The sequence below is a fragment of the Maricaulis sp. genome, from assembly GCF_048270095.1.
GTDB lineage: Bacteria > Pseudomonadota > Alphaproteobacteria > Caulobacterales > Maricaulaceae > Maricaulis.
Window position 1 is genome coordinate 1 of sequence record NZ_JBLWTL010000001.1, and the last position, 55961, is coordinate 55961.

General features: G+C 62.9%; 53 protein-coding genes (1 of these 53 running past the window's edge). 20 read left to right on the forward strand and 33 right to left on the reverse strand.

What is annotated here, in order from left to right:
- Positions 1-14: 14 nt before the first annotated feature.
- Positions 15-950: an IS110 family transposase gene (locus ACN0YJ_RS00005; RefSeq protein ID WP_417488789.1), complete on the reverse strand. Its 936-nt coding sequence runs from the start codon at positions 948-950 to the stop codon at positions 15-17.
- A gap of 269 nt (positions 951-1219) precedes the next feature.
- Positions 1220-1966: a flavodoxin family protein gene (locus ACN0YJ_RS00010; RefSeq protein ID WP_417494969.1), complete on the reverse strand. Its 747-nt coding sequence runs from the start codon at positions 1964-1966 to the stop codon at positions 1220-1222.
- Positions 1967-2166: 200 nt separating this feature from the next.
- Here ACN0YJ_RS00010 and hemN point away from each other — a divergent pair, with 200 nt between their 5' ends.
- From hemN to ACN0YJ_RS00025, 3 genes are all read left to right on the forward strand, one after another.
- Positions 2167-3510, forward strand: coding sequence for an oxygen-independent coproporphyrinogen III oxidase (hemN, locus tag ACN0YJ_RS00015; protein ID WP_417494970.1), 1344 nt, complete (start codon positions 2167-2169; stop codon positions 3508-3510).
- 95 nt (positions 3511-3605) lie between these two features.
- Positions 3606-4292, forward strand: a complete 687-nt coding sequence (locus tag ACN0YJ_RS00020) for a DUF484 family protein (protein ID WP_417476396.1) — start codon at positions 3606-3608, stop codon at positions 4290-4292.
- Positions 4274-5209 carry a tyrosine recombinase XerC gene (locus tag ACN0YJ_RS00025; RefSeq protein ID WP_417494971.1) on the forward strand — a complete coding sequence of 312 codons (936 nt, stop codon included), beginning with the start codon at positions 4274-4276 and terminating at the stop codon, positions 5207-5209. Before ACN0YJ_RS00020 ends, ACN0YJ_RS00025 begins: the two co-directional genes overlap by 19 nt.
- Before the next feature lie 11 nt (positions 5210-5220).
- On the opposite strand, the gene ACN0YJ_RS00030 is transcribed toward ACN0YJ_RS00025, so the two are convergent.
- From ACN0YJ_RS00030 to ACN0YJ_RS00075, 10 genes are all read right to left on the reverse strand, one after another.
- The gene (locus tag ACN0YJ_RS00030; protein ID WP_417488453.1) at positions 5221-5769 is read right to left on the reverse strand and encodes a GNAT family N-acetyltransferase; all 549 of its coding nucleotides are present in this window, start codon (positions 5767-5769) and stop codon (positions 5221-5223) included.
- A 216-nt stretch (positions 5770-5985) separates the two neighbouring features.
- Positions 5986-7389, reverse strand: coding sequence for a dihydrolipoyl dehydrogenase (gene lpdA / locus ACN0YJ_RS00035; protein ID WP_417494972.1), 1404 nt, complete (start codon positions 7387-7389; stop codon positions 5986-5988).
- 125 nt (positions 7390-7514) lie between these two features.
- The gene (locus ACN0YJ_RS00040; protein WP_417476400.1) at positions 7515-7949 is read right to left on the reverse strand and encodes a hypothetical protein; all 435 of its coding nucleotides are present in this window, start codon (positions 7947-7949) and stop codon (positions 7515-7517) included.
- 186 nt (positions 7950-8135) lie between these two features.
- The gene (gene odhB, locus ACN0YJ_RS00045; protein ID WP_417494973.1) at positions 8136-9692 is read right to left on the reverse strand and encodes a 2-oxoglutarate dehydrogenase complex dihydrolipoyllysine-residue succinyltransferase; all 1557 of its coding nucleotides are present in this window, start codon (positions 9690-9692) and stop codon (positions 8136-8138) included.
- A 49-nt stretch (positions 9693-9741) separates the two neighbouring features.
- Complete coding sequence (locus tag ACN0YJ_RS00050; RefSeq protein ID WP_417488450.1) at positions 9742-12726, reverse strand: 2-oxoglutarate dehydrogenase E1 component; 2985 nt, start codon at positions 12724-12726, stop codon at positions 9742-9744.
- Between the two features lie 196 nt (positions 12727-12922).
- Complete coding sequence (sucD, locus tag ACN0YJ_RS00055; RefSeq protein ID WP_417494974.1) at positions 12923-13831, reverse strand: succinate--CoA ligase subunit alpha; 909 nt, start codon at positions 13829-13831, stop codon at positions 12923-12925.
- Positions 13832-15031: an ADP-forming succinate--CoA ligase subunit beta gene (gene sucC / locus ACN0YJ_RS00060; protein ID WP_417476404.1), complete on the reverse strand. Its 1200-nt coding sequence runs from the start codon at positions 15029-15031 to the stop codon at positions 13832-13834.
- A gap of 106 nt (positions 15032-15137) precedes the next feature.
- Positions 15138-16442, reverse strand: coding sequence for a hypothetical protein (locus tag ACN0YJ_RS00065; protein WP_417476405.1), 1305 nt, complete (start codon positions 16440-16442; stop codon positions 15138-15140).
- 256 nt (positions 16443-16698) lie between these two features.
- On the reverse strand, positions 16699-17133 hold the full coding sequence (locus ACN0YJ_RS00070) for a hypothetical protein (protein WP_417476406.1): 435 nt from the start codon (positions 17131-17133) through the stop codon (positions 16699-16701).
- 162 nt (positions 17134-17295) lie between these two features.
- A complete protein-coding gene (locus ACN0YJ_RS00075; RefSeq protein WP_417488449.1) occupies positions 17296-17694 on the reverse strand; it encodes a DUF2306 domain-containing protein in 399 nt (132 codons plus the stop codon).
- A 139-nt stretch (positions 17695-17833) separates the two neighbouring features.
- On the opposite strand from ACN0YJ_RS00075, the gene ACN0YJ_RS00080 reads away from it, so the two are divergent.
- Positions 17834-18565, forward strand: coding sequence for a LytTR family DNA-binding domain-containing protein (locus tag ACN0YJ_RS00080; protein ID WP_417488448.1), 732 nt, complete (start codon positions 17834-17836; stop codon positions 18563-18565).
- Between the two features lie 114 nt (positions 18566-18679).
- Positions 18680-19447, forward strand: a complete 768-nt coding sequence (locus tag ACN0YJ_RS00085; protein WP_417488447.1) for a 2OG-Fe(II) oxygenase — start codon at positions 18680-18682, stop codon at positions 19445-19447.
- A gap of 37 nt (positions 19448-19484) precedes the next feature.
- Here ACN0YJ_RS00085 and ACN0YJ_RS00090 read toward each other — a convergent pair whose 3' ends face one another.
- The gene (locus tag ACN0YJ_RS00090; protein ID WP_417494975.1) at positions 19485-20051 is read right to left on the reverse strand and encodes a GNAT family N-acetyltransferase; all 567 of its coding nucleotides are present in this window, start codon (positions 20049-20051) and stop codon (positions 19485-19487) included.
- A gap of 132 nt (positions 20052-20183) precedes the next feature.
- Here ACN0YJ_RS00090 and ACN0YJ_RS00095 point away from each other — a divergent pair, with 132 nt between their 5' ends.
- A complete protein-coding gene (locus ACN0YJ_RS00095; RefSeq protein ID WP_417476411.1) occupies positions 20184-20696 on the forward strand; it encodes a tryptophan-rich sensory protein in 513 nt (170 codons plus the stop codon).
- A gap of 77 nt (positions 20697-20773) precedes the next feature.
- On the opposite strand, the gene mdh is transcribed toward ACN0YJ_RS00095, so the two are convergent.
- The 5 genes from mdh to ACN0YJ_RS00120 all read right to left on the reverse strand — a co-directional run bounded on the left by mdh (position 20774) and on the right by ACN0YJ_RS00120 (position 25403).
- Positions 20774-21736 carry a malate dehydrogenase gene (mdh, locus tag ACN0YJ_RS00100; RefSeq protein ID WP_417494976.1) on the reverse strand — a complete coding sequence of 321 codons (963 nt, stop codon included), beginning with the start codon at positions 21734-21736 and terminating at the stop codon, positions 20774-20776.
- Between the two features lie 99 nt (positions 21737-21835).
- Positions 21836-22513: an O-methyltransferase gene (locus ACN0YJ_RS00105; protein WP_417476413.1), complete on the reverse strand. Its 678-nt coding sequence runs from the start codon at positions 22511-22513 to the stop codon at positions 21836-21838.
- Positions 22514-22540: 27 nt separating this feature from the next.
- Positions 22541-23686 (reverse strand): cell division protein ZapE, encoded by a 1146-nt coding sequence (zapE, locus tag ACN0YJ_RS00110; RefSeq protein ID WP_417476414.1) that lies wholly within the window; start codon positions 23684-23686, stop codon positions 22541-22543.
- A 152-nt stretch (positions 23687-23838) separates the two neighbouring features.
- Positions 23839-24267 carry an acyl-CoA thioesterase gene (locus ACN0YJ_RS00115; protein ID WP_417494977.1) on the reverse strand — a complete coding sequence of 143 codons (429 nt, stop codon included), beginning with the start codon at positions 24265-24267 and terminating at the stop codon, positions 23839-23841.
- Positions 24264-25403 (reverse strand): iron-containing alcohol dehydrogenase, encoded by a 1140-nt coding sequence (locus ACN0YJ_RS00120; RefSeq protein WP_417494978.1) that lies wholly within the window; start codon positions 25401-25403, stop codon positions 24264-24266. Before ACN0YJ_RS00120 ends, ACN0YJ_RS00115 begins: the two co-directional genes overlap by 4 nt.
- 252 nt (positions 25404-25655) lie before the next feature.
- Between ACN0YJ_RS00120 and ACN0YJ_RS00125 the strand changes: the two genes are divergently transcribed.
- Positions 25656-26048, forward strand: a complete 393-nt coding sequence (locus ACN0YJ_RS00125; RefSeq protein ID WP_417494979.1) for a hypothetical protein — start codon at positions 25656-25658, stop codon at positions 26046-26048.
- A gap of 74 nt (positions 26049-26122) precedes the next feature.
- Here the strand turns inward: ACN0YJ_RS00125 and ACN0YJ_RS00130 are convergent, their stop codons facing one another.
- Positions 26123-27622, reverse strand: a complete 1500-nt coding sequence (locus ACN0YJ_RS00130) for a CoA-acylating methylmalonate-semialdehyde dehydrogenase (protein WP_417476418.1) — start codon at positions 27620-27622, stop codon at positions 26123-26125.
- A 194-nt stretch (positions 27623-27816) separates the two neighbouring features.
- On the opposite strand from ACN0YJ_RS00130, the gene ACN0YJ_RS00135 reads away from it, so the two are divergent.
- The 3 genes from ACN0YJ_RS00135 (at position 27817) to ACN0YJ_RS00145 (ending at position 32476) form a co-directional block, all read left to right on the forward strand.
- On the forward strand, positions 27817-28176 hold the full coding sequence (locus ACN0YJ_RS00135; protein WP_417476419.1) for a hypothetical protein: 360 nt from the start codon (positions 27817-27819) through the stop codon (positions 28174-28176).
- Positions 28177-28408: 232 nt separating this feature from the next.
- Positions 28409-31612: an autotransporter domain-containing protein gene (locus ACN0YJ_RS00140; RefSeq protein WP_417494980.1), complete on the forward strand. Its 3204-nt coding sequence runs from the start codon at positions 28409-28411 to the stop codon at positions 31610-31612.
- A gap of 138 nt (positions 31613-31750) precedes the next feature.
- A complete protein-coding gene (locus ACN0YJ_RS00145) occupies positions 31751-32476 on the forward strand; it encodes a hypothetical protein (protein WP_417494981.1) in 726 nt (241 codons plus the stop codon).
- 14 nt (positions 32477-32490) lie between these two features.
- On the opposite strand, the gene ACN0YJ_RS00150 is transcribed toward ACN0YJ_RS00145, so the two are convergent.
- Positions 32491-33168 (reverse strand): hypothetical protein, encoded by a 678-nt coding sequence (locus ACN0YJ_RS00150; RefSeq protein WP_417476422.1) that lies wholly within the window; start codon positions 33166-33168, stop codon positions 32491-32493.
- 148 nt (positions 33169-33316) lie between these two features.
- Between ACN0YJ_RS00150 and ACN0YJ_RS00155 the strand changes: the two genes are divergently transcribed.
- Positions 33317-34162 (forward strand): 1-acyl-sn-glycerol-3-phosphate acyltransferase, encoded by an 846-nt coding sequence (locus ACN0YJ_RS00155; RefSeq protein ID WP_417494982.1) that lies wholly within the window; start codon positions 33317-33319, stop codon positions 34160-34162.
- A 15-nt stretch (positions 34163-34177) separates the two neighbouring features.
- Here ACN0YJ_RS00155 and ACN0YJ_RS00160 read toward each other — a convergent pair whose 3' ends face one another.
- From ACN0YJ_RS00160 to ACN0YJ_RS00190, 7 genes are all read right to left on the reverse strand, one after another.
- A complete protein-coding gene (locus ACN0YJ_RS00160) occupies positions 34178-34546 on the reverse strand; it encodes a VOC family protein (RefSeq protein ID WP_417494983.1) in 369 nt (122 codons plus the stop codon).
- Positions 34547-34886: 340 nt separating this feature from the next.
- Entirely contained in the window at positions 34887-36254 is a 1368-nt protein-coding gene (gene creD / locus ACN0YJ_RS00165) for a cell envelope integrity protein CreD (RefSeq protein WP_417494984.1), read from the reverse strand.
- 212 nt (positions 36255-36466) lie between these two features.
- Positions 36467-37246: a succinate dehydrogenase iron-sulfur subunit gene (locus ACN0YJ_RS00170; protein WP_417488434.1), complete on the reverse strand. Its 780-nt coding sequence runs from the start codon at positions 37244-37246 to the stop codon at positions 36467-36469.
- Between the two features lie 12 nt (positions 37247-37258).
- Positions 37259-39043 (reverse strand): succinate dehydrogenase flavoprotein subunit, encoded by a 1785-nt coding sequence (gene sdhA / locus ACN0YJ_RS00175; RefSeq protein ID WP_417494985.1) that lies wholly within the window; start codon positions 39041-39043, stop codon positions 37259-37261.
- A 12-nt stretch (positions 39044-39055) separates the two neighbouring features.
- On the reverse strand, positions 39056-39433 hold the full coding sequence (sdhD, locus tag ACN0YJ_RS00180; protein WP_417494986.1) for a succinate dehydrogenase, hydrophobic membrane anchor protein: 378 nt from the start codon (positions 39431-39433) through the stop codon (positions 39056-39058).
- Positions 39434-39436: 3 nt separating this feature from the next.
- Positions 39437-39829: a succinate dehydrogenase, cytochrome b556 subunit gene (gene sdhC, locus ACN0YJ_RS00185; protein WP_417476429.1), complete on the reverse strand. Its 393-nt coding sequence runs from the start codon at positions 39827-39829 to the stop codon at positions 39437-39439.
- 199 nt (positions 39830-40028) lie between these two features.
- Entirely contained in the window at positions 40029-41426 is a 1398-nt protein-coding gene (locus tag ACN0YJ_RS00190; RefSeq protein WP_417494987.1) for an amidohydrolase family protein, read from the reverse strand.
- A gap of 115 nt (positions 41427-41541) precedes the next feature.
- On the opposite strand from ACN0YJ_RS00190, the gene ACN0YJ_RS00195 reads away from it, so the two are divergent.
- The 8 genes from ACN0YJ_RS00195 to ACN0YJ_RS00230 all read left to right on the forward strand — a co-directional run bounded on the left by ACN0YJ_RS00195 (position 41542) and on the right by ACN0YJ_RS00230 (position 49528).
- Entirely contained in the window at positions 41542-42411 is an 870-nt protein-coding gene (locus ACN0YJ_RS00195) for an SDR family NAD(P)-dependent oxidoreductase (RefSeq protein ID WP_417494988.1), read from the forward strand.
- A gap of 88 nt (positions 42412-42499) precedes the next feature.
- Positions 42500-44374, forward strand: a complete 1875-nt coding sequence (locus tag ACN0YJ_RS00200) for a DUF885 domain-containing protein (protein ID WP_417494989.1) — start codon at positions 42500-42502, stop codon at positions 44372-44374.
- A 6-nt stretch (positions 44375-44380) separates the two neighbouring features.
- Positions 44381-44995, forward strand: a complete 615-nt coding sequence (locus tag ACN0YJ_RS00205) for a hypothetical protein (protein ID WP_417494990.1) — start codon at positions 44381-44383, stop codon at positions 44993-44995.
- Between the two features lie 35 nt (positions 44996-45030).
- The gene (mtaB, locus tag ACN0YJ_RS00210; protein WP_417476434.1) at positions 45031-46365 is read left to right on the forward strand and encodes a tRNA (N(6)-L-threonylcarbamoyladenosine(37)-C(2))-methylthiotransferase MtaB; all 1335 of its coding nucleotides are present in this window, start codon (positions 45031-45033) and stop codon (positions 46363-46365) included.
- Positions 46362-47312, forward strand: a complete 951-nt coding sequence (gene ftsY, locus ACN0YJ_RS00215) for a signal recognition particle-docking protein FtsY (protein ID WP_417494991.1) — start codon at positions 46362-46364, stop codon at positions 47310-47312. The genes mtaB and ftsY overlap by 4 nt, the downstream gene beginning before the upstream one ends.
- Before the next feature lie 3 nt (positions 47313-47315).
- Positions 47316-48164 (forward strand): EamA family transporter, encoded by an 849-nt coding sequence (locus tag ACN0YJ_RS00220; RefSeq protein WP_417494992.1) that lies wholly within the window; start codon positions 47316-47318, stop codon positions 48162-48164.
- Between the two features lie 17 nt (positions 48165-48181).
- Entirely contained in the window at positions 48182-48844 is a 663-nt protein-coding gene (locus ACN0YJ_RS00225; RefSeq protein ID WP_417494993.1) for an inner membrane-spanning protein YciB, read from the forward strand.
- Positions 48845-48931: 87 nt separating this feature from the next.
- Positions 48932-49528 (forward strand): MarR family winged helix-turn-helix transcriptional regulator, encoded by a 597-nt coding sequence (locus ACN0YJ_RS00230; protein WP_417494994.1) that lies wholly within the window; start codon positions 48932-48934, stop codon positions 49526-49528.
- A gap of 7 nt (positions 49529-49535) precedes the next feature.
- On the opposite strand, the gene ACN0YJ_RS00235 is transcribed toward ACN0YJ_RS00230, so the two are convergent.
- The 6 genes from ACN0YJ_RS00235 to ccmA all read right to left on the reverse strand — a co-directional run bounded on the left by ACN0YJ_RS00235 (position 49536) and on the right by ccmA (position 53482).
- Positions 49536-50048: a redoxin family protein gene (locus ACN0YJ_RS00235; RefSeq protein ID WP_417488422.1), complete on the reverse strand. Its 513-nt coding sequence runs from the start codon at positions 50046-50048 to the stop codon at positions 49536-49538.
- Positions 50045-50200, reverse strand: coding sequence for a heme exporter protein CcmD (gene ccmD, locus ACN0YJ_RS00240; RefSeq protein WP_417494995.1), 156 nt, complete (start codon positions 50198-50200; stop codon positions 50045-50047). Before ccmD ends, ACN0YJ_RS00235 begins: the two co-directional genes overlap by 4 nt.
- A complete protein-coding gene (gene ccmC, locus ACN0YJ_RS00245; RefSeq protein WP_417494996.1) occupies positions 50197-50928 on the reverse strand; it encodes a heme ABC transporter permease CcmC in 732 nt (243 codons plus the stop codon). Before ccmC ends, ccmD begins: the two co-directional genes overlap by 4 nt.
- A gap of 61 nt (positions 50929-50989) precedes the next feature.
- Positions 50990-52099 (reverse strand): hypothetical protein, encoded by a 1110-nt coding sequence (locus tag ACN0YJ_RS00250; RefSeq protein WP_417494997.1) that lies wholly within the window; start codon positions 52097-52099, stop codon positions 50990-50992.
- Between the two features lie 58 nt (positions 52100-52157).
- Positions 52158-52826 (reverse strand): heme exporter protein CcmB, encoded by a 669-nt coding sequence (locus ACN0YJ_RS00255; protein WP_417494998.1) that lies wholly within the window; start codon positions 52824-52826, stop codon positions 52158-52160.
- Positions 52826-53482 (reverse strand): heme ABC exporter ATP-binding protein CcmA, encoded by a 657-nt coding sequence (gene ccmA / locus ACN0YJ_RS00260; protein WP_417494999.1) that lies wholly within the window; start codon positions 53480-53482, stop codon positions 52826-52828. Before ccmA ends, ACN0YJ_RS00255 begins: the two co-directional genes overlap by 1 nt.
- Positions 53483-53646: 164 nt before the next feature.
- On the opposite strand from ccmA, the gene acnA reads away from it, so the two are divergent.
- On the forward strand, positions 53647-55961 hold the 5' portion of the coding sequence (gene acnA, locus ACN0YJ_RS00265; RefSeq protein ID WP_417495000.1) for an aconitate hydratase AcnA. 361 nt of this gene lie beyond the right edge of the window; the window shows 2315 of its 2676 coding nt (coding positions 1-2315); its start codon is at positions 53647-53649; its stop codon lies beyond the right edge, outside the window.

The window sequence follows — 55961 nt, forward strand, 5'->3', positions numbered from 1 at the left end:
TTCCGGCAACTGTATCAGGCGATGAAGGGCTTGGCGTCTCTGAGCATGGCGTTGAGGATGGTTATGAGCTTTCTGGCGACGGCGATGAGGGCGAGTTTTTTGGGTTTTCCGGCGTCGAGGAGGCGTTGGTAGAAGGCGCGGATGCGCGCATTGGTTCGCACCGCGCTGAGGGCAGCCATATAGAGGGCGCGCCGAACGCGACCACGGCCGCCGCGGATGTGTCTCTGGCCTCGCATGGTGCCGCTATCGCAGTTGAACGGCGCGAGCCCGGACAAGGCGGCAATGGATCCGGGCTGGCGCAAGCCGAGTTCGGGCATCAGCGCCAGCAAGGTGACCGCCGATACGAAGCCGATGCCCGGCGCCGTGCGCAACAATGCGGCCTGGCGCTGGAGTTCGCCGTCCTGCTCGATCAGGAGCCCGATGGAAGCTTCCAACTCGCCGACGGCCCTGTCGAGCCAGGCGATGTGCGCCGCCAGACTGGCCAACACGGGCTGACACAGGCCGCGCGCCTCGCTCAGCCGGACTTTCTCGGCAGCGCGTTCAGCGGTCAACTGATCACGCCTTTTGTGCAAGTCCGACAGATGTTTGCGGCTGGCGTCTACGGCTTCTTGCGGTGGCGGTGCCAGCCGTTCGCCCAGCTCGCACAGCATCGCCGCATCGATCCGGTCGGTCTTGGCCAGACGCCCGGTGGCCTGGGCATAACGGCGCGCCTGGGTCGGGTTGAGGCGGGCATGGCGGATGCGTGCCTGTCCCAGCGCGCAGCGCAAAACCCAGTCATAGCCACCGGTCGCTTCGAACACGATGAAGGGGTCGGTGCCGCCCAGCGGCTGCAGCCACTGTTCAATGGCCGGGGCGGTATTGTCGATCCGGTGATGGCCGGTGACGGGATGAAAAAGATCGAGATGGGCTTTGGCCACATCGATTCCAATGCAGATTGGGTGTAAGGTCATCAGGTCTGTCCCTGTGGTGCGACGTCCGCTGTGAACGGCGTCGTGCAACTGTTCAGGTTGGAACGCAGATACGCGCGAAGGGGCCATGCCGGAACACGGCTTCCTTGCAGAGCCAGGGGTCTAACGGCCTCCTTCGCGCAGTCTTCCTAGCACATCCGCGATACACAGGGGTCTACCCCTCGCTGGTGGTGCGAGCTCAACACAACTCCGGTCGGCCCCGGAACAAGTCCGGGGGAAAATGTAATGTGAGGTTCGGGGAGGAAGTCGCCCTAGCTCCGGTGCTCGGGATTCTCGTAGTCAAACCGGCAGCCGGCCTTCCAGGCGTTGCGGTCATTGCCGTGATTGGGCAGGCCGCCGGCGGATTTGAGCATGTGGGCGAGGTGCATCAGATTCCAGCTCATGATGGTGGTGTTGCGCTGGGTGAAATCATTATCGAAACCGGCGCCGTCATCGCCATAGCTGGCGCCCGGTCCGGCCTCGCCGATCCAGCCGCAATCGGCCTGGGGCGGGATGACATAGCCCAGATGTCCCAGGGCGTAGTGCATGGTCATGGCGCAATGCTTGATACCGTCCTCATTGCCGGTGATGACGCTGCCGCCGACCTTGCCGTAGAAAATCGACTGGCCTTTTTCGTTCAGCTTGCCGGACTCGGCATAGAGCCGCTCGATCAGGCGGCGGCAGACGGAACTTTCCTCGCCGAGCCAGATCGGCGTGCCGATCACCAGGATATCGGCGGCCATCACCTTGGCGCTGAGCCTGGGCCAGTCATCGCGGGCAAAACCGTGCTCGGTCATGTCCGGATAGACGCCGGGCGCGAGATCGAAATCGACCGGGCGCAGCATTTCCACGGCGACGCCATTGGCGGCCATGATGGCGCTGGAGACATCGAGCAGCATCTCGGTGTGAGACGGCGTGCCGGTCGGTTTCAGCGTGCAGTTCAGGAAGAGCGCTGACAGGGAGGAGAAATCGAAGTCATGGCCTTCACACAAGGTTTTTTGTTTCGCGTTGAGAACCATGGCTCGCTCCTTCTGCAGTTAAAGATCCCGATAGGGTAAAACGTCCGGCCTGGGCAAAAGTTCCGGGAAAGGCCGGGAAAACGGGGCCTTCGCGGTAAAGCCGGAACGCCTCCCGGGGCGCTGCGGCGCCATGTCACCTGTCACCGCGCGCTGTGCTTGATAAGTGTCAATCAACCTATCCGCCCAAGCCGGAGCGATCAATGACGCCCTCCCCGACCCTGCTCAAATATGCCCGCCAGAACACACCGCGCTATACCAGCTATCCCACGGCACCACATTTCCATGCCGGCATTGATGGCGACGTGTTTGGTGACTGGCTGGGCGCGCTGGACACGGATGCGGCCGGCTCGCTCTATCTCCACATCCCCTGGTGCCGCGAGATGTGCTGGTATTGCGGCTGCTCGACGCGGGCAACGACGCGCGATGAACCGGTCGCGACCTATGCCGCAACCTTGCTGAAGGAAATCGATCTGGCCGCCAGCCGCCTGCCGGGCCGGCCGCGCATCGCCCACATCCATTTTGGCGGCGGCACACCGACCATTCTCAGCGAAGACCAGCTCACCGCGGTCATGGAAAGCCTGCGCCAGCACTTCGACGTGCTGGATACCGCCGAGATCGCGATCGAGATCGATCCGCGCATCTTCACGGTCTCGCTGGCCACTCATCTCGCCCGCCTCGGCTTCAACCGCGCCAGTCTTGGCGTGCAGACCTTTGATGCCGGCGTGCAGGCGAAGATCAATCGTATCCAGCCGCTTGAAACCGTTGCCGCCTGTGCGGCGGCCCTGCGCGCGGCGGGCATCACCAATCTCAGTTTTGACCTGCTTTATGGCCTGCCGGGCCAGACGCTGGAGGCCTGCCGCGAGACCGTCACGTCAGCGCTGGCCCTGGAGCCCGACCGTTTCTCGGTGTTTGGCTATGCCCATGTGCCGCACATGAAACGGCATCAAAAACTGATCCGCGACGAGGATCTGCCCGATGCCGAGGCCCGCATCGGACAGGCAATGGCCATCGCCGATGCGGTGCAGGCCGTCGGCTATCATCCAATCGGGATTGACCATTATGCGCGCGCCGGGGACGACATGGCCCGGCAGGCGACGGCTGGCACGATGCGGCGCAATTTCCAGGGCTATACCACCGACCAGGCGAGTTTCCTGATCGGTCTGGGAGCCTCGGCGATCAGCCAGATGCCGGCGGGATACGCCCAGAATACCGCCGATGTCGCCAGCTGGAGCCGGGCCATCGAATCGGGACATCTGGCGACGGCGCGCGGCATCGCGCAGAGCGGTGAGGACCGGATTCGCGGCGAGATCATCGAGCGGCTGATGTGCGACCTGGAAGTCGACCCCGGCGCCATTGCGGCCCGGTTTGGCGGCGCCCTGGAACAGGTTGATCTCGACGATCTCGTCAGCGACGGGGTGATAAACCGCCAGGCCAGCCGCATCGCGATCGCCGAGGATTACCGCATGCTGGCGCGGGTCGTCGCGGCGCGGTTTGACGGCTATCTGCAGGCCAATGCCGCGGCGCGCCATTCCGTCAGCGTCTGATCGCCGCGCCACCACTGCATTTCATGGCCCCGGTTTGCATTTGGGAAACCGTATCAGGCAAAGCTGCGTGCTGATCGCAATGGAGCCGAATCACCATGACGCAAAATGCCGAGAGCCAGTCTGCCCAGCCGCTGGACAGCGAGCGCGTCCGCGCCTTCCTGCTCTCCAATCCGGACTTCGTACGCGAGGATGCCGAATTGTTTGCGCAAGTCGTACAGCGCCAGACCGGCGAAGGCGTGATTGATCTCGGCGCCGCGGCGCGCGCCAAGCTGCTGGCCGAATTGCGCCAGCTCAAATCGCTCAATTCCAGCATTATCGAGACCGCGCGCGCCAATCTGGCAACCCAGTCACAGATTCACATGGCGGTGCTGGCGTTGCTGGAAACCGATAATCTGACCGCGCTCGACCGCAAGATTTCCAGCCGCCTGACCGGTGCGCTCGGTGTCGATGTCTGCCGCGTCCTGATCGAGGGCCATGCGCCGTTGCAGGCCGGCGAATCGATTCTCGGCGCGGCCGAGGGCTTTGTCGGCGAGGTGCTCGGCAATAAGGTCGAACGGCTTGGTCCGGTCAATCCCGAGCTGGCGCACGCGCTCTATGGGCAGCAGGGCAAGCGGGTGAAATCGGAAGCGATTGTGCGGCTCGATTTCAACGGCCATGACGGTTTGATGGCGGTGGCAGCGCGCGACCAGACCCTGTTCGAATCCGGCCAGGGCACCGAATTGCTCAACTTCCTCGCCCGCTGCGTCGAACGGATGATCACACGATGGCTGCACGCGAGCTGAGCCTCCCCCTCGCCAATGCGCGCATGCTGTTCGGCCAGCATCTGGCCGGCGAACGCCGGCTGAGTCCGAAGACCGTCGAGGCCTATGGCCGCGATCTCGACCAGTTTGCGGCCTTTCTCGGCGGGCATCTCGGGCGCAGCGTCACGCTGCATGATCTGGCGGCGCTGAAAGCCGCCGATTTTCGCGCCTTCATGGCCGCACGGCGCCGCACCGGCCTGTCGGCGCGATCGCTGGCACGGTCCCTTTCGGCGATCCGCACCTTCTACAGCTATGCGGAACGGCGCTGGGGTGTCGAGAATGCCGCCCTGACCCTGATCGAGGGCCCCAAGCTGGGCCGCTCCAAGCCGAAACCTGTCAGCGAGAGCGGTGCCCGCGATCTGATCGCCGAGGCCGGGCGGGCCCGGGGCACGGACTGGATCGAGGCGCGCGATGTGGCTGTGCTCTCGCTGCTCTATGGCTGCGGCCTGCGGATCTCGGAGGCCTTGAGCCTGACCGGACGCGACAAGGCCCTGCCCGACAGCATGCAGATCACCGGCAAGGGCGGCAAGACGCGGCTGGTGCCGATCCTGCCCGTGGTGCGCGAAGCCGTGGCGGCCTATGCCGCGATCTGCCCGTTTGAGCTGACACCCGACCAGGCCCTGTTCCGCGGCACGCGTGGCGGCGCGCTGGGACCGCGTACGGTGCAGAAGATGATGGAGGAATTGCGCGTCCGGCTCGGCCTGGGTCCGACGGCAACGCCGCATGCCCTGCGGCATTCCTTCGCCACCCATTTGCTCGCCCATGGCGGCGATCTGCGGGCCATCCAGGAATTACTCGGCCATGCCAGCCTGTCGACGACGCAAATCTATGCCGATGTCGAGGCGACGCGTCTGATGGCGATCTATGACGGGGCCCATCCGCGCGCACGCACGCGCTGAGGCATCGCCTGTCAGGCCGCGCGCTGGGCCCGGTTGTGGGACCACAGCGTCACCTCGAAACCCTCTTCCGGGTCCATATGGGTGGACACTTGCTTGAAACCGGCTTTCTCGAGCACGCGGTGCGAGGGATTGCGATCGCTTCGGGTACGGGCAATGACGCGTTTGACGTGCTCATGGCCATAGGCCCAGCCCATCAGGGCGTTGACCGCCTCGGTGGCAAGACCTTGCTCGCGGTAGGACACCAGCATGGAATAGCCAATCTCGACCTCGCCTTCAGCGCTGGGCGCGCCCTGGAAACCGCCAATGCCCAGGAGCCGGTTCATGATCGGTGAGACATAGACCCAGGAATACCAGCCCGCATCGCCGGGATGGGCCGCGAGCTGGTCGCGATTCCACGTCATCGCTGATTCATCCATCAGTTCGGGTGGCCAGGACGGCTCGCGCTCAACGCCCAGCGCGGCAAAGAAGGCCGGACGGTCATTGAGTTGCATTTCGGCCAACTCCCGGTCGAGGGCGACCAGCCGCAGGCGCTGTGAGACGATTTCGGTTCTGTCAGACATTGAACTGCGTTCCATCCAATCAGTTCGCGCACCATTTCAGCCAGATGGTGGCATCGATATTGCGCTGCGATTTGGGTTGTCATGCCGCATCACGCGACGCCTGTCCTCACAGGTTTGTGAAAACACGCTTGCGCCGGTGACCGAATTCTTGCCATCGCAATGGGTCGCGTGCAAGCCCAAGCCGGGCGATAACAATAACAGAAAACGGGGTGGCCGTCAGGACTGCATGCTCCAGCCTTCAACGCCCATCGCCGCCTGGCGGACCGCTTCGGTCAGCGTCGGGTGGGGGTGACAGGTTCGCGCAACATCCTCGGACGAGGCACGGAATTCCATCGCAAGGCAGATCTCCGCGATCATTTCCCCGACATTGGCGCCGATCATATGGGCGCCGAGAATTTCGTCGGTTTCCGCATCGGCGAGGATTTTCACGAATCCGTCAGTGGCGTGGTTGGCACGCGCGCGCGAATTGGCCTGGAAGGGAAATTTGCCCTTCTTGTATTTGCGGCCCGCCTGTTTCAGCTCGTCTTCGGTCTGACCGACCGATGCCAGTTCGGGATAGGTGTAGACGACGCCGGGAATGACGCCGTAATTCACATGACCCGCCTTGCCGGCAATGCGCTCGGCACAGGCGACGCCTTCATCCTCGGCCTTGTGGGCCAGCATCGGACCGGAGGTGCAATCACCGACCACCCAGACATTCTCTGCAGAAGTACGGAAATGATCATTCGCGATGACGCCGCGGGCATCAGGCTCGATCCCGACATTTTCCAGGCCAAGCCCGGCGGTAAAGGGCCGGCGACCAATACAGACCAGCACAGTGTCGGCCTCGATCGTCTCGGCCTCGCCGCCCTTGGCGGGCTCGAGCGTCACTTTCAGCGTGTCAGGGTCGGAACTATCGACGCCTGTGACCTTCGTGCCAAGGCGGAAGTCCATGCCCTGTTTGGCAAAAATCCGCTGCGCCGCCTTGGCCAGCTCGGTATCCATGCCCGGCAGGATCCGGTCGAGATATTCGACCACGACCACCTCGGCGCCCAGACGGCGCCAGACCGAGCCCAGCTCAAGCCCGATCACACCGGCCCCGATCAGGACCAGGCGTCCGGGAACTTTCTGGAGATCGAGCGCCCCGGTCGAGGAGACAATCCGCGCCTCATCAATCGTCACGCCCGGCAGCGGTGTGACTTCCGAGCCGGTCGCAATGACGATATGTTTCGTGTCCAGCACCGACGTGCCGCTATCGGTTTCGACCTGGACCTTGCCCTGGCCAAGGATCTTGCCCTTGCCGCGAATATATTCCGCACCGTTTTTCTTGAACAGGAATTCAATGCCCTTGGTCAGGCCGTCAACGGTCTCGTCCTTGTGGCCCAGCATGGCCGGCAGATCCAGCTCCACGGCGCCGGTGACAATGCCCATGGCGGGAAATTCTGTGGTCGCGCTCTCGAAGAGTTCCGAGGCGTGCAACATGGCCTTGGACGGGATGCAGCCGACATTCAGGCAGGTCCCACCCAGCGTGCCGCGCATCTCGATGCAGGCCACTTTGAGGCCGAGCTGACCGGCACGAATGGCACAATTATAACCGCCGGGACCACCGCCGATAATGACAAGATCATAGGGCTTTGACATGGGGGCCTCGCGGATTGGTAAAGGGCTCGAAATCGGACACGTCTTCTATATGCAACCTTCTTGCAGCGAAGGTAAGACCCGGCCTGCGGTCTGGCCAGGCGCTGCGCACGGTGTTCTGTTGGCCATCAGACCGGACGTCGCGGCCAGTATTGCAGGACCGCCACACCCAGCAGGGTCGCAAGGCTGGCAATATTGATGATCACGTCGTGAAGCCGGAATGCCGGCCGGTCGATGTTTACGTAAAGCGGTTCGGCAATGATCCAGATCCAGTAGCCCAGATCCAGGGAAACCGCCGCTGCGGCGGCGAGCAGGGCCAGTTTGATTCCCTTCGGCCAGGCGGCGACCAGCAGCACGGCCGTCGCCAAAAAGCCGGCGATATATACGGTCCAGATAGCCTGCAGCCAATCGGGGACGTCCTGGACGGCTGTGAGAATTTCCGGCCCGCGGGCACCGAGCGGCGGCAAGATCCAGTCACCGGTCCAGGCTGCCAGCAAATAGGGCAGGCTGTAGGCGACGCGGCCCAGCGCGAGGATGACGACAAGCCAGCGCACAATCTGCATCACACACCCCTTGTTTGCCGCCGGCCCCGGCGCAGACCCGCGAGGCCTTGGTGGCATTCGCGCCCGCTTCGTGTGTCCGAACTAGAGCATTTTCATTGAATTCGAGGTCAATGAGAATGCTCTAATTCTTTGTATTTCCGCATTTTTCGAACCGCAAAACCGGTTCCCAATTTTGCTTAAAATGCTCTAGAGGTCGAACAGCATTCGCTGCGGATCTTCCAGGTTTTCCTTCACCCGCACCAGCCAGGTGACGGCTTCCTTGCCGTCAACGATACGGTGATCATAGGACAGCGCCAGATACATCATCGGCCGGATTGCGACCGCACCATTGAGGGCGATCGGTCGCTCCTGGATCTTGTGCATGCCGAGAATGCCCGATTGCGGCGCATTCAGGATCGGCATCGACATCAGGGAGCCATAGACGCCGCCATTCGAGATGGTGAAGCTGGCGCCCTGCATTTCGTCGATCGTCAGCTTGCCATCGCGGGCGCGTTTGCCCAGACGGATGATTTCCTTCTCGATCTCGGCCAGCGACATCTGGTCGACATTGCGCACAACCGGCACAACGAGACCGCGCTCGGTGCCGACAGCGACGCCGATATCGTAGAAATTCTTGTAGATGATATCGCTGCCATCAATCTCGGCATTGACCGAGGGAATTTCCTTGAGCGCTGCGACACAGGCCTTGGCGAAGAAGCTCATGAAGCCCAGCTTGACGCCATGCTTGGCGACGAAAGCTTCTTGGTGGGCTTTGCGCGCATCCATGATAGCGCCCATATCGGCTTCATTATAGGTCGTCAGGATGGCGGCAGCGTTCTGGGCGTCCTTGAGGCGTTTGGCGATCGTCTGACGCAGGCGCGTCATGCGCACGCGCTCCTCGCGCGGCCCGGTTTCCCGCGGCGCAGCCGGAGCGGCCGGCGCCGCAGGCGCGGAGGATGCAGCCGGAGCCGGCTTGGCCGCAGCGGGGGCCGGAGCGGCGGCAGCCTGCAGCGCGTCACCCTTGGTGATACGGCCATCGCGGCCCGTGCCCGCAATCGCATTGGCATCGAGCTTGTTTTCCTCGATGATCCGGGCGGCCGATGGCATGGCCACAGCGTCGCTGCCGGCGGCAGGAGCCGCAGCAGCGGGCTCGTCCGAGGTGGCGGGAGCGGCAGAGGCCGCCGCGCCTTCCGTGATTTTCGCCACGACATCACCCGGCGCGACGCTATCGCCTTCGCCGACCATCAGCTCGGCAATCACGCCGGCGGCGGGTGACGGCACTTCGACGGCGACCTTGTCGGTTTCGATCTCGACCAGAGCCTGGTCAACGGTGACACTGTCACCAACCTTCACCAGCCAGGCACCGATCGTGCCCTCGGTGACCGATTCGCCCATCACCGGAACGGTCGCTTCGACGGTCTTGCCGGCGGCGCTGGCCGGTGCGGGTTTTGCGTCTGGCTGATCGTCCGGGGCAGCCTCGGTTTCAGCTTCGGCTTCAGCCGCGGCGGGTGCCGCATCGGCGGCTTCGCCACCGGCGCTCATCGTCGCAAGCCTGGCGCCGATCTCGACGGTTTCGCCTTCCTCAACGATGATGGTATCGACCACGCCATCATTTTCTGCCCGGACCTCGACCGCGACCTTGTCGGTCTCCAGCTCGACGAGAACATCGTCCTTTTTGACCGTGTCGCCGGCCTTGACCGACCAGCTGCCAACGTTGGCTTCGGTGACGGATTCGCCGAGTTGTGGAACGGTGATGTCGGTCATGATGATGTCTTTCCTGTTGGCGACGGGACGGTAAGGCGGCGGCCGGGGATCAACCCAGCGCCTCATTGACCAGCGTTTCCTGTTGATGCTTGTGCTTGGCGGCAATACCGGTCGCGGTCGACGCCGAGGGCTGGCGACCGACATAGACCGGGCGTTTCGCAACGCCTTCCAGCTTGCCGAGAACGAATTCGATATTGGGCTCGACGAAGGTCCAATAGCCCATATTGCGCGGCTCTTCCTGACACCAGACGATCTCGGCCTGCCCGAAGCGGGCGAGCTCGGCAAGGAGCGCCTTGAACGGGAAGGGGTAGAGCTGCTCGACGCGCATCAGATAGACATCGTCGATGTCTTTCTCTTCGCGCGCTTCGAGCAGGTCGTAATAGACCTTGCCGGTGCACAACACGACGCGCCGGATCTCATTGTCGGGCTTGAGTACGGTCGTGGAGTGCGAAATCTCGCCATCCAGCCGCGAGCTCTTGTCGGCATCATCCCACAACACGCGATGGAAGGAGGAGCCCGGCCCCATCGCCGCGAGCGTCGAGACGCAACGCTTGTGACGCAACAGGCTCTTCGGCGTCATGATAACCAGTGGTTTGCGGAAATTGCGGTGGATCTGGCGTCGCAGGATATGGAAATAATTCGCCGGCGTCGAACAGTTCGCGACCTGCATATTGTCCTGGGCACATTGCTGCAGGAAACGCTCGGGACGGGCCGAGGAATGCTCGGGGCCCTGGCCCTCATAGCCATGCGGCAACAGCATCACCAGGCCGGACATGCGCAGCCATTTGCGCTCACCCGACGAGATGAACTGGTCGATGATGACCTGGGCGCCATTGGTGAAGTCGCCGAACTGGGCTTCCCACATTACCAGCGTATTGGGCGCCGAAAGGGAATAGCCGTATTCGAAGCCAAGCACAGCCTCTTCCGAGAGCATGGAATCGATGACTTCATATTTCTTCTGCCCCTCGCCGAGATGGTTGAGCAGGGTGTGGCGATCGCCGGTTTCCTGATCGATGATGTGCGAATGGCGCTGCGAGAAGGTGCCGCGGCCACTATCCTGGCCGGCCAGGCGCACCGGGAAGCCCTCGGTCAGAAGCGTGCCGAAAGCGAGATGTTCAGCCGTCGACCAGTCAATCCCCTCGCCGCTTTCAATCGCCGTCCGGCGGGCACCGATAACCCGGTCCAGCGTGCGGTGGATATTGAGGCCTTCCGGCACTGTCGTCATCGCCATGCCGACCGCTGTCAGGCGTTCCATGGTCGCGCTGGTCTCGCCCTTGCGATCATCGCTCTCGGGCAGGCCAAGGCCTGACCAGCGGCCATCCAGCCAGTCGGCCTTTTCGCGCGAGAAGCTCTTGCCGGCGTCGAACTCAGCCTCAAGGAAGCGGTCGAACTCGTTTTCCATCGCCTCGGCTTCAGCCGCGGTGAGCGAACCCTCGGCGATCAGCCGGTCCTGGTATTTCTTGCGGACCGGCGGCAAATCCTTGATCACCCGATACATGACCGGCTGGGTGAATGTCGGATCATCGCCCTCATTATGGCCGTAGCGGCGATAGCAGAACATGTCGATCACGACATCCTTGCCGAAGATCTGCCGGTATTCGGTCGCGATACGCGTGGCATGCACCACGGCTTCCGGGTCATCGCCATTGACGTGGAAGATCGGCGCCTGGACCATCAGCGCCACATCCGATGGATAAGGGCTTGAGCGGCTGTCCTTGGGATCGGTCGTGAAGCCGATCTGGTTATTGACGATGAAATGGATTGCTCCGCCGGTGCGGTGCCCACGCAGGCCCGACAGACCCAGACATTCCGTCACGATACCCTGGCCAGCAAAGGCGGCATCGCCGTGCAGCAGAAGCGGCAGGACTTTCGAGCGCGGCGTGCCCGCCTGTTCGCGACAATTCTGCTCCTGCTTGGCCCGCGCCTTTCCGAGAACGACCGGGTCGACGGCCTCGAGATGGGACGGGTTGGCGGTCAGTGAGAGGTGGACATTATTGCCGTCGAATTCACGGTCAGAGGAGGCGCCGAGATGGTATTTCACATCGCCGGAACCGAATTCTTCCTCGCCTTGCGTGTTACCGCCCTGGAATTCATGGAAGATCTGGTGATAGGGCTTGCCCATCACGGCGCCGAGCACATTGAGCCGGCCACGGTGCGGCATGCCGATAATGATGTCGTCGACACCCATGGCGCCGCCGCGCTTGATGATTTGCTCCAGCGCCGGAACCATGGATTCGCCGCCATCGGCGCCGAAGCGCTTGGTGCCGGGATAGCGCTTGTGCAGGAATTGCTCGAAACGCTCGGTCTCGATCAGCTTGCCAAGAATGGCGCGCTTGCCGTCATTGGTGAAACGGATTTCCTTGTCCGGTCCCTCGAAACGTTCCTGCAGCCAGGCTTTCTCCTCCGGATTGGAGATGTGCATGAATTCAATGCCGACCGGCCCGCAATAGGTGCGGCGCAGGATTTCCAGCATTTGCCGCGGCGTCGCGATTTCAAGGCCGAGATAGCCATCGATGAAGACGCTCTCATCCATCGCCGCGCCGTCGAAACCATAGGTCGCCGGATCCAGCTCGGGCTGGGCGCCCTGGTCGGACAAGCCAAGCGGGTCGAGATCGGCGGCCAGATGGCCCCGCATGCGATAGGCGCGGATCATCATGATGGCGCGGATCGAGGACTGGGTCGCCTTGCGGATCGCGGCCGGGTCGGCATCGGGCGCATTGCGTGTCACATGCGCGGCGACCTTCTCGACCATGGCGGCCTCATCGGCCCCGATATCGCCAAGCGCCGAGACCATGTCTCCACCGGCGCGCGGCGGCCAGCCGGCGCGTTTCCAGCTTGGGCCGGCGGCGGCACGCGTCGAGTCCGCGGGCGCATCACCCATGGCGGCGAAGAATTGTCGCCAGCTGTCAGGAACACTCGCCGGGTCGGCCGCGAAGGCGGCAGCCATCTGCTCGAGATAGACGGCGTTGGCACCTTGCAGGAATGACGTATCCAGGAAGGATTGATTGTCGGAAGAGCGGGTCTGGTCAGACATGGGGGGAAGGCCTGAAATCGCAAAAAGATTCGTAAGGGACTAAGCCGATACGGTTAACAACCATCTATGGCCGTTCTGTGGAGAACAGAAGGTTTTCGCGGGCGACTGGTGCCAACTTGCTGACAGCTGACGCCAGACATGAAAAAGCCGCGCCGGAGAGATTCCGGGCGCGGCTCATTCAACTCAATCAAAAGCCTTAGCCCTTGAGCAATTCCGCCAGCGTGGTGCCGAGACGGGCCGGGCTTGGGGAGACGGTGATGCCGGCCGATTTCATGGCCTCGATCTTGTCGTCCGCGCCGCCCTTGCCGCCCGACACGATGGCGCCGGCATGGCCCATGGTGCGGCCTGGCGGGGCTGTGACCCCGGCGATGAACCCAACGGTCGGCTTGGAACGGCCCTTCCTGGCTTCATCCTTGAGGAATTGCGCCGCGTCTTCTTCAGCCGAACCACCGATTTCGCCGATCATGATCATCGACTTGGTTTCGGGGTCTGCGAGGAACAGCTCGAGCATGTCGATGAATTCGGTGCCCTTGACCGGGTCACCGCCAATGCCGACCGCAGTGGTCTGGCCGAGACCGACCTGGGTGGTCTGGAACACGGCTTCATAGGTCAAGGTGCCGGAGCGCGAAACAACGCCGACCGAGCCCTTCTTGAAGATCGAGCCCGGCATGATGCCGATCTTGCACTCTTCAGGGGTCAGGATGCCGGGGCAATTGGGGCCGAGCAGGCGCGAATTGGATTTTTCCAGCCGCGCCTTGACCTTGACCATGTCGAGCACCGGGATGCCTTCGGTGATGCAGACGATGAAGGGGATTTCCGCGTCGATTGCTTCAATGATCGCCGCGCCAGCCCCTGCAGGCGGCACGTAAATCACCGAGGCGTCGGCCTTGGTGGCGTCTTTCGCTTCGGCGACCGAGGCGAAGATCGGCAGGCTTGCCGCGCCATCAACGCCGGACGACCAGGTCGAGCCACCTTTTTTCGGGTGGACGCCGCCGACCATCTTGGTGCCGTAATAGGCCAGCGCCTGTTCGGTGTGGAAAGTCCCGGTCTTGCCGGTCAGGCCCTGGACGATGATGCGGGTGTCTTTATTGACGAGGATCGACATCTATTTGGCCTCCTTCACGGCGGCGACAATCTTCTGGGCCGCGTCGTCGAGATCGTCCGCGGCGATCACATTGAGACCGGATTCATTGATGATCTTCTTGCCGAGCGCGACATTCGTACCCTCGAGGCGCACCACCAGGGGAACCTGAAGACCAACTTCCTTCACCGCGGCGACAACGCCCTCGGCGATGACGTCGCAGCGCATGATGCCGCCGAAGATATTGACCAGAATGCCTTTGACGTTCGGGTCAGCGGTGATGATCTTGAAGGCTGCCGTGACTTTCTCGGTCGTGGCACCGCCACCGACATCGAGGAAATTGGCTGGCTCGGCCCCGTACAGCTTGATGATGTCCATCGTCGCCATGGCGAGACCGGCACCATTGACCATGCAGCCGATATCACCATCGAGGGCGACATAGGCGAGGTCATGCTTGGAGGCTTCGATTTCCTTGGCGTCTTCTTCCGTCGTGTCGCGCAATTCCATGATGTCGGGATGGCGGAACAGCGCATTGCCGTCGAAGGAGACCTTGGCATCGAGCACCCGCAAATGACCGTCTTCCATGACGATCAGCGGATTGACCTCGAGCATGCTCATATCCTTCTCGACGAAGGCCTTGTAGAGGATTTTCGCCAGCGAACCCATATCGGTCCGGGCGGCCCCCGTCAGTTTGAGCGCATCAGAGATCCGCTCGGCATCGGCATCGGTGACACCGGCGAGCGGCTCGATATTCAGCGTCTGGATCTTCTCCGGGGTCGCGTGGGCGACTTCCTCGATATCCATCCCGCCTTCGGTCGAAACCACGAAGGCGACCTGGCCGGTCTCGCGATTGACCAGGATGGAGAGATAGAGTTCGCGCTCAATGTCGGCACCATCCTCGATATAAAGGCGGTTGACCTGTTTGCCGGCCGGGCCGGTCTGGTGGGTGACCAGCGTATTGCCGAGCATTTCTTTCGCGTTCTTGACCACATCCTCTTTCGAGAAGGCGAGGCGCACACCGCCCTTGGCGTCGGGGCCGAGTTCCTTGAATTTGCCCTTGCCGCGTCCGCCGGCATGGATCTGGGATTTGACGACCCAGAGCGGCCCGGGGAGCTTGTCGGCGGCGGCCTTGGCCTCGTCGACGGAGAAAATCGCAACGCCTTCGGCGACTGGAGCGCCAAAGCTTTTCAGGACGGCTTTCGCCTGGTGTTCATGGATATTCATGTGTGCGGGCCTCGCGTGGGGAGAGATCGACAGATAGGCCGGATGGAACCCGCCTTATAACACCCGCCCGCTTCAGCGCAACGCCTTCGCACGGACGGGTTTTCATTCAGATATGAACCACATTCGCTGCATCGTATGACGGCGCGGGCCTGTGGGCGATATCATTGAATTCGAGCGGCCGTGCCGGCGCCGGGACAAGTTGGTCAGGCCCGATCAGCTCACCACTGAACAAACGCACGCCGGCGCTGACCGAAGCCCCGAGCAGTGAAATGTTCTCGATTTGCGTCAGGAAAGTCTCGGCCTTGAGATCCTGCGCCGCCTCCACCAGACCCAGCACCGCCTGGACTGTCGTGGTCGAGACTTCACCATCACCGAGCCGGTGCGGAATTTCAGTACCGAACATGCCGATACCGCTGCCCTCGAACCGGCGCAGCTTCGAGACTCCATAGGGCAGGCGCGCGATGATTTTCGACCCGAAGGGCATCATCGAGCGAAATAATTCCTGCATTTGCGCCTCTGGTGCGCCGTCGGGAATTCCGTCGATGCGCAACTGGAAGTGCCGCCGGATTGGCACCGGTACCGATTGCAGAATGGCGAAATAGCTCATCCGTTCCGAGAGGGAGGAAATCGTGTCGTAATGCACCGGGATGATCATGCCGCAACTGCCGCCTTCGGCATGCACGCGCTGAAAGCCGCGCTGGGCGGCAATCGCGACGGAATGGTCCAGCAGCCGATTGAGTGGCCTGGAGTCGAGCACCGTAAACGTATCCCGGCCATAGGCGGGAAAGCCATTGATGACCCGGCGCGCAACACACAGATGGTGGGACAGGGTATTGGTGCGCGCATCCCAGCAGGGCTTGAAGACAATTTCGTCCCACGGAGTCGACCGCGGCTTTGCAGCCGATTGGGTCCAGCGCGGCGGGGGCGAGCCCGCTTCGGCGGCCGGGCCATCCCCGGCCCAGGCTGGCCCTCCCGGATTGCCGCTCTTTCCCAGAGTAGCTCCCCCCGTTCCGGGCGACCGCACTTCGGCTTCCTGCGGCTGGGCGCGGGCAATGATTTCGAGAAATTCCTCGGGAGAGACGCTGCGCGATTCGGCGGCAAGTTTGAGCGTCTCCAGCGCCTGGTCGCCGAGGAAGAAGGCAGAGAGCGCGGCCGTAATCTCTGCCACTCTTTCCGCCGCAGCATCGCCGGTCAAGACACTGAAAATTATCAAGAACCCTCCCTGACAACGGAAGGTGACATCGTCCGCGTCAAGCCGTTTCTCAATGAAATGAGCGCTGACATCATAGATTTTGGTGCGCAAATGGGGCCAGTCAGGGCCCGCGCGCTGCTTCACCTCCTCAAGATTGAGGAATTGAAGCTGGCCCATCTCGACATTCGCGCGGCCCGCGAGTGCCAGTTTGAGTTTCATTTTAAGTTCAGGCTGCATCGCGTTCCGGCTCCGAACCCCCAGAGAACACCCGCGAGTGCAAACAGACGGTTACGACAGGCCCGTTCCGGGTGTTTTTTCGCAGACCGCCAGCCAGGCCGTCGTACTGATCAGCCGGGTTAAACGGTGTTCCGGCTCCTGCGGCTTCGCAGCCCGGGCGCGGCTAGTCGAGCCCTCCAATGCCAAAACCACTGTGACGACACCGCCCGCAAATCCGTCTTGCCGAACGGCATGCCTGCTAGCGAAGCGCGCCGATAACCGCCCCGTCAACCGACAGGCCGCCACCGCCGCGGACGCACAGATAGAAGGCCAGCGCGCCATAGACCGCCGCGCTGGTCCAGGCCTGAGGGGCAATCCACCAGGCGAAAACAATCGCCGCAAGCAGAAGCGCCAGACCGACCAGGCGTGTCAAAAACCCGATGGCGAGCATGACCACCGCCAGATGGGCGCCCCAGACCGCGATCTGGGCCAATTGCGTCGGTGCCACCAAGGGCACGGCCCAGATCTGGGCCGCACTGACGGCGGCCGGCACCACATCAGGCCAGTCGGCGGCATAGGCACGGCCCCACACCCATAATCCCGGGATGAGCGACCAGCGTAGCGCGGCGCCGACAATCCAGTCTGGCATGAAGCGTTCGGCGCGCGCCGTCTTGGTGATTTCCTGCATGCTCATCCCCGATCCCCAAACCTCCAGTGGAGGCCTTCCGGGGCAAGCATGCATGCCGCGCCGTGGGCTGGCAATCACATGCACCTATCGCGCGAACTACCGTCCGTCCCAACACTCGACCGGGAGCCGGGACACAACACCCAGCACCAGCAGGATGGGAAGCGCCGATCACAGACCCGCCAGCACGATTGTGTGCATCAGGCGTCCCGGAATGAAGGAGAGCAGGCCGGGGATGATCAGGGCACCATAGAACAACCCCATGACCTGGCCGCGATGACCGCGCCTGTCACCCCGGCGGGCTGACAGGACGAGACGGAAAATGCCGATAATCGTCAGCGGCACGAAGATGTGGATGAAGGAGAAATTTCCACCATTGATTTGCCGGATGAAGATCGCGCTGACCGCGGCGGATGCCATCAGGAGGACGAACACGATCCCCATCGTCCGGTGCGGCAGGTTTCCCTTTGGCGCAAACATCTGGATCGATCCGATCAGCAGCGCCCCGACGGCGCTCAGGATATGCAGCTGGACGACAAAGGGGGCGGTCAGGAAAGCTTCGGTATTCATGGCGATCTCCTCGGTTGTTATGGGCCGTTGAGAAGCAGAAAGACCGGTCGTGTCGGCAATTGAAGCGCGATTGCGCAAACGGGCTGATGCGGTGCGCGAAATGCGCTAGGTGTTGATCCACGCTTCGTGAATGGACGTCATGAACCCGACTGAATCCAACAAGGGCCTGCTGCCGACCATCGCCATCATTCTGGTGCTGGGCAGTTTCCTGTCCGTGCTCGGTCCCTATCAGACCCATCGCCTCGGTTTTCCCGGTGTTTGGCTCTACTGGGTCGGTTTGATGTGTGTAGGCTGGGCTTCCAATGCGCTGGTGACCCTGTTTCTGGCAGGCCTCACCGGCAATTGGTCGCGCCTCGCCCACTATGCGCTCGCCTCATTCCTGATCAGCGTTCCGATCACCATCAGCGTGGCCACCATCCAGGCGCTGCTTTCGCAGCCCTTCAGGGCCCAGGCGCTGCCGGTCGTCTTCATCTTCGTCTGGGTGATTTCTGCAGCGGTAACGGCGCTGGGCTGGCTGATGGAGCGGCGCAATACAGCGCCACAGACGCCGGCGGTTGGCCGGGCCCTGCTCGACAAATTGCCGCCACGCCTGAAACGCGCGCCCTTGCTGGCCTTGCAGTCGGAAGATCATTATCTGCGCGTCCACACCGCTGCAGGCGATGCGCTGATCCTGATGCGGCTGAGTGATGCGATGACGGCCGTTGAAAATCTGGATGGCCGCCAGACGCATCGTTCCTGGTGGGTCGCGCGCGACGCCGTTGATGCCGTTTCCCGCGGGGACGGCCGCGCCATGCTCACGCTGAGCAATGGCGTCCAGGCGCCTGTCAGTCGCACCCACGCGCCCGCCCTGCGTGAATCAGGCTGGTATTGAAATGAAGACGGTGCACTGCGGCGGCATGCCGCCTGACCGGGGCCTTGCCCGCCAGCGCCGCGCGTCACACACTTGAGCGACCCGATTGCCCCAGCCCGCAGGATGACCGCGCCGATGAGCCCTCGTATTGATTTCAGACTGAACCCGGACCTCGACGTCGCGCATTATGCCCGCCTCTATGCCAAGACCGGTCTGGTTCAAATCCCGGACATCCTGCCGGAAGAAACCGCAAATGCGGTCCACGAAATCCTCGCCAACCAGATTTCCTGGCGGATGGTCTTTGTCGCGCCCGCCAGCGGGCAGGTTGCGGATTACGGCTCGGTGGTCTGTCTCGACCAGGCGGAAATGCAGGCTTTCGGCCGCGAGCGCCTGCAGGAGATCGTCAATGGTGTGCTGGAGATGGCGCGCAAGAATATCGGCTTCCTCTATTCTTCCTACCCGATGATCCAGGCCTATTCAGAGGGTTGGGACCCGGGACATCCAATCCACCAATTGACCGAATTCATGAATTCGCCGGCCTTTCTCGATTTCGGCCGTCAGGTGATCGGAGCCAGGAAACTGACCAAGGCGGACTGCCAGGCAACACTCTATTCGCGCGGCCATTTCCTCACCCGCCACCGCGATGACGGCATGAATAATGAACGCCGGGCCGCCTATACCTTTGGCTTCACGCGGGACTGGCAGACCGACTGGGGCGGATTGCTGATGTTTCTCGACGACAAGCAGGATGTCGAGCGGGCCTTGATGCCACGCTTCAACATGCTGTCGCTGTTCGACGGGCACCGGATCCATTCGGTGAGCCCGATTTCACCCTTCGCCGGAGCCGGGCGCTATCAGATCACCGGCTGGCTGCGCGACGACCTCCCGCCCTTCATCCGCTGAGCCCTGACCGGCGGCCGGTGCTGCAAGTCACCGTCAGCTAGACGGATGGCCGGGCGTGATCAGCACTGATAGCTGAGCGGTTGGCGCGCCAGTCAGTGGCGCTCTGGCCCCAGACATCCACCAGAATGCCAAAACCCGGGACTTCGACCTCCCGGCCGGTATTGGCCGACCCGATCCGGCCGGCGACAGCCTGGCTGCCGCGATTATCGGCATGAATGAGATGGATGACGCTGTCCCAGCCGAGCGTATCAAAGGCATAATCCATACAGGCGATCGCCGCCTCGGTCGCATATCCCTTGCCCCAGCTTTCCCGATTGAGGGTCCAGCCAATCTCCGGCTGCGGCCAGCCATGCGGATACCAGGGCCCGACCCGGCCCAGCCACTTGCCTGTCGCCTTTTCAATGACCGAGAAGAAGCCATAACCGCGCAACTGCCAATGGCCGGCAATACCGCACAGGCTGCGCCAGGCCAGTGGTGGCGATTGCACGCCGCCAATGAAGCGAGCGGTCACTTCATCGGCCATCATCGCACAGAGCGGCTCGAAGTCGGCGGCATTCGGCGGACGGAGCTGGAGGCGGGCGGTTTCAAGAACAGGTGTGATCATGCCCTCAAAGCGACACCACACCGCCATAAAGGTCAACTAGGCCTTGATTGTCCTGCACAGCCGCGCCGCCCGCAATGGCTCGGCGATTGCAAGGCGAACTCGCAATATGTGATTTGGAGCACCCCAGCTGTCATGGACGTCAATAATCGTCCCGGAGTGATACGATTATTCCTCTACATGCTCATTGCCGCGAGCGTGTCAGGGGGCATTGTCGGCTGGATCCGGTCCAGCGAAACCGCGCTTTGGGCGGCGAGCCTCAATTTCCCTGACTGGGCGCCGGGCGGTCACCTCCCCGATATTGTCTCGATCCTGATGCTGCAACTGATCGCGATCAGCCTGTGGATCACGCAGCGGGCTGACCGCTGCACCATGCGCCTGCTGAGTGTACTGCTGACCCTCGGCCTGATCGGCGGTGTCTGCCTGCAATTATGCATCATCTTTGTCGGCCGTGATATTACGACAGGCTTTCTCGCAGGGCTGGCGCTTTGGCTCTACATGCTGGTCACCATGACAGTGGTCGATCGCTGCTCCAAGGCCTCGGCGGTCCTGCTATGGCTGCCCTTTGCCTGGCTGACGCTGGGCCTGGCCTTCGCCTTCGAAGTCATGCGGTTGAATGAAGGCTCGAACTTCGTCGGCGGCCTCTGAACCGAAATGACTGGCCCAAGAGAAACGGCCGCCGGATTGCTCCGGCGGCCGTTCGTCATTTCACACTTGCGACGCGATCAGGCGAGCGACGGCTCGAGCGCCTTACAGGCCGCAACCAGGCCTTTGACCGAGTCGACCGAGACGTCGAACATGGCCTGTTCCTCGGCATTGAGCTGGATCTCGACGATTTTCTCGACACCGCCCGCACCGATCACGACAGGCACGCCGACATACATGTCGTCCTGGCCGAACTGACCGGTCAGATGTGCGGCGCATGGCAGGACGCGCTTCTTGTCGCGCAGATAGGCGGTCGCCATCTCGATCGCACTCTCGGCAGGCGCGTAGAAGGCCGAGCCGGTACCAAGCAGGGCAACGATCTCGCCGCCGCCGCCGCGCGTGCGCTTGACGATTTCTTCCATCTTGGCGTCCGTCGACCAGCCCATCTCGATCAGATCGGGCACCGGGATGCCGGCGACGGTGGAGTAACGCAGCAGCGGCACCATGGTGTCGCCATGGCCGCCCATCACGAAGGCGGTGACATCCTCTACGGAGACGCTGAATTCATCGGCCAGGAAGTGACGGAAACGGGCGCTGTCGAGCACACCGGCCATGCCGACGACTTTGTTGTGTGGCAGGCCAGAAAACTGGCGCAAGGCCCAGACCATGGCATCGAGCGGATTGGTGATGCAGATCACGAAAGCGTTCGGAGCGTGCTTGGCAATGCCTTCGCCAACCGCTTTCATGACTTTCAGATTGATGCCGAGCAGGTCGTCGCGGCTCATGCCCGGCTTGCGCGGCACACCGGCGGTGACGATGCAGACATCAGCACCGGCAATGGCGGCATAATCATCGGCGCCGGCCAGCGAACTGTCCTTGCCGAAAACCGGGCTGGCTTCGGCGATATCGAGGGCCTTGCCCTTGGCGACACCGGCAGCAATGTCGAACAGCACGACATCACCGAGTTCTTCACGCGCGGCGATATGAGCCAGTGTGCCACCGATCATACCGGATCCGATGAGCGCAATCTTGTTACGGGCCATGGGGAGAGCTCCTCTTGAGGGAAGTGAATTGTTGCAGTGCGGTCTAACGCTGCGCGCGCGTCCGGGCAAGCAATCTTCTCGAACCAGGCCGGTTCGGCGTCAGCGTTTCAGCGCCATCAACACCCCGTCTCCGATCGTCGTGAAAGCCATGTCGACACGCTCATCATCGCGGACCTTGCTCGCCAGCGCGTTGAGGGCTGCGGTATCGGCATCGACCGCGCAGCGCTCAGGATCGGCGACACTGCCGGACCAGAGCACATTGTCGAACAGGACCAGGCCACCCGGGCGCAATAACTCCAGAGCCGCCTCGTAATAGGCGTCGTACCCGGTCTTGTCGGCATCAATGAAAACCATGTCGACCATGCCGGCGATTTCGCCATGCAACGCGCCAAGTGTCTCGCGAGCATCACCAATCCGCAGCTCGACCTGGCCGTCAATGCCGGCCTCCTGCCAGTAGGAACGGGCCCGGCCGGTATAGTCGTCCGAAATATCGCAGCCATAGAGCCGGGCATCCGGCCCGTGCATCTCGCGCATGGCCAGCATGGTCGCCAGGGCCGAATAGCCGGTGAAGACGCCGATCTCGACAGCTGTCCGGGCCCGCACCAGGCGGGCGCAAATCTGCAGGAAGGCGCCCTGCTCCGGGCTGATCTGCATCACCGCCACATCGCCCATCGCATCGGTTTCGAGGCGGCATCTCAGGAGCGCCGGGTGTTCTGCCCGGTTGGCGCCGCGAACATAGCGGGTGAGTTGGGCATCAAGCCCGAGGGAAGAGGACATGGGCGGTCTCCGGAAAGGGCGGTTGGATCAGCTGGCCGGCCCAGTGTCGCTGGCCTGCCAATGCGCGGCAAGGTAATCATGGCTTCGCATCTCGATCAGGCGCGATGCGGTGCGCTCGAACTCAAACGCGCCATCGCCCCGGGGGTAGAGGTCGGCCGGCTCGGCAGCGGCGCTCATCACCAGCTTCGTCTTTGCCTCGTAGAGCGCATCGATCAGGGTCACGAAACGCTTGGCCTCATTGCGCTTGTCGCGCTGCAGCCCGGGCACTTCATCAAGCAAGACCGTGTGAAACCGGGCCGCAATGGCGAGATAATCGGCGGCGCCCAAAGGCCTGGCGCACAACTCGGCAAAGCTGAAGCGGGCGACGCCCGCGACCTCGCGTTCAACACGCAACTTGCGACCCAGAACCTCGAGCACGCAGTGTTGCGGCGTCGCGCCCTGGGTCAGTCGCGCCCAGGCAGCATCCATCGCCGCTGACGCGTCCGGCCCCAGCGGGGCATAATAGACCGGCGCCGCCTCGAGCTGGCGCAGACGGTGATCAACGCCGCCATTAAGCTCGACCAGCTCGAGCCGCGATTTCAATTCCTCGATGAAGGGCAGGAAGAGCTGGCGATTAATCCCGTCGAGATAGAGGTCGTCGGGATGGCGGTTCGAGGTCGCGACCACCACGACACCCTCTTCAAACAAGCGGTCAAACAGGCGCCCGAGAATCATCGCATCGGCGATATCGCTGACCTGGAATTCGTCAAACGCCAGCAGGCGCGCCTGCTGGGCCAGAGCCCGCGCCACGGGCGGGATCGGATCATCGCCGGCGCCCCGGACATATTCAGGCCGGCGCTTGCGCTCACGCTCACTCAGACCGCGCCACGCACCGATGCGCGCATGCACATCCTGCATGAATTCATGGAAATGCGCCCGTCGCCTGGTCTCGACCGGAGCGGTATCGACGAAAATATCCATCAGCATGGATTTGCCGCGCCCGACCCCGCCCCAGAGATAGAGGCCGCGCGGCGCCGGCCTGGTCTTGCCGAACAGGGTTTTTGCGCCGGGTGTCCAGCCCTGCAGGCGTTGCGATAGTCCGGTCAGCAATCGCGCCGCCCGCTCCTGGTCCGCATCCGCCGACAGCACCCCGGAGCCAACCCGCTCCTGCCACAATGAAATCGGCGTCGCCATGCAACAAGCCTAATGGCGAGGGGTTGCGATGGCGTCAATGGGGGAAGGCGGTCTGGCGCACCTACCCCGCCGGCCAGAGCCGGATGACCGCCAGGGCGAGAAAGCCCAGCGTGACGATACAGGCAATAGCCAGCCAGACCGGTTTTTCCACCTCACGCATGAACCGCCTCCAGGGCTGCGCGCATGGGGTCGGGGAGGGGCAAGGGGCGGCGGCTTTCGCGGTCGACATAGACGTGGACGAAATGGCCCTGTGCGGCGGCTTCGGTCTCGCCGGGTTTGAACAGGGCGATCTCGTAACGTACGGAAGAACGGCCGATTTTCGCGATCCGCAGGCCAGCTTCAATCCGGTCAGGATAGGCCAGTGGCGCGAAATAATTGCAACCGGTCTCGACCACCAGGCCAATGACAGCGCCGGAATGGATGTCCAGTCCGGCTTCCTCGATCAGGAAGCAATTTACGATCGTATCGAAGAAGCCATAATAGGCGGCGTTATTGATATGGCCGTAAATATCATTGTCGGCCCAACGGGTTGGCAGATCTCGCCAGCGGGCATAGGCGGCACGTGGCCGCGTCTCGGTCACAGGACAGCCTCGTAGCAGGCCTGCGCGTCATCGAGCGTCATTTCGCGGGGATTATTGACCAGAAGCCGGGTCACCAGCATCGCCTCCTCGGCCAGGCGCGGCAGGTCATTATGGCTGACACCGACCTGGCTCAGCCGGGTCTCTATCCCCACCGATGCGGCGATCCTTTCCATCTCCTCGACCAGGCCCTGGGTCGAGGCGTGCAGGCCGAGATGGCTGGCAAGCTGCGCATAGAGCGGCTCGGCAGCCGGCGCATTGAAACGCAAGACCGGCGGCAACATCAGTGAGTTGGACAGGCCGTGTGGCACGTGAAACACGCCGCCGAGCGGATAGGCCAGCGCGTGGACGGCGCCGACCGGTGCGTTGGCAAAGGCCTGCCCGGCGAGCAAGGCGCCGAGCAACATATCCTCGCGCGCTTCGGTATCGCGGCCATCGCTGCAGGCGCGCTCAATGGCGCCGTGAAGCTTTTTCAGACCGGCCAGAGCGAGGGCATCGGAGACGGGATTTTTCTGCAGGCGGGTCGTGTAGGCCTCGATTGCGTGAACCATGGCGTCGATTCCGGTTGCAGCCGTGGTGGCGCGCGGCAAGCCATAAGTGAGCTCGGCATCAAGCACGGCGAGATCGCCATACAGGGCAGGCGAATTGACGCCCATCTTCGAACTTTCCCCGACTGTCACCACCGAGATCGGGGTGACCTCGGAACCGGTTCCGGCCGTTGTGGGTATCAGGATCAGCGGCAGTCGCGGACCCGTCGCCTTGTTCACCCCATACATGGCTGCAAGGCTCTGGCTGGACCCGCACAGCATTGCCACAAGCTTGCTGCAGTCCATCGAACTACCGCCGCCAAAGCCGACAATGACTTCCGCCCCAAAATTCCGCGCCGCGTCGGCAGCGGCCAGCACCACCGCTTCGGGCGGGTCGGCCACGACCTGATCAAAAATGGACACCGACAAACCGGCCGCCTCGAGCGCCGCCACCGCAGCATCGGTCTGGCCGACGGCGCGAACGCCGGGATCGGTGACAAGGAAAATCCGGCGTCGGTCGCCAATCAGAGGTGCCGCAAGCTGGGCCAGGCGTGCAACAGAACCGGCACCGACATGAACGTGCGGCACAGTACGAAAATCGAATGACGGCATGGGGACCCCAGACTGAATTCGCCCGCGTGGGCCGATTGTCATTACCAATATCCTCGCCGGGCTGGATCCTCAAGGCAAGCGCCGCCCGGGGCCGACCTTTGCGCCGCATCCCTGTGCCAGAATAACCCAGGTGCAAAGCCCGCTGACCCCACGACAGGTAGACCAGAATCATCAAGAAATACTGGCCTCCCCGGAGGCCGCGCCCTAGGCTCGGATTCAATCAACAAGAACAGACTGTGTGTGGATGAGCGTATGCCGATAAAAATCAGCCTCCATGAACGTGAATGCCTGATCCTGATCGAGAGCAGCGGCGCAGTGCTGCGGCGTGAAGCCGGCTGGGGCGCGGAACGGGTCCGGGAGTTGTTGAAACAACATGCCGTTTCTGCCGTGCTCTTCGATTCAAGCCGGATGCAGAAACATACCTCGCCGTCATTGGCCAGCGAGATCATTTCCGGTTTCATTCAGGCGATCGAGTCGGATGTCCTGATCGCCTATGTGCGGCCGGACTGCTGGGATGAAGCCTATGTGACCCAGGTCAGCACGATGATTGACGACATCCCCGCCAGATCCCGCGTATTTGTGGATATCGAGACCGCCCGCGCCTGGCTCCGCGATGGGATGGGCTGCCAGGCCTCACCAGCCTAGACCGGGGGGCCGGCGCCTGCCCGCCACGCGGGCCGGCAGACGCCAACAGAATTCAATCAGACCGATCGCCCTGACTAGTTCATCGTCGGAATGACGAAGGCCTGGTCACCGATATCGCCGGTCGGCCAGCGCTGGGTCACCGTCTTGATCTTGGTGAAGAAGCGGATCCCGTCCGTGCCGTACTGATTGGTGTCGGTGAAGGCGGAGCGCTTCCAGCCACCAAAGGAATGATAGGCGACGGGCACCGGGATCGGCACATTGATGCCGACCATGCCGACATTGACCTTGGCGGCAAATTCGCGCGCCGCCAGCCCGTTGCGGGTGAAAATGGCAACGCCATTGCCATACTGGTGATTGCTCGGCAGGGCCGCAGCCTCTTCCAGGTTATCGGCGCGCACGACCTGGAGAACAGGTCCGAAAATCTCTTCCTCATAGGATTGCATGCCCGGTTTGACATGATCGAACAGGGTCGGGCCGATAAAGAAGCCCTTCTCATGGCCCTGCAACTGGAAACCGCGGCCGTCGAGCAAGAGCTCCGCACCCTCATCGATGCCCATCTGGATGTAACTCTCGATCGTCTTGCGGTGGGCCGCCGAGACAACCGGGCCGTAATGGGCGGTGTCATCAGTGGAGACGCCAATGCGCAGATTGACGGCTTCCGCCTTGATGCGCGCGACGAATTCATCGGCGGTCTTCTTGCCGACCGGCACAGCAACGGGCAGCGCCATACAGCGTTCGCCGGCCGAGCCATAGGCGGCACCGAGGAAGTCATTCACGACCTGGTCCATATCGGCATCGGGCATGATGATGCCGTGATTCTTGGCCCCGCCCATCGCCTGGAAGCGTTTGGCATGCTTGGTACAGCCCTGGGCAATATAGTGGGCGATATTGGAGGAGCCGACAAAGCTGACGGCCTTGATATCGTCATGCTCGATCAGGGCGTCGACAGCGGTCTTGTCACCATGCACGACCTGCAGCACGCCTTCGGGCAGACCGGCCTCGATCATGATCTCGGCCAGACGCACCGGCACGGACGGATCTTTTTCTGACGGCTTCAGAATCATCGCATTGCCGGTCGACAGCGCCATGCCCATGAACCACATCGGGATCATGGCCGGGAAGTTGAACGGCGTGATGCCGGCGACAACGCCGAGCGGCTGGCGCATCGAATAGACATCAATGCCCGGACCGGCGCTCTCGGTGTATTCGCCCTTCATCAGATGCGGCACGCCGCAGGCAAATTCGATCACTTCCAGACCGCGGATCAGATCACCCTTGGCGTCGGCGATCACCTTGCCATGCTCGGAGGAGAGAAGATGGGCCAGCTCTTCCATCTGATCCTCGACCATCATCTTGTATTTCATCAAGACACGGGCGCGGCGCTGCGGGTTCATCGCGGCCCAGATCGCCTGGCCTTTCTTGGCGCCGGCCACGGCATCGGCCACTTCATCGCGGGTCGCGAACTGGACGCGGGCCTGAACTTCACCGGTATTGGGATTGAAAATATCGCCAAATTGTCCGGATTTCCCCTTGAAGGCCTTGCCGTCAACGAAGTGTTGGATTTCACGCGTCATGTGACTCGCTCCCGATTAAGCTTGATGATGGCTGCGAAGGTCGCGCCATGCCATTGAGGCTGACTTAAACCGGTGACCGTGCCATGTCGAGGCGACGGGATGCAGCGCGACGTGACCTTCGGTCGCGGTCCTGGCGAGTTGGCAGAAACCACGATCGCGCTTACGCACGGTCCCACTTGGAAATGGAGCCCATCATGCAGTTCAAAGTCGGCCAAGCCTGGAGCATACGCGATATGAGCGAGCCGGATGCCCGCGTGGTGATTGGCCGGATCGAGGCTGCTGCCGAGCTTGATGGCCAGGTCGTCTTTCATTGCACCATCTTCAATGCCGCGACGGTGGATATGGGTGAAGGCCCGGAATTGCTGGTCTTCGGACATATCCCCTTCACCCGGGATGCCTTTGCCGCCTCCGCACTGGAGCTCCTTGAGGAAAAGGCCGAGACAGCGGCCGCCTTCGACGAAGGCTATTATCAGTGGGCAGAAGCGCTGGGCGGCGCCTTCAATGTACCGATCGCGCAAGCGATCAATGACGCCCTGCAGGCGGCGCGCGACTGAGCGGCCTGCCGGCTCCAGGCTGGCGCGCAGGCAAAGCCAGCCGACGCCATTCGACCAGACGTTGAAATCGCCCGTGGCGACAAATGCACACCCCGCCGCTAATTGCGCTACAGGGCAATAGATTCCTTGACCGGCCTTTCCTCTGTCCGGTACTAAATTATGAACGCTGCCTTTCTGCAATCACAGGGATTGCGAAATGATCGCAGCAGCCGAACGGCCACGGGGAAATCACATGTCGCAAGAACGTTTCACGAAGAATTTCAAGCAGGCGATGGGAGCCAGCTGCTCGCTGCTCGCGCTGCTCCTCGCCGCACCGACGGCCATGGCCCAGACTGAAGTGGGCACGATCGTACCCGCCGATCCAGGCACGCCAGACTCGATTCTCGATGACGTGACCGATGTTACCGGCGTCGGCATGTTCTTTCGCAATGACGGCTTTGTCTGCACAGGCACCCTGTTCAATCGCCGCACGGTGATTTTCGCCGCACACTGCGTCAACTCGAACCCTGCCAGCGATTTCGGCACAACGCTCCCGGCCGCCTGGTCGTTCGGCTCCAATGCGCTGCCCGGCTTTCTCGACTGGATCAATAACGGTTTTGCATCCAATCCGGACCTGGCCGTCTTCAACGTCAACCAGGTGATCTACAATCTGGACTCGATCGCCCGCCCCGAGGGCGCAGGCTTCCTTGAAGGTGATGTCGCCCTGTCCGTGCTCGACACCCCGGCGAGCGAAGTGCCGACCTGGGCGCTGCTCTTCTCCGCGCTGCCAGCCCCCACCAGCTATTCTGCGGAAACCGGCTCGGGCTATCATGTCACCATGAGCGGCTATGGCCGCAGCGGAACCGCGACGGCCGGCGCCATTTTCGGGATCGACTGGCGCCGCCGGGCTGCCGAGAATTTTATTGGCGCCCTGACCTCATTCGATGAGCGCAACACCTTCCTGTTTGGCGACCCGTTCGGGGATCTGCCACAAAATCTCTACCGGCTGGATTTTGACGATCCGACCCGCACCAATCCATTCGACTTCGACCTCTATTACGGCAACGCGGCCACCAATGAAGGCATCACCGCTGGCGGCGATTCCGGTGGCCCGCTCATCCTTGATGCGGCCAATAACACAATTACCGACCGGGACATTGTCCTCGGCGTGCTCTCCGGTGGCTCGCGCTTCTTCGGCGCACAAGCCTTTAGCTCCTACGGCACGGAGAGCTTCTACCAGCCCCTCTATCTTTTCTGGGACTGGATCGTCGCCAACAGCCCGGTGCGCTATGCCACCGCGGCCGCCGGTGATGGTGCCTGGGAAGATGGCAATCATTGGCTCACTGAGGTCGATCCCAACTTCCTCATGCTCAATGAGGATGGCGAATTGGTGAACGAGTATCCGGACTTTCTCGGGGCCAGGACCTCGGGCACCGACCCAAGCTGGGGCCTGCCCTGCTTTGCGCCCGGCGGCGTGACGGACCCTGATACTGAATGCGAACTTCTGGAGGACGGGGCTCCCGCAGCGAGCGAGTTCTCAGACACGCCGCGCCCTGAAGCCACGCTTGAAAATGGCTTCGATGGCGCAACCGGTTTCGTGCCCGACAATATCGATCCGGATATCGGCCTGGGCATCAATGCCCGTTATTTCGACGTCAATCTGGCGGCCGACGGCACCACCTCGCTCAACAGCACGGTTGAAATAGACTATCTGACGATCAGCGGCGCCTCGGCCGGCCTCGATATCGGCGCGACCGGTGATCTCACCAGCCTCGTTGAAATCATGCACCAGGCGGGCAGCGTCAATGTCGACGGCACATTGTCCACCTTCGGCGATTATCTGCTGATGTCCGGCATGCTGACCGGTTCGGGCACGATCAACACGCCTTACCTGACCAATGTCATGGGCCTGATCGGCCCGGGCGATCTGGGCACCATCGGGGACATGACCCTCAATGGCAGCCTCGTACTCGCCTCGGCGAGTGGCCTGGCGATCGAGTTCGGCGATGGCGTCTCCGACCGCCTGATCGTCAGCGGCGACGCGTCGCTTGGCGGTACGGTTCTGCTCAGCCCGACGGCCGGCTATCTGCCGCGCTTCGGTGATGATTATACATTCCTCACTGCCGCGAGCCTGGCCGGCACTTTCGGATCGGTCGCCGATCTACCGGGCGTGCTGACGCCGGTTCTCTACTACACCGCCACGTCGGCAAATGTCCGGCTTGAAGCGTCAAACTTCGACACCCAGGCGACCTTCACCAACAACTTCCAGATCGGTCTGGCCCAAGCCCTCGATGGCGGACGGGCCGGCTCCTATGCCGACCTGGCGGACATCTACGGCGCACTCGACCTGCTGGAAGATGGCGATCTGACTGTCGCCCTCGATACACTCTCACCCTATGAAAGCGTGATGTTCGACCGCTCCATCCGGTCGCACTCCGATGCCCTCGGTCGCGCCCTGCGCGAGCAGATCGGAACGCTGGCCCTGTATGGCAGTGGCGGAACAGACATTCTCGCCGACGCCAAGCAGGCCAATGGCATGGTGGGTATGAGCGATCTCGGCCTGTTGGCCCGTGCGACCGTCAAGTCGAACTCTGCGGCCGGTGGCAGCGATGATGGCACGACGCGGCGTGTGTTCGGCGCGATCGGCATGATTGATGCGACCGCGCAAACCTTTGCCGGTAGCCCCGATAGCGTGATCGAAGGCGGTTATTCGCTGGTTGGTCTCGATGTTCCGCTCTCCGAATCCATCCGCATCGGTGTTGCAGCCGGCTTCGCCGACTCTGACAACACGGCGGGCACGGCGCTGGGTCACACCAGTGTCAGCGCGGAATCGGAACAGTTCACGGCCTTCGCCTCCTATTCCGGCGGACGTCTCTCGGCCAGCCTGGCCGTGAGCTTTACCGGCCATGAGAGCAATTCAATCCGCACCATCAATCTGGGGGGCGCACTGGTTCCGGCACAAACCCGCACAACCGCCGACGAATCGTCGGTCGATGCGGCCATCCGCTATGACCTCTTCTCCAGCGCTGACGGCCTCCGGGTCACCCCGATGGCCAGCGTGACGACGAACAAGGTCAACTACCAGGCGACCACCAGCTATTCGGCGATTGGCAGCCTGGACATCAGTGCCCGCTCCGGCAGCAATACGATTGCCCGGATCGGCTCGGCCTTCGGTCTGGATTTGGGGACGAATATCTCTGCCACCCTCTATATGGGTGCCGCGGAGCAGTATGGTGATGGTGCCGAGACCTATTCGGCGAACTTCCATGATGCGCCCCGGGTTGCCTTCAGCGCGCCGAGCGGTGTCGACCTGAATACCAACTGGTGGGAAGTGGCCGGCAGTCTCTCGGCCGATCTGAGCGTCGGCGGCACGCTGACGGTCAGCCATGAGCGTCAGATTGACCGGGGTTACGTTGAAAACGAAATCACCTCGCTGACCTATAGCCTGCCCTTCTAGGTCCCATCCGGACGGATGAAGTCTGAACACCCGGGCGTTGACGCGCCCGGGTGTTTTTTATTGTGCAGGCCTGCGACGGATTTGCGCGGCCGGTCCGTTCATGTCCCGTCACTCGCACTGCAACGGAGTCCTGACCGGATGGTACGCATCTCAGTCCCCGCCCTCGCCGCCCTGCTTCTGCTCTCCGCCTGTGCCTCGCACGACGGACCTCCCCCCCGGGGTCGCGACGGCATGCCCGGCGGCGGTCCGGGCAGTGCGGGTGGCTTCAACATGGCTGTCGGGCTCGTTGATCGCGGCGAGTATGAGCAGGCCCTGCCCATATTGCGCTGTGTCGCCGGCCAGGGCAGCGGTTTTGAAATCGCCGAATATCTCGCCGGCTTCAGTGCGGTCCGGCTCGCAGCTGCCGACGCGACGCCGGCCATCATGCGCGATGAGATGCGGGTTGAAGGGCTCGACCGTCTGACCCGCGCCGCGCGCGCCGGCTGGCCCGCCGCCCAGGCTGAACTCGCCATGCAGTATTCCGGCATCGACAGTGAGGAAGCGCCCGAGCGCGCAGCCTATTGGGCTGCCGTCTACCGCCGCAATATCCGCGACCGGACCTATGGGCTCGACCGGCTCGACAATCATGTTGAGGCGCGGATCTCCAGCCGTATGACGGCCGAGCAGTCCGCACAGATCGAAGCGGAGGCCGCGAACTTTATCGCCGAGCCGCTGACAGCGATTGCGACAACCCCGGCCTGCGCGCCCTGGCTCGCATCGCCGCAGTCCGGCCGCCAGGGCGGCAGGGGCGGGAATGGATCAGGTCGCGGCGAGCGGCCGGGTGGAGGCGGGCGCGGTGGTGGTGGCGGCCGTCCGGGCGGCTAGACCCGGATTTCGTCTCAGCGGCTGCGGCGTGCCAGGCCACGGGTGCGCGCGTTCAGGCGGGCGCCAAACAGCGTCCGCATCACGCCCGCAACCAGTCCCGGCTTGAGGCCGCGCGGCACGCGACGCGGATTGCCGGCCTCGAGCAAGCGGGCCCGGGTGACCGCATCGTCCGACACACTGGTCTTGCGAAACACGGCGACGTCACCGGCGATCATTTCCTGCAGGGCCCAGCCCTCATCAGACATCAGCGCGTCCGCCAGGCGGGCCGCAGAGCCCTGTCCGGCCCCCATCAGGACCAGAACCCCGCCCAGCTTCATCCGGCCGGCGATCTGACGCCAGTTTCCGGCCATTGCCGGGAATCCGAGATCGCTTCCGACCAGCGCCGCGTCGATCTGCGAGCGGTCGCGTTCGGGCGCCTTGCCCGGCTGCTGGCTCAGACGGTCCGTCTTGATGGATCGACGTTCGCATTGGGTCTGCAACTGGTCGATTTGCGCCAGCGGCGCGATCACCTGGTGAAAGGCACCGCGCTGCAGGAAGACCGTACCCAGCTCGGAACCGCCGATCTGCAGCGTCTTGTCACCGGGCTTGACCAGCATGGCGAGATAATCCGCGACGATGTCATCCTCGATACGGGCCCGTTTGGCAGGCATTCTGCGCGTCGTTCCGGCGGCTATCGCTGTTTGCATCATCATGGCGCGTCCCATTCGTGAACAAGGTGTTAAGCTTGGAGGCGCACCTCGCAAGCGGCGGGCCAAAGCGTAAACAGGGCGTTAACCTTTGCCGCACCAGCTCCCGCAAATGTCGATTGCGCCCGGGCCCGAGCCGGGCTTCTCTGAGCGAATGGACACAGATGATTCCCCGCTGCCGGCCGCACCGAAACATGTCGTGGACGATCTGATCGAGGATCGCGCGCCGCGGCTGATCCACACGCCGCTCTGGCCGGTCATCAAATGGATCGGCTATCCGCTGCTGGGCTATCGCCGCGCCGTCGCCATGGTCGATGCGATCGCGCACCGCACGGGCACGGAATGTCTGGACTGGTGTTCGGATTATCTCGATCTGGATGTCGGACTGACCGGCCTCGAGAACGTGCCGGAAACCGGCGCCTGCGTGATCGTCGCCAATCATCCCGGCGGGATTGCCGACGGCGTCGCGGTCTGGGATGCGTTGAAGGAAAAGCGGCCCGACCTGCTCTTCTTCGCCAATCGCGACGCGCTCAAGGTCTGCCCCGGCCTGGAAGAGCGCATCATTCCGGTGGAGTGGCGCGACGAGTCGCGCTCGCGGATCCAGTCACGCGATATGCTCAAACGCGCCATCGAGGCCTTCAAGGCCGGACAATGCATCATCATCTTCCCCTCCGGGCGGATGTCGGAATGGAGCTGGAAGAAATGGCAATTGGTCGAAAAGCCCTGGCACCCGACCGCCGTCAGCCTGGCGCGGAAATTCAAGACCCCGATCATCCCGCTCGCCGTGCGCCAGCGCATGCCCGTCCTGTATTACGCCCTCGCCCAGATCAATGAGGAGCTGAAGGACATGACGATCTTCCACGGCTTCATGGGCAAGGCCGAAGCGCGCTACACGCTCGCTTTCGGGCGCGCGATGGATATCGGCCCCGATGACGGCACAGATGCCGAAGCGACGGCGATGATGCGCGGGATTTGCGAACGCTCGGCCTGGGGCAGTTAACCGCCGGGTGCCCGTTCAGACGTGCTGATCGATCAGGATCGGATTGCCGTCCGGATCGGTGAGCATGAAATGCGCCGGCCCGGAACCCGGTTCGATCGCGTCGCCGACATCCAGACCGGCCGCCTTCAGCCGCGCCTGCAGGGCCCGGACATCCTCGAAATCGGACAATTCTTCGCGGTGCTGGCCCCAGCCGGGATTGAAGGTCAGCATATTCTTCTCGAACATGCCCTGGAACAGCCCGATCACCTTGCCGTCCAGCCGCAGCACGACCCAGCCCTGGTCGATATTGCCGCCGGTTTCGGCAAAGCCGAGGGTTTCATAGAAGGCCTTCGACGCCTTGATATCCTTGACGGTCAGGCTGATCGAGAAAGCTCCAAGGGTCATTGAACGTCTCCTGGTGTATTACGGTCGCAATGCGGGACCGCCTGGATGGTGCCAGACGCCTCGCCCGTTATCAATCGCGCGGCTCGATCCGGTTGATCGCAACATAATTGCGGCCTTCAGACACGGCAAAGACCAGATCCGGTCGGCCATTATCATCCAGATCGAGATCAGATAGGCGCGCATAATGCCTCCTCCAGACTGAAACAAAATCGACTACCCGCCCAGCCAGGCAGTGGCAAAGGATCAATTGGAACGGCGGTGGCGGGCCACGGCGGCTGCCTGAGAGCCACCCAGTATCTCCCGCCAGCCCCGTTGGGGCGGGCGGGAAAACGGGTGCGCGTCACTCTTGCTCAGGCGCCATACGCGTTTGCCCCACGGGGCTGGACGCATACCAGTTGATGTGACGGGTCAGCAACATGGTCCCGGCCAGGCCGGCAAAGGCCAGCAGGGCGCCGATCAACAGCGCATAGTCTTCAAGCAGGATCAGGGCGTATTGCATGGCGTAAACCACGCACATGGCGGCGAATGTGACCGCACCGAGGGCGCGGCTGGAAAAGGCCGTCATCGCGTACAGGCCGGTCAGGCCCGTTGTCGCCAGAGCGGCAATCCCATAGGCGAGGGCGACGCCGACATGCTCCGACATTGCCAGCAATAGCAGGTAGAAGATCACTTGAGCTGTCCCGGCCAGCACGTATTGCGCGGGATGGATTTGCTGGCCGGAATTGGTTTCGATCAAGAAAAACATCACCATCAGAAAGCCGATGAAGAACATTGCGTATTTGAGCGAGCGGCTGACCTGTTGGTAGCCATCGGCGGGTGTTACCAGACGGACCCCGAAAGCCTGCCCGTCAAGCGTTGCCAGTTGGACATTTCTCTGGCCCCAGACCGCGGCAACGCCGCGCGCGAGATAGGGGACCGTCCATTGCGCGGTGTAGCCCTGGTCGGAAATCTCATGTTCGCCCGGAAGAAACCCGCCTTCGAAACCGGGGTGCGGCCAGTTTGATTGGAGGGAGAGCGTTGTTTCGCGGCCCGAGGCCGTGAAGCGCAAAGGGGCCGCGCCGCTCATCCGCCATTGCGCCGTGAATGTCAGCGCCTCTCCGGCCACGAGCGGACCAAGCGGCGCGCGTACGCCGCGCCAGCCGGCCTGATCGAAATCAGTGCCCGGTTCAAAATTGACCGGTGTGGTCCGGCCAGCGATCTGGACATCCAGAGCGTCGCTGATCCCGCGCAGATCGCTGACCGCGAAAACCATCTCGGCGGCGCCATAATCGAGTTCGGCCCCGTCCGGGGCCTGCCCTGCCACTTCGGGAATCTCGATCTCGCCTGCAACACGGATGGCGGCGGTGTAAACCGGCACGTCGAAAATCCCGCGATGCCGCATCACGACGGTCTGCTCAACCGCGTAGTCCAGCTGGTCGAAGGAGATGAAGACATGCTCATGGCGCACGTCATCACGGCTGACGCGCTCGCCGTCCTGCTGCACCCAGACGCGGTTGGTCAATGAGTAGGGAATGACCAGGAAGGGGCCGCGGATAATCTGCTCGCCGCCGAACAGGGCCGCGATTTCAGCACTGGCCGCGTCGGCACGCCCTTCGCGCTCCCATGAAAGAAAATTGATCAGGCTCAGCGGGATGCCAAGCAAGAGCACGATAGCGCCGAGCACAGCCAGTTTTAGGCCCAATGAGCGGTGTTTTAGTGCGATTTCCATGAATGATGCGTCCCTTCCCAAATCCCCAGCGCCGGCGATATGGGACCGGCATTGCGGACAGAGCGGGACGGGATGAAGGCAATTTCGCCGTAATGAATAATCAAGGCCGATCGCGGTCAGGAAGGCGCTCAAGCGGCGACCGGTCGCGTCGAGCGGCCGTGTCCCGGCCCATCCAGCCATGGGAGGTGGACGGGCCGAGGAAATTCAAGTGATCAGCTTTCGCGTTCGACCAGCATGCCCTTGATCTTGCCGATGGCTTCGGCCGGGTTGAGGCCCTTCGGGCAGACCTGGGCGCAATTCATGATGGTGTGGCAACGATAGAGCTTGAACGGATCGTCGAGATCGTCGAGGCGCTCGCCCTTGGCTTCGTCGCGGCTATCGGCCAGCCAGCGATAGGAATTGATCAGGGCAGCGGGCCCGAGATACTTGTCTTCATTCCACCAATAGGACGGGCAGGCGGTCGAGCAGCAAGCGCACAGGATGCACTCATAAGCGCCATCAAGCTCGGCCCGTTCGGTGGGTGATTGCAGCCATTCTTTCTCGGGCGCCGGTGTATCGGTCTTGAGATAGGGCTCGATCGCCGCATGCTGGGCGTAGAATTGCGTCAGATCGGGGATCAGATCGCGCACCACCGGCTGGTGCGGCAAGGGCGAGATGGTGATTGTGCCGTCATGCTCATCAATGCCGGACGTGCAGGCGATGGTGTTGCGGCCGCCGATATTCATCGAGCAGGACCCGCACACGCCCTCGCGGCATGAGCGCCGGAAAGCCAGGGTCGCATCGACATTATTCTTGATCCACAGGATCGCATCGAGAACCATCGGGCCGCAATCATCGAGATCGACCTTATAGGTGTCCCAGCTCGGCGGGTTGCCGCTTTCCGGATCATAGCGATAGACGCGGAAAGTGCGTACATTCTTCGCGCCATCCGGCTTGGGCCAGGTCTTGCCTTTGGTCGGCTGAGAGCCGCGGGGAAGTGTAAGTTCAACCATGATCGTCTTCCCTTAGTAGACCCGCGCCTTGGGCACGATGTACTCGATGTCCTTTGACATCGTGTAGTCATGCACCGGCCGGTAATCGATTTTCACATCGCCCTTGTCGTCGCACCAGGCGAGGGTGTGTTTCATCCAGGTCTCGTCATTGCGATCGGGGAAATCCTCGCGGGCATGGGCGCCGCGGCTTTCCTCGCGATTGGCCGCGCCATTGACGGTAACAGCGGCCTGGGCGAGCAGATTGTCGAGTTCCAGCGTTTCCATCAGGTCGGTATTCCAGACCATGGAACGGTCGGAGACACCGATATCGGCCATGCCGGTATAGACCTCACGCATCGCCGCGACGCCCTCATTGAGAACCTCGCCGGTGCGGAAGACCGCGCAATTATTCTGCATGCCGCGCTGCATTTGCAGCCGCAGCTTGGCGGTCGGCGTGCCGCCGGCGGCGTGGCGGTATTTGTCGAGACGGTCGAGCGAATTCTGGCCTTCTTCCGGCTTGAACTCGGGCTGGCTGGCGCCAGGCGTTACGGTTTCGCCAAGGCGGAGGCCGGCCGCGCGGCCGAATACGACCAGATCGATCAGCGAGTTGGAGCCGAGACGATTGGCGCCATGCACCGAGACGCAAGCCGCTTCACCGACGGCCATCAGGCCGGGCACGACCGTATCGGCATTATCGCCGACCTTGGTGAGAACCTCGCCGTGATAATTGGTCGGGATTCCGCCCATATTGTAGTGAACCGTCGGCAGGACCGGGATCGGTGCCTTGGTGACATCGACACCGGAAAAAACGCGCGCGCTCTCGGAAATACCGGGCAGGCGTTCGTGCAGGACGGCCGGGTCGAGATGGTCGAGATGGAGGTAGATATGGTCCTTGTTGGGACCAACGCCGCGGCCTTCGCGGATTTCCATCGTCATCGAGCGTGAAACGACATCGCGCGAGGCGAGGTCCTTGGCCGATGGCGCATAGCGCTCCATGAAGCGTTCGCCCTCGGAATTGGTCAGATAGCCGCCTTCGCCACGCGCGCCCTCGGTGATCAGGCAGCCAGCGCCGTAAATTCCGGTCGGGTGGAATTGAACAAATTCCATGTCCTGCAGCGGCAGGCCGGCGCGCAGAACCATGGCATTGCCGTCGCCGGTACAGGTGTGGGCCGAGGTGGCGGAGAAATAGGCGCGGCCATAGCCGCCGGTCGCCAGCACAACGGTCTGGGCCCGGAAACGGTGCAATGTGCCGTCATCAAGCTTCCAGGCGGTGATGCCGCGGCACACCCCGTCTTCCATGATCAGGTCGAGGGCGAAATACTCGATGAAGAATTCGGTCTCATGGCGCACGGACTGGCCATAGAGCGTGTGCAGGATGGCGTGACCGGTACGGTCGGCCGCGGCGCAAGTGCGCTGGACCGGGCCTTCGCCGAAATTGCGGGTCATGCCGCCAAAGGCGCGCTGATAGATCTTGCCGTCTTCGGTGCGCGAGAAGGGCACGCCCCAATGCTCGAGCTCGTAAACAGCGGCCGGTGCCTGGCGGCAGAGATATTCGATCGCGTCCTGGTCGCCGAGCCAGTCAGAACCCTTGACGGTGTCATACATATGCCAGCGCCAGTCATCCTCGCCCATATTGCCGAGTGAGGCGGAAATCCCGCCCTGGGCTGCGACGGTGTGGGAGCGGGTCGGGAAAACCTTGGAAATGCAGGCGGTCTTCAGACCGGCTTGCGAGGCACCCAGGGCAGCGCGCAGACCGGAGCCGCCAGCGCCAACAACCACGACTTCATAAGTGTGATCGATCCATTTGTAGTCGGCCATGAAGAACGTCCGTTACAGCGCGAGTTTGACAAGAGCGAACACCGTGACCAGCCACAGGCCCAGTGTCAGATAGGTATTGCCGAGCAGAAGGAAGGCCTTCATGCCGGCTTTATGGATATAATCCTCGATCACGACCTGCAGGCCGGAGCGCATGTGATGGAAGCCGGCGGTGAGTGTCAGCAGGGTCACGATCGCGCCCATCGGCGAAGCCAGGAAGGCGCGTGTCGCGGCCGGGTCCGGAGCGCCGGACGTTGCCAGCATCCAGACGAAGATGGGGACAAGAAAGAAAAGCGCAATCGAGGTGACGCGCTGGGCGATGAAATGCGCCGTGCCGTGTCCGGAGGCGCCGAGACCGCGCACCTTGGCGGCTGGAGTTCTGTAATCCGTCATCGATCAGCTCCCGAAACCAAGCCAGAGGGCGGCCGTCGGAATGATGGCGACAAACATGATCGCCATCGAGCGGAGATTCGACCCTTTCGGATCGAAACCCTTGCCGAAATCCCAGAACAGGTGCCGCAGGCCATTCAGCCAGTGATAGCTCACCGAATAGGTCAGCAGGATCAGGCCGAAGCGCGTGAGCCAGGCCATCCAGCCCTCGAACAGGAAGGCAATCGAGCCCTCGGCGCCGAACGCCAGCAAGACCAGCCAGACCGCAATCGCGACCGCGCCGATATAATTGCCGATGCCGGTTGCCCGGTGAAGAATGGAGGACGCCATCGTCGCGTGCCAGCGCCAGACCTGGAGGTGTGGCGACATCGGCCGCGGATCGGACCAGTCGGAAGCCATGCGGCACCCTTTCGAAAGCTGTGTCGGTATCGCCGAACGCAGAACGCGTGTCAGCCTTGTATTTCGCAGTGCACAATAGGCCGCACAATGTCAGCGTCAACGCGATCAGGCGCAGACCGCTGACAAGTTGCAGACATTTGCGCCGCGCCGCCGCCGGGGACGGTCGGGCTCCGGCCGCCCCAGGGCGACCGGATTCGCCTTATTCCATGCGCATATTCGCCGGAAGCAGCCCCTCATTCACCTGCCCGTCCTCGACATAGACGGTGCCACCCTTCATCACGAAATCAACGTGCTGCAGAAGATTTGGATAGGTCATGAGATCGCCGTCGATGGCGATAATGTCAGCGGTCATGCCCGGCGCGATGGAACCGGTCTGATCCGCGACGCCCATGAAGACAGCCGGCCAATAGGTCGCCGAACGGATCGCATCCATCACCGGCACATCAAGTTCGCGGGTCCAGACATCGAACTCATTCCAGGTCGACTGGCAGTGGAATTTCATCGGGATACCGCTATCGGTGCCGATCAGCATCACCACACCGGCTTCACGCAATTGCTCGAACTTGCGGCGCAGGGTTGGCGCACGCAAGGGCGTCAATTGGGTGTAGGACAAGCGCTCGGGGTGCTCGATCGAGGCGGCAATATCGGCGATCGTGTCGGGCTCAAGCCCGCGATGCCAGCAATTATCGTCGAGGAATTCGGAGTTTTCGCGCGTGCGCCCGTAATTCCACAGGCCTTCAATCGTCGGGGTCCAGTAGAGCGGGCCACCGGAAATACGGCCGCGCGCGGTGCGCGCCCGCAGCGCCTCGATCACATGAGGCGGATATTCCGGCGCCGTGGTCAGGCCGGTATGCTCGAAATTATCGATCCCGATCTCGAGCCCGAGAATGATTTCCTCGGGCCGGTGGGAGTGACCGACGACCCGGAGGCCGCGGGCATGCGCCTCGTCGACGACAGCGCGCGCTTCAGCGGCGGTCATCTGGTCCTGATTGACCAGTTTGATGACATCAACGCCGGCATCGGCGAGCGTGCGGACATGGGCACGGGCCTCACTGACACTGCTGACGCCCCAGCGGAAGGCTTCCGTACCCGGATAGGCCTCGTGCTGGATGAAAGGACCGGAGACGTAGAGATTCGGGCCGGGCAGCTCACCGGCATTGATGCGGTCACGCACCGAGATGGACGGTTCGAGCGGCGCGCCGAGATCGCGGACCGACGTAATTCCGGCCAGCAGCAGCTGCACGGCGGAGGCCGGCATGATCTCGTCTTCGAGCCGGTCGAGATAGGTACGGTCCCAGTGATCATAGTCGGAATGCCCGTTGAGCATCAGGTGCGCGTGCATTTCCCACAGGCCGGGCATGACGGTCATGCCCTCGGTAGAGATCACCGCATATCCATCCGGCACCGGCGTATTGTCCTGGTTGCCGGTCGCGACAATGCGGTCATCCTCGACCAGGATGACGCTGTCATGGATGGGCGGGCCACCATAGCCATCGATCAGCGTACCGCCCACAAGCGCCTGGCGGCCTTCCGGCCAGGCACCGGCCGTGACACAGAGCGCCAGCGCGCCTGACACTAGTCCCATTGCGTATTTCATCACGCTCTCCCCAAAAAGATTCGCACAACAGACTAACCGCGCCGGTGAAAAAGCAAAATCGGTATGGCAAAACCTGCGCATCACACTAGCCTGTCGCCAGAGCAGGGAGCTGATCATGACCCAAACATCGCCATCCGCCGTCATCACCGGTGCCTCGACCGGCATTGGCCACGCCTGCACGGCGGGGCTAGCGGCGAAGGGCTGGCATGTCTTTGCCGGCGTGCGCAAACAGGCCGATATTGACCGGTTGAAGGCGGAATTCGGCGCTGCGGTCACACCCCTGATCATGGAAGTGACCGATACGGCCTCTATGCAGAGCGCCGCCGATACGGTCCGCGCCGCGCTGAACGGCGTGACGCTGAAGGGCCTGATCAATAATGCCGGAATCGCGGTCGCCGGACCGATGCTGAGCGTCCCGATCAAGGAATTCGAACACCAGCTCGACGTCAATGTGACCGGCGTGGTTCGCACCACCCAGGCTTTCGGACCCCTGCTGGGCGCCGATGAGAGCCTGAGCGGTGAGCCGGGCCGGATCGTGATGATGTCATCAATGGCCGGCGAGATGGGCGCCCCGTTTCTCGGGCCCTATTCGGCGTCGAAACATGCCGTGGAAGGCCTGTCCAAATCCTTGCGGCGGGAAATGATGCTGTTCGGGATTGAAGTGATCGTGCTCGGCCCCGGCGCCGTAGCGACGCCGATCTGGGCCAAGTCCGATGAAGTGGACATCACGCCCTATGAGGGTTCGGTCTATTACAAGGCGCTGACCCGCCTGCGCAATTATATGAGCAAGAGCGGCCCGGAGGGCTTCCCGCCCTCGGTGATCGCCGATCGCGCCTTCCGGGCCCTGACCGAAAACAAGCCACGTTTTCGCTATGCCATTGTGCCCAAGCGCCTGACCAACTGGTCCTTGCCACGCATGCTGCCCGAGCGCATGGTCAACAATATCGTGGCCAAGAACCTGGGCCTGACGCGGCGCAAACGCTGAACCGACACCGCTTGCCGGCCATCACTGCCTGGTCAAGAATACTGCAATCTGAATCGAGACGCGGCGCCCCGGCGCCTGGGGGACTGACATGAATTATCGCACGCTTTCGCACGTATCGATCGCCAGCCTGATGGCGCTGAGCCTGGCCGCCTGCGGCCAACAGGCCGGGACTCCGAACTCATCGGCTGCACCCGCATCGCCGGTCAGCGACGGTGCGACGCCGTCCGGGAACACGGCTGCGCCGGACGCCGCGACCGACGCAGATGCCGAAACAGCCTTTGCCGCCCTGGTCTCCGAATTTGAAGCCTTCGAACTGGCCAATAGTCCCGACGAACGCGGCCGTCGCGGCGATCTGGTCGCGGCTGGACAATGGCCGGATATCTCGCCGGACGCGCTGGCGACGCAATCCGCCACCGAAGCCGCTTTCCTGGCACGCCTCGAGGCGATTGACGCCGCTTCGCTGTCACAGAGCGACCAGGTCTCGCATGCGGTGCTCGACTATATCCTGCGCTTCCGCACCGAACTCGCCCCCTTCGACGAAGCGCGTATCGCTTTCAATTCCGATAGCGGCTTCTTCTTCTGGCCCTCCTATGCAGCCTCCTCGGCCCGCCCGCGCACGATTGCCGAGGGTGAGGCCTGGATTGCCCGCATCAACGGGATTGCCGGCTATTTTCAGCAGAATATCGACTGGATGCAGCGCGGGCTCGAAACCGGCTTCACCCAGCCTCGCATCATCGCCGAATCGGCTGCCGCCCAGGTCGCCGGTCTCAGCGATCCGGCGACCCTGCGCGCAATCCTGATTGAACCGATCGACGGACTGCCGGTCGCGCTGCCTGCCGCCGAACGGGCCCGGCTCCATGCCGAGGCGACCGCCGCCATCGAGGACTCGGCCCAGCCGGCCTATGCCAGCCTGGCCAGCTTCCTGCGCGATGAATACCTGCCGCAGACCCGCGAGAGCCTGGGCATTTCCGACGTGCCCGAGGGGCGGGCCTATTATCAGACCCTGGTTCGCTACCACACCACGCTCGATACCTCGCCGGAAGAAGTCCACCAGCGCGGCCTCGCCGAAGTCGCCCGCATCCGCGACGAGATGGAAGCCGTGATCGCCGGGAGCGAGTTTGAAGGCAGCTTCGCCGAATTCCTCCACTTCCTGCGCACCGATCCACAATTCTACGCGACAACGGCAGAAGAGCTGCTGATGCACGCCGCCTGGATTGCCAAGCGGCTCGACGACCAGATGCCGGCCTATTTCGGCCATTTGCCGCGCCTCTCCTATGGCGTGCGCCCGGTGCCGGACACCATGGCGCCGACCTACACCACCGGCCGCTACTGGCCCGGCGATATGGAACGCGGCATCGCCGGCGGCTATATGGTCAACACCTACGACCTGACCCAGCGCCCGCTCTACACCCTGCCCGCCCTGACCGCACACGAGGCCGTGCCGGGGCATCATCACCAGGGCTCGATCGCTGCCGAGCTGGAAAACGTCCCGGATTTCCGACGCAACACCTATATCACCGCCTTCGGCGAGGGTTGGGGCCTGTATTCCGAGACGCTGGGGCGCGATATGGGCATCTATACGACGCCCTATGAGGAGTTTGGACGGCTGAGCTATGAGATGTGGCGCGCCTGCCGCCTCGTCGTTGATACCGGCGTGCACTATATGGGCTGGACCCGCGATGAGGCCGAGGCCTGCTTCCTCGAGAACTCCGCCCTGGCGCCCCACAATATCCGCACCGAAGTCCTGCGCTATATCTCCTGGCCTGGCCAGGCGCTGGCCTACAAGACCGGCGAATTGCTGATGCGCGACCTGCGCGGCGAGGCGGAAGAACGTCTGGGCGAGGAATTCGACATCCGCGCATTCCATGACGTCCTGCTCGCCGATGGCTCCATGCCGTTGTCCGCGCTGGAGGCCAAGATGCGCCGCTGGATCGACGAAGAAGAAGCCGGAAACCGGAACTAGAACACCATGCTTTTCGCGCTCACAGACTTTCTCGTTGTCATCGGCTGCGGCCTCGGCATCTGGCGGATATGGCCGCATCGCAGCCGCGGCGATGTTCGCATGGTCCGGCTGGGCCTGGCCTTTATCGGCCTGGCGGCGCTGATCGGGGCGCTCCGCTTCGCCAGTGGCCAGATCACTGAACTGACACAGCTGCACAGCCTGGCGAGCACGTTCGCCGGGGCCGCCGGCATGGTGCTGATCGCTCTTGGTCTGGCCTGGAAAGCCTTTCCCATCGCCATGGCGCCGGGTGTCGGGCGCTATCTGCGGGTTGGCATACCGGTACTGACCGCCGTCATGCTGGCCTGGCCGGGCAGTGACGGCGTGCTCGCCCTGATGCCGAAACTGGCTTTGCTTCTGGGCCTGGCGGCGAGCGCTGCCCTGTTGGTGCATCGCCATTGGCAGAGCGGCCTGATCTGGCTATTTGCCTGGCTTCTGCTGGGCTTCGCCTCGATCGCGATTGGTGCCAGCCGCGAGCTGACAAGCCTTGGCCTCGCCAACTGGCACATTTATCACACGATTCTGGCGCTTTGGGCGGTCCTGGCCGGCGAAGCCATGCGGCGGGTGATTGCCAGCCGCGCTTGACCTGAAGGCCTGGCTCCACCACTTATCCACGCTCCATGACCGAGCGCACAGACAATCCCGCGGCCTCCGGTGCCGACACGCCCTCCACGCGTGAGACGGATCCGGAAAACGGCCTTGAAATCCTGACGTTTGGCTGCCGGCTGAATGCCTGGGAGAGCGAGGTCATGCGCGCCCATGCCCGCGAAGCCGGGCTGGACAATGCCATCCTGGTCAATACCTGCGCGGTAACCTCGGAAGCGGTGCGCCAGGCCCGCCAGTCCATCCGCAAGGCCCGCCGCGCCAATCCCGACGCGAAGATTATCGTCACCGGCTGCGCCGCCCAGGTCGATCCGGCGATGTTTGCGGCGATGCCGGAAGTCGACCGGGTCGTCGGCAATGCGGAAAAACTGCGCGCCGAGACCTTCAACCCCGTCACCCTCCTGGGCGGTACGGAGAAGGTCCGCGTCAACGATATCATGAGCGTGCGCGAGACCGCCGGGCATCTGGTCGAGGGCATGGAGGGGCGCGCGCGCGCCTATGTCCAGGTCCAGAATGGCTGTGACCATCGCTGCACCTTCTGCATCATCCCCTATGGCCGCGGCAATTCACGCTCGGTCCCGGCCGGCGAGATTGTCGATCAGATCAAGGCGCTGGTTGCATCCGGCCATAGCGAGGTCGTGCTCACAGGGGTCGATCTGACCTCCTGGGGCGGCGATCTTCCAGGCACGCCGCCGCTGGGCCGTCTGGTCCAGGCAATCCTGAAACAGGTTCCCGACCTGCCGCGCCTGCGCCTGTCCTCGATCGATGCGATCGAGATCGATGAGGCGCTGTTCGAGGCCGTCACCGGCGAGGCGCGCATCGCGCCCTATCTGCATCTCTCCCTGCAGGCCGGCGATAATATGATCCTCAAGCGCATGAAGCGGCGCCATTCGCGCGAAGACGCGATTGCCCTGTGCAACCGGCTGAAAGCTGCGCGGCCCGAGATCGCCTTCGGCGCCGACATTATTGCCGGCTTCCCGACCGAGACCGAAGCCATGTTCGAAAACTCGCTGAAACTCGTCGATGAGTGCCAGCTGGCCTATCTGCACGTCTTCCCTTATTCGCCGCGCCCGGGCACGCCGGCCGCGCGCATGCCACAATTGGAGAAGTCGGTGATCAAGGCTCGCGCCGCGCGCCTGCGCGACAAGGCGGACCAGGTGCTCGCCGCCCATCTCGACTCCATGATCGGCACCGTCACGGATGCCTTGATGGAGAAGCCCGGCTTCGCACGCGCCGGGAATTTTGCCGCCATCCGCCTGCCGGAGAGTGAGTTTCCACGCGCCGGCGCGCTGGTGAATATCCAGGTCACGCATCATGACGGACGTGAATTGCACGGGGAGCTGACATCATGAGCGACGACAAGCCAGCCGGCGAGAAGAAGCGCGGCTTTTTCTCGCGCCTCGTCTCGGGTCTCAGCAAGTCCTCGTCCAAGCTGGGCGAATCCGTCACGGCGATCTTCACCAAGCGCAAGCTGGATCGCGAAGCGCTGGATGAACTCGAAGACCTGCTGATCGCCTCCGATCTCGGCACGGCGGCAGCCCTGCGCGTCACCGACCGGCTGGCGCGCGACCGCTTCGACAAGGAAATCTCTGACGAGGAAGTGCGCGAGACGCTCGCCGAAGTGATCAGCGAAACCCTCCAACCACTGGAAAAACCACTGCAGCTGACCGGCACGGATGGCCCGCACGTGATCCTGTTTGTCGGGGTGAATGGCTCAGGCAAGACGACGACGCTGGGCAAGATCGCCGTCAAGCTCAAGCGCGAGGGCCGCGACCCGATTCTGGTTGCCGGTGACACTTTCCGCGCAGCCGCGATCGAACAGGTCTCGGTGTGGGGCGAGCGGGCCAAATCACCCGTCATCAAGCGCGAGATTGGCGCCGATGCGGCCGGCCTCGCCTTTGACGCGCTGGAGCAGGCGGAACGCGAAGGGCGCGACACGGTGCTGATCGACACCGCGGGCCGGCTGCAGAACAAGGCCGAGCTGATGGACGAACTGCGCAAGATCGTCCGTGTCATCCGCAAGAAGAATCCGTCGGCCCCGCATGAGACTGTGCTGGTGCTCGACGGGACGGTCGGCTCCAATGCCGTTTCCCAGGCGCAGGCCTTCCTCGATGCAGCCCAGATCACCGGCCTGGTGATGACCAAGCTCGACGGCACCGCCAAGGGCGGAGCGCTGGTCCAGGTCGCGGAGAAATTCCAGCTGCCAATCCACTATATCGGCATCGGCGAAGGCGAGGATGATTTGCAGGCCTTCAACGCCCGAGACTTCTCGCGAGCGCTGGCCGGGCTGGAGAACTAGGACTTGGAGGCCAATCTGACCGCTGGCGCCCTCGCAATGCTCGGTTCGGCGCTGGCCCATGCCGGCATGACGCTTCTGACCAAGCGCGCCCGGGACCGGCTGGTGTTTCGCGCCCTGTCGCTGATTTTCGTCGCGCTATTGATGCTGCCCTGGCTGGTCTTCCAACCCCTGCCCGGCTGGGAAGTCTGGCGCTTCCTCTTGCTCGGCGCCGCCACGATCTGGGCTTTCAACATGTTGCTGATCGCCGCCTTCGAGCGCGGCGAGATGAATCTGGTCTATCCGGTGATGCGCGGCAGTGCGCCGGCACTGGCGACGCTCGCCGCCTATCTGTTTCTTGGCGAGGCGGTCTCGCTCTGGCAGCTGCTCGGCCTGGCGATTGCCTCGACGGCGCTGGTCGGCTTTGCCTGGCCGGAAAGGGACGGGGCGCCAAAGGCGCAGGTATTGTTGCTCGCCCTCGCAGCCGCCTGCATGACGGCCAGTTATACCGTGATTGATGCCGCCGGCGTGCGCGCCTCCGGAGACGTGATGGTCTACACAGGTTGGTTCTTCGTGCTTTCAGGCGTCACGATTGGCACCACAGCGATCATCCGGCGCGGGTCGCGCTTCTGGGCCGCAGCATTGCAGGAAACCCGCCCGGCCGCGACGTCGATGCTGTTCAATCTGACGACTTACGGCCTGGCCCTCTACGCCTATTCCATCGCACCGGTGGCACCTATGGCGGCCCTGCGTGAGACCAGTATCGTATTCGGGGCGCTGCTCGCGACGCTGGTCCTCAAGGAGGCTTTCGGGTTGAAGCGTATTGCGCTGGCCGTGCTATTGGTCACCGGACTTGTCGTGATGCAGACATTGTGAATACCGAGGAGAACCCCGTGAGCCAGACCGAGACCACGACGAAACAGACCGCCAGCATGCTGGTTGATTTCGGTCCCATCGGGGTCTGGATCGTGGTCTACAACCTGGCCCGCGCCTATGCGGGCGACCAGGCGATCTATATCGGCACGGGCGCCTATATGATCGCCGCAGTGATTGGCCTGGGCTATGCGATCCGGGTCGAGAAACGCTTTCCCCCCATGCTGATCTTCACCACGGTCATCGTGCTGGGCATGGGGACGATCGGCATTTTGCTGCAGGATCCGATTTTCCTCTATCTCAAGCCGACCATCATCAATCTCTTCTACTCCTTCCTCATCCTGGTCAGCGTCGCGCTGGGCCATAATGTCTGGAAGGTCTTTTTCGCCACCGTCTTCAACCTGCCCGAAGAGGCCTGGACCATGCTGGCCGTACGCTGGGCGCTCTGGTTCCAGTTTCTCGCCCTGCTCAACGAAGCCATGTGGCGGCACATCAATGATTCCGTCGTGCCGGAATCGGCGCGCTGGTTTGCGGAATTCGAGATCAGTGAAGCCTTCTGGGCCAATGCCAAGCTCGGCGTCATGGTGCTCAGCCTCGCATTCGCAGCGCTGCAAATGCCGCTCCTGCTCAAATACCAGCGGGCAGAAGACGATGACGGCGGGGAGAGCGGAGAAGCCGCATAAGAAATGCGACACTCCGTGATCGGACAAACGTCATCCTTGCGTTATAAATCCGAGGCAGGATGAGCCAGATGACATCCGGAGACTGCCATGCCGAGTGACAAGCACAGCCCGAAGGCTTTCGACCTCGCGGATTCGCCCGGTCACCTCCTGCACCGGGCCCAGCAATTCGCCGCCGAGCGCTTCACCAAGGCGATGGCTGGCGCGAAGCTCACCCAGCGCCAGTTCGCTGTCCTGCACGCCACCGCGCAGAATGAGGGCCTGACCCAGACCGAGCTGGTCAAGATCACCGGAATTGATCGCTCCACCCTGGCCGAACTGGTCTCGCGTATGGCGCGCAACGGTCTTCTGGAGCGCGAAAAACTCGCCGATGATGCCCGCGCCAATGCGATCCATCTCAGCGTCTCCGGCCGCACCCTGCTTGAAGCCGCAACGCTGGGCGCGGTTGAGGCCGACCGCGCCATCATCTCTGCCCTGCCCAAGAACAAGCGCGCCAATTTTCTGGAAACCTTGCGCCGTATCGCCCTGACCCTGGAAAAGGGTGAGGAAGCGGTGATGAAGGCCAAGGTGAAAGACAAGGAAAAGAAGAAGAAGGCCAAAAAGCGGGCCAAGGACAAGGCCAAAATCAAGGCCAGAAAAGCCGAGAAAAAGGCCTCCAAGGAGGCTGGCGAACGCGCCGAGTCCTGAGACCGAACTATTCCCGCAGCGCCCCGCGCTCGAGCGCTGGATAGATCCGGTTGCGCAGGACGGTCGCCGATATGGGTCCCGACCAGCGCGTCAGGATCTGCCCGTCCGCTCCGACCACCAGGGTTTCCGGCGTTCCCGCCACGCCAAGCGCCCGGGCGGAAAGCCCGTCGACATCGAGCATCACGCCAGCATAAGGGTCGCCATGCGTGTCGAGGGAGGCATTGGCCGCCGCAGCTGTATCCCGAAAGGCGATACCATAGATCGCTATCCCCTCGGCCTGCAGCGCCATCAGGACGGGGTGTTCAATCTGGCAATAGGGACACCAGGAGCCCCAGACATTGAGCAGATACGGGCCTTCAATCGCTGCCGGATCGAAGGCGGCGCGTCCCTCAAGCACGGCCAGCGTCAGGGTGGGCAAGGGTTCGGGCGGGACTGGCCGATCCTGATACCAGCGCAAGCCCAGGACTATGGTCAGGGCAATAATCCCCGACAGGGCGAGAAGGCGCACGGCCTGCATCATGCCTCACCGGTCTCCAGGCGCCGCAGACGTTCCGCCGCGGCCTTGCGCTCGGCCAGAGCCGTCACGACAAGCGCGATCAAGGCCGTCGCCGAAAGCCCCCAGGCCGACCAGACCCAGACCGCATAACCGCCCATCGCGAAAAATTCTGTCATCGGCGGCCCCCGGCTTCTTTCTGGCGCAGTAGCGCATCAGCCCGCCGGGCGATGGCGCGCGTGCGCAGCCGATAGAAGACCAGCCAGCCGGCCAGCATGGTATAGCCCAGCGCCATCAACGCCAACGGCCAGAGCTGGCTGGAATGGATGGTCGGGCCATCGGCGCGAAAAACGGCGGCCGGCTGGTGCAGGCTCGACCACCACTCCACCGAGAACTTCACGATTACCAGATTGATCACCCCGGCCATCGCCAGAATGGCGCTGGCGCGCGCTGCCTGCTGGGCGTCCTCGAGCGCGGAACGCAGTGCCATATAGCCGAGATAGACCAGAAACAGCACCAATACCGAGGTCATGCGGGCATCCCATTCCCACCAGGTGCCCCACATCGGCTTGCCCCAGATCGACCCCGTCGCCAGGGCCAGCGCGGTGAACACCGCCCCGATCGGCGCGATCACGGCAGCGGCCGCATCGGCAATCGCATGGCGCCAGACAAAATAGACAAAGCTCGCCCCGGCCAGCCCCGCATAGAGCGCCGAAGCCATATAGGCGGCCGGCACATGCACATACATGATCCGCACCGTGTCGCCCTGCTGATAGTCCGGCGGGGAGGCGAAGAAGGACATGTAGACACCCGCGCCGAGCAGGATCAGCGTCAAGACGCCCAACACCGGGATGGCGATGCGGGCCAGCTGGTCGAAACGTTGCGGGTTGGCGAAATAGGACAGCATGGCGCTCACTTACTTTGCGGGAGGCCGGGCGGCAACTGCCGGGTGGTCGCAGGGCGATGGATCACTCTTGCACGCCTTCCGTGGTCCAACGGATGACGTCGGCAAGCGAAGCCGTCAGCGGGCCGGTGATTTCCACTTGCGACGCGTAGCCGCTGAAGTCGACATCCCCGCCATTGGCTATCGGGAAATAGGTGCCCCACGACGTTCGGACGTAGCGCGCGGTTGGATGGCAGGTGTCTGAGTCGAATGGAAACTCACTGAACCGCGCTGAATCGACGTCTGCCCACATCTCCGCAGCGTATTCTAGCCCTTCGGCCAAGCTCGACTCAGAGAAATTCCAATAGGACCGGAACCTCGCCTCGGTCTGGATCAGGTAGGACTCCAGCGCCGACGGGGGCCCGGAAATGACTTCGTCGTGCTCGATCTCCCACTCTGATACGTCGCCCATCACACGGCGCCGCGTTAGCAGGGGCAGTGTGCAATCCGTGACTTCGTACACGGTGGCTGCGTTCTGGCGCCGCAGGTATTCCTCAAGCGACATGTGGCGCCCATAGGCCGCTTCTGGGTTGGCCAGCAGATAACGGACCGCGGTAAGCCAAGGCTCATTCGATTCGAAGAGCGGAACAGTTCCCATCGCTACACCCGAAGCGCTGCGCAGCACCAGAAGCGGCGTGCCGATCACAAACTCGATCACACTCGAGCAATCGCCCGCGCCGTAGAGCTGTAGGCCAATGTCAGGCAGGCGTCCCGCGTCCCAGTCCCAAAGATGGTCTCTGACGGCCTCTGCTTCTGATCGGTAGCGCTCTACCCAGTATTCGGGTTGCATATCCCCCGAATCGTCCGGCCCCAGCGCGAACTCAGATGACGAAAGCAGCAATTGATACGTGCTCGGCCCATCGCCAACCAAGCGTTCAACGACGGTGAAGGTGTATTCGTGCTCCGCCCCGTGTCGCAGAGGCACACCATCCACCATCGGTGTCGCCGAGACCGGGATCGCTATTTCTATGAAGGCCGCCGACCGCACCCACTGCGCGAAGAGCGGGCCGCGACGATCCGCCAAATGCTCGGAATAACTCCTGTTGTCCGGTAGAACCGAGCAGGCAAAGACCTCGCTCCCTGCCAGCGAGGCGAGTGCCAGCCCGCCCACCAGTGCATTCCGCGATAAAGCCATCACCTCGCCTCCCGAGAGCCAAACTCTTGCGCGCAAATTGGCCAAATCTGAGGCGATTTCATCCCAACCGCCCCCGCACCGCCGCCGCGATTCCGAAGGGTGCGAGCGCAACCGTTCCTAGACTGATCGCCAGTGTCAGCAACAGATTGGCCACCGCGCGCTCATCGCCGGCGAAAGCCGAACGTCCGGCGCCCGCCGCGAAGATCAGGACCGGGACCATCATCGGCGTGGCGATCAGGGCGATCAGCAGGCCGCCGCGCTTGATGCCGGCAGCGAGGGCGCCGGCGAAACCTGCGATCAGGGCAAGGGCGGGGATGGCAGCCAGCAGGGCGGCGCCGAGCACCAGTGCCGAAATGGGCGGCAGGCCATACATCAGACCTCCGAGGACGCCGATCAGCGGCAGCGGCCATAGCGTCGCGCTGGCCTGGCCCATCACCTTGCCCAGGCAGAGAGCGGCCAGGCTGGTCGGGGTGAGCAGGTAGAGATCCAGCGTGCCGTCGGCGAAATCATCGCCGAACAGGCGTTCGGCCGATTGCAACACGGAGAGCAGGGCCGCGAAGGCGAGAATGCCGGGGCCGGCGGCAGCCAGCAGATCGGCGGCAGGGCCGATCGCCAGCGGCGCCAGGGTGATCGCGGCGAGGAAGAAGGCCGCCGGTCCGGCCGCTCCGCCACCGCCGGCCCAGGCGAGGCGAGCTTCGCGCGCGAATATTGCTGTCAGAACACCCATCACAGCCGCCCCATCTCGAGGCTGCGCGCATCGGGCCAGTCGAGCGGCTGGTGCGTGGCGGCGATCACCAGGCCGCCGCGGGCGCGGTGTGTCGCGACCAAGGCAGCGAGGCAGGCGCGGCCTTCGCCGTCGAGCGGGCCGGCGGGTTCGTCGAGCAGCCAGAGCGGGCGATTGGCCAGCACGATACGGGCGAGGCCGCAGCGTCTTTGCTGACCGCGTGACAGGCGCGCGGCGGGGCGGTCGATCAGATGATCAATCTCGAGCGCGCGCAGGGCCGGCATGATCGCCGTGCGGGGTTGGCCGTAGAGATCGGCCCAGAAACGCAGGGCAGTGCGCGGCGTCTCGCCGGGTTTGAGCCCGTCGGCATGGCCCAGCCAGGCGATGGTGTCGGCGGCGGCGAGCGCCGGCGGCGCTTCATTGAGCGATATCGCGCCGGCATCGGGCTCGATGAAGCCTGCGAGGGCGCGCAAAAAGGAGGTCTTGCCGGTGCCATTGCGACCGGTCAGCAGCACCGCCTCGCCCGGTCCGAGTTCAAATGAGAGATCCCGAGCCAGCAATGCATCGCCGCGCGACAGGGACAGGCCGCTCACGCTCAGGCGGAGCTCTGGAAATTTCAGTGCCGGGGTAACGGGCTGGGAAAGCGAGGCCGATGTCATGACGACATGTCGCCCAAATGCAGGGCCGAGGTCAACGGACTGCGTGCCGCATTGCAGCAAACGGGGACAAGGGGTAGAACCCCAGCAAACATGTGGCCATATCCAGCTGGCCTACCCTCCCCACCGGGTGTTTGACACCCCACCGACCCTGAGGACGATCCCCAATGGCTTCTCTCGACAGTTTTTCCTGTAAACGCACCCTCAATGTGGCCGGCGACACCTACGCCTACTACGATCTGAAGGTCGCCGAGCAAAACGGTCTGGCCGGAATTTCCCGCCTGCCGGCCTCGCTCAAGGTCCTGCTGGAAAACCTGCTGCGCTTTGAAGACAACAAGACCGTCACCAAGGCCGACATCCAGGCGATGGCCGAATGGCTGACGACCCGCAAATCGACCCATGAGATTGCCTATCGTCCGGCCCGCGTCGTGATGCAGGACTTCACCGGCGTTCCCGCCGTCGTCGATCTGGCCGCGATGCGTGATGCCGCCACCAAGCTGGGCGCCGATCCGCAGCGAATCAATCCACAGGTTCCCGTCGATCTGGTGATCGATCACTCGGTGATGGTGGATAATTTCGGCCATGCCGACAGTTTCGAGAAGAACGTCGAGCGCGAATATGAGCGCAATGGCGAACGTTACAAATTCCTCAAATGGGGCGCGTCCGCCTTCGCCAATTTCCGCGTTGTGCCACCGGGAACGGGCATCATCCACCAGGTCAATCTGGAAAACCTGGCCCAATGCGTCTGGACCAAGGAAGAAGATGGCGAAACCATCGCCTATCCCGACACCTGCGTCGGAACGGACAGCCACACCACGATGATCAATGGCCTGGCCGTGCTCGGCTGGGGTGTTGGCGGGATTGAAGCCGAAGCCGCCATGCTCGGCCAGCCGGTCTCGATGCTGATCCCGGAAGTGATCGGCTTTGAACTGACCGGCAAACTGCCGGAAGGCGCGACCGCGACCGATCTCGTCCTGGTCATCGTGCAGATGCTGCGCAAGAAGGGCGTGGTCGGTAAATTCGTGGAGTTCTACGGCAAGGGCCTCGACCATCTTTCGCTGGAGGATGAAGCCACAATCGCCAATATGGCGCCTGAATACGGCGCGACCTGCGGCTTCTTCCCGGTCGACAGGGAAACCCTCACCTACATGACCGCCACCGGCCGCGACGACAAGCGAGTCGCCCTGGTGGAAGCCTATTCCAAGGCTCAAGGCATGTACCGGCCTGACTACGAAGCCGATCCGATCTTCACCGACTCGCTGCATCTCGACATGGGCTCCGTCGTGCCGGCGATCTCCGGGCCGAAACGGCCGCAAGATCGCGTCATCCTCACCGAGGCCAAGCCGGCTTTCACCGAGGCGATGGGCAAGGAATTCAACAAGGCCAATGAAATGGCCAAATCGGCCCCGGTCGAAGGCGCGGACTACCGCATCACCAATGGCGATGTCGTGATTGCCGCCATTACGTCCTGCACCAATACGTCCAACCCGTCCGTCATGCTCGGCGCCGGCCTGCTGGCCCGCAATGCCGTGGCGCGCGGCCTCAAGGTGAAGCCCTGGGTCAAGACCTCGCTGGCGCCCGGTTCGCAAGTCGTCACCGACTATATGTTGCGTGCCGGCCTGCAGGATGATCTCGATGCGCTCGGCTTCAATCTGGTCGGTTATGGCTGCACCACCTGTATCGGTAATTCCGGTCCGCTGCCGGGCCCGATCTCCAAGGCCATCAACGAGAATGACCTGGTCGCGACCTCAGTCCTGTCGGGCAATCGCAATTTCGAGGGCCGGATCAGCCCCGATGTGCGTGCCAATTACCTCGCCTCGCCGCCACTCGTGGTCGCCTATGCGATCGCCGGTTCGATGCAGATCGACATCACCAAGGAGCCGCTCGGCCAGGACCAGGACGGCAAGGACGTCTATCTGAAGGACATCTGGCCGTCCTCGGCCGAAATCGCCGAGACCGTGCGCACCTCGGTGACGCCGGACATGTTCGCAACGCGTTATGAGCATGTATTCCAGGGCGACAAGGCCTGGCAGGGCATCGCGGTTCCAGAAGGCCTCAATTATGCCTGGGATCACACCTCGACCTATGTCCAGAACCCACCCTATTTCGAAGGCATGACGATGGAACCGGATGCACCGGGCGATGTCGTCAATGCGCGGATCATGGGTCTGTTCGGCGACTCGATCACCACCGACCACATCTCGCCTGCCGGTTCGATCAAGGCCAGCAGCCCGGCCGGCCGCTATCTGCAGGAGCGGCAGGTTCCGGTGCTGGAATTCAACTCCTACGGCTCGCGCCGCGGCAATCATGAAGTCATGATGCGCGGAACCTTCGCCAATATCCGCATCAAGAACAAGATGCTGGACGGCGTTGAAGGCGGCTTCACCAAGAAAGACGGCCAGCAGGTCGATATCTTCGACGCCTGCATGGACTACCAGGCCGCCGGCATCCCGCTCGTCGTCTTCGGCGGCAAGGAATACGG

What these genes read in the sequence shown, in the direction of transcription:
- ACN0YJ_RS00190 (WP_417494987.1), bottom strand. Translation starts at nt 41,426, where the DNA reads ATGAAATACGCAATGGGACTAGTGTCAGGCGCGCTGGCGCTCTGTGTC.
- ACN0YJ_RS00065 (WP_417476405.1), bottom strand. Translation starts at nt 16,442, where the DNA reads ATGAAACTCAAACTGGCACTCGCGGGCCGCGCGAATGTCGAGATGGGC.
- ACN0YJ_RS00020 (WP_417476396.1), top strand. Translation starts at nt 3,606, where the DNA reads ATGACGCAAAATGCCGAGAGCCAGTCTGCCCAGCCGCTGGACAGCGAG.
- ACN0YJ_RS00155 (WP_417494982.1), top strand. Translation starts at nt 33,317, where the DNA reads ATGGACACAGATGATTCCCCGCTGCCGGCCGCACCGAAACATGTCGTG.
- hemN (WP_417494970.1), top strand. Translation starts at nt 2,167, where the DNA reads ATGACGCCCTCCCCGACCCTGCTCAAATATGCCCGCCAGAACACACCG.
- ACN0YJ_RS00070 (WP_417476406.1), bottom strand. Translation starts at nt 17,133, where the DNA reads ATGAGCATGCAGGAAATCACCAAGACGGCGCGCGCCGAACGCTTCATG.
- ACN0YJ_RS00140 (WP_417494980.1), top strand. Translation starts at nt 28,409, where the DNA reads ATGTCGCAAGAACGTTTCACGAAGAATTTCAAGCAGGCGATGGGAGCC.
- ACN0YJ_RS00125 (WP_417494979.1), top strand. Translation starts at nt 25,656, where the DNA reads ATGCCGATAAAAATCAGCCTCCATGAACGTGAATGCCTGATCCTGATC.
- creD (WP_417494984.1), bottom strand. Translation starts at nt 36,254, where the DNA reads ATGGAAATCGCACTAAAACACCGCTCATTGGGCCTAAAACTGGCTGTG.
- ACN0YJ_RS00025 (WP_417494971.1), top strand. Translation starts at nt 4,274, where the DNA reads ATGGCTGCACGCGAGCTGAGCCTCCCCCTCGCCAATGCGCGCATGCTG.
- sucC (WP_417476404.1), bottom strand. Translation starts at nt 15,031, where the DNA reads ATGAATATCCATGAACACCAGGCGAAAGCCGTCCTGAAAAGCTTTGGC.
- odhB (WP_417494973.1), bottom strand. Translation starts at nt 9,692, where the DNA reads ATGACCGACATCACCGTTCCACAACTCGGCGAATCCGTCACCGAAGCC.
- ACN0YJ_RS00235 (WP_417488422.1), bottom strand. Translation starts at nt 50,048, where the DNA reads ATGATGCAGGCCGTGCGCCTTCTCGCCCTGTCGGGGATTATTGCCCTG.
- ACN0YJ_RS00170 (WP_417488434.1), bottom strand. Translation starts at nt 37,246, where the DNA reads ATGGTTGAACTTACACTTCCCCGCGGCTCTCAGCCGACCAAAGGCAAG.
- ccmA (WP_417494999.1), bottom strand. Translation starts at nt 53,482, where the DNA reads ATGACATCGGCCTCGCTTTCCCAGCCCGTTACCCCGGCACTGAAATTT.
- ftsY (WP_417494991.1), top strand. Translation starts at nt 46,362, where the DNA reads ATGAGCGACGACAAGCCAGCCGGCGAGAAGAAGCGCGGCTTTTTCTCG.
- mtaB (WP_417476434.1), top strand. Translation starts at nt 45,031, where the DNA reads ATGACCGAGCGCACAGACAATCCCGCGGCCTCCGGTGCCGACACGCCC.
- ACN0YJ_RS00050 (WP_417488450.1), bottom strand. Translation starts at nt 12,726, where the DNA reads ATGTCTGACCAGACCCGCTCTTCCGACAATCAATCCTTCCTGGATACG.
- ACN0YJ_RS00250 (WP_417494997.1), bottom strand. Translation starts at nt 52,099, where the DNA reads ATGGCTTTATCGCGGAATGCACTGGTGGGCGGGCTGGCACTCGCCTCG.
- sdhD (WP_417494986.1), bottom strand. Translation starts at nt 39,433, where the DNA reads ATGACGGATTACAGAACTCCAGCCGCCAAGGTGCGCGGTCTCGGCGCC.
- ACN0YJ_RS00205 (WP_417494990.1), top strand. Translation starts at nt 44,381, where the DNA reads ATGCTTTTCGCGCTCACAGACTTTCTCGTTGTCATCGGCTGCGGCCTC.
- ACN0YJ_RS00195 (WP_417494988.1), top strand. Translation starts at nt 41,542, where the DNA reads ATGACCCAAACATCGCCATCCGCCGTCATCACCGGTGCCTCGACCGGC.
- ACN0YJ_RS00200 (WP_417494989.1), top strand. Translation starts at nt 42,500, where the DNA reads ATGAATTATCGCACGCTTTCGCACGTATCGATCGCCAGCCTGATGGCG.
- ACN0YJ_RS00075 (WP_417488449.1), bottom strand. Translation starts at nt 17,694, where the DNA reads ATGAATACCGAAGCTTTCCTGACCGCCCCCTTTGTCGTCCAGCTGCAT.
- sdhA (WP_417494985.1), bottom strand. Translation starts at nt 39,043, where the DNA reads ATGGCCGACTACAAATGGATCGATCACACTTATGAAGTCGTGGTTGTT.
- sdhC (WP_417476429.1), bottom strand. Translation starts at nt 39,829, where the DNA reads ATGGCTTCCGACTGGTCCGATCCGCGGCCGATGTCGCCACACCTCCAG.
- ACN0YJ_RS00040 (WP_417476400.1), bottom strand. Translation starts at nt 7,949, where the DNA reads ATGCAGATTGTGCGCTGGCTTGTCGTCATCCTCGCGCTGGGCCGCGTC.
- ACN0YJ_RS00090 (WP_417494975.1), bottom strand. Translation starts at nt 20,051, where the DNA reads ATGATCACACCTGTTCTTGAAACCGCCCGCCTCCAGCTCCGTCCGCCG.
- ACN0YJ_RS00120 (WP_417494978.1), bottom strand. Translation starts at nt 25,403, where the DNA reads ATGCCGTCATTCGATTTTCGTACTGTGCCGCACGTTCATGTCGGTGCC.
- ACN0YJ_RS00255 (WP_417494998.1), bottom strand. Translation starts at nt 52,826, where the DNA reads ATGGGTGTTCTGACAGCAATATTCGCGCGCGAAGCTCGCCTCGCCTGG.
- ACN0YJ_RS00085 (WP_417488447.1), top strand. Translation starts at nt 18,680, where the DNA reads ATGAGCCCTCGTATTGATTTCAGACTGAACCCGGACCTCGACGTCGCG.
- lpdA (WP_417494972.1), bottom strand. Translation starts at nt 7,389, where the DNA reads ATGTCAAAGCCCTATGATCTTGTCATTATCGGCGGTGGTCCCGGCGGT.
- ccmC (WP_417494996.1), bottom strand. Translation starts at nt 50,928, where the DNA reads ATGCTGTCCTATTTCGCCAACCCGCAACGTTTCGACCAGCTGGCCCGC.
- ACN0YJ_RS00150 (WP_417476422.1), bottom strand. Translation starts at nt 33,168, where the DNA reads ATGATGATGCAAACAGCGATAGCCGCCGGAACGACGCGCAGAATGCCT.
- ACN0YJ_RS00160 (WP_417494983.1), bottom strand. Translation starts at nt 34,546, where the DNA reads ATGACCCTTGGAGCTTTCTCGATCAGCCTGACCGTCAAGGATATCAAG.
- ACN0YJ_RS00080 (WP_417488448.1), top strand. Translation starts at nt 17,834, where the DNA reads ATGAACCCGACTGAATCCAACAAGGGCCTGCTGCCGACCATCGCCATC.
- ACN0YJ_RS00230 (WP_417494994.1), top strand. Translation starts at nt 48,932, where the DNA reads ATGCCGAGTGACAAGCACAGCCCGAAGGCTTTCGACCTCGCGGATTCG.
- ACN0YJ_RS00130 (WP_417476418.1), bottom strand. Translation starts at nt 27,622, where the DNA reads ATGACGCGTGAAATCCAACACTTCGTTGACGGCAAGGCCTTCAAGGGG.
- ACN0YJ_RS00145 (WP_417494981.1), top strand. Translation starts at nt 31,751, where the DNA reads ATGGTACGCATCTCAGTCCCCGCCCTCGCCGCCCTGCTTCTGCTCTCC.
- sucD (WP_417494974.1), bottom strand. Translation starts at nt 13,831, where the DNA reads ATGTCGATCCTCGTCAATAAAGACACCCGCATCATCGTCCAGGGCCTG.
- ACN0YJ_RS00010 (WP_417494969.1), bottom strand. Translation starts at nt 1,966, where the DNA reads ATGGTTCTCAACGCGAAACAAAAAACCTTGTGTGAAGGCCATGACTTC.
- ccmD (WP_417494995.1), bottom strand. Translation starts at nt 50,200, where the DNA reads ATGACAGAATTTTTCGCGATGGGCGGTTATGCGGTCTGGGTCTGGTCG.
- zapE (WP_417476414.1), bottom strand. Translation starts at nt 23,686, where the DNA reads ATGGCGACGCCGATTTCATTGTGGCAGGAGCGGGTTGGCTCCGGGGTG.
- ACN0YJ_RS00005 (WP_417488789.1), bottom strand. Translation starts at nt 950, where the DNA reads ATGACCTTACACCCAATCTGCATTGGAATCGATGTGGCCAAAGCCCAT.
- ACN0YJ_RS00095 (WP_417476411.1), top strand. Translation starts at nt 20,184, where the DNA reads ATGGACGTCAATAATCGTCCCGGAGTGATACGATTATTCCTCTACATG.
- ACN0YJ_RS00135 (WP_417476419.1), top strand. Translation starts at nt 27,817, where the DNA reads ATGCAGTTCAAAGTCGGCCAAGCCTGGAGCATACGCGATATGAGCGAG.
- ACN0YJ_RS00105 (WP_417476413.1), bottom strand. Translation starts at nt 22,513, where the DNA reads ATGTCCTCTTCCCTCGGGCTTGATGCCCAACTCACCCGCTATGTTCGC.
- ACN0YJ_RS00030 (WP_417488453.1), bottom strand. Translation starts at nt 5,769, where the DNA reads ATGTCTGACAGAACCGAAATCGTCTCACAGCGCCTGCGGCTGGTCGCC.
- mdh (WP_417494976.1), bottom strand. Translation starts at nt 21,736, where the DNA reads ATGGCCCGTAACAAGATTGCGCTCATCGGATCCGGTATGATCGGTGGC.